53 protein-coding genes and 2 tRNA genes (1 of these 55 only partly in view) are annotated in these 56,967 nt (G+C 70.7%); 32 read left to right on the forward strand and 23 right to left on the reverse strand.

Going from position 1 to position 56,967, the window contains the following annotated elements:
- Window positions 1-206: 206 nt before the first annotated feature.
- Window positions 207-1,457: a glutamyl-tRNA reductase gene (locus B2K11_RS15615; RefSeq protein WP_163619540.1), complete on the reverse strand. Its 1,251-nt coding sequence runs from the start codon at window positions 1,455-1,457 to the stop codon at window positions 207-209.
- Between the two features lie 17 nt (window positions 1,458-1,474).
- On the opposite strand from B2K11_RS15615, the gene hemE reads away from it, so the two are divergent.
- The 8 genes from hemE (at window position 1,475) to B2K11_RS15655 (ending at window position 9,630) form a co-directional block, all read left to right on the forward strand.
- A complete protein-coding gene (gene hemE, locus B2K11_RS15620) occupies window positions 1,475-2,533 on the forward strand; it encodes a uroporphyrinogen decarboxylase (RefSeq protein WP_163619542.1) in 1,059 nt (352 codons plus the stop codon).
- Complete coding sequence (locus tag B2K11_RS15625) at window positions 2,526-3,746, forward strand: FAD-dependent oxidoreductase (RefSeq protein WP_163619544.1); 1,221 nt, start codon at window positions 2,526-2,528, stop codon at window positions 3,744-3,746. Before hemE ends, B2K11_RS15625 begins: the two co-directional genes overlap by 8 nt.
- A 363-nt stretch (window positions 3,747-4,109) precedes the next feature.
- The gene (hemQ, locus tag B2K11_RS15630) at window positions 4,110-4,793 is read left to right on the forward strand and encodes a hydrogen peroxide-dependent heme synthase (protein WP_163619546.1); all 684 of its coding nucleotides are present in this window, start codon (window positions 4,110-4,112) and stop codon (window positions 4,791-4,793) included.
- Window positions 4,790-5,722, forward strand: coding sequence for a hydroxymethylbilane synthase (hemC, locus tag B2K11_RS15635; RefSeq protein ID WP_163619548.1), 933 nt, complete (start codon window positions 4,790-4,792; stop codon window positions 5,720-5,722). The genes hemQ and hemC overlap by 4 nt, the downstream gene beginning before the upstream one ends.
- A gap of 5 nt (window positions 5,723-5,727) precedes the next feature.
- Complete coding sequence (gene hemB, locus B2K11_RS15640; RefSeq protein ID WP_204260158.1) at window positions 5,728-6,702, forward strand: porphobilinogen synthase; 975 nt, start codon at window positions 5,728-5,730, stop codon at window positions 6,700-6,702.
- Entirely contained in the window at window positions 6,699-8,012 is a 1,314-nt protein-coding gene (gene hemL / locus B2K11_RS15645; protein ID WP_163619552.1) for a glutamate-1-semialdehyde 2,1-aminomutase, read from the forward strand. Before hemB ends, hemL begins: the two co-directional genes overlap by 4 nt.
- Before the next feature lie 20 nt (window positions 8,013-8,032).
- Window positions 8,033-8,683: a DUF6624 domain-containing protein gene (locus B2K11_RS15650; RefSeq protein WP_163619554.1), complete on the forward strand. Its 651-nt coding sequence runs from the start codon at window positions 8,033-8,035 to the stop codon at window positions 8,681-8,683.
- A gap of 29 nt (window positions 8,684-8,712) precedes the next feature.
- Window positions 8,713-9,630, forward strand: coding sequence for a macro domain-containing protein (locus B2K11_RS15655; RefSeq protein ID WP_163619556.1), 918 nt, complete (start codon window positions 8,713-8,715; stop codon window positions 9,628-9,630).
- Window positions 9,631-9,714: 84 nt separating this feature from the next.
- Here B2K11_RS15655 and B2K11_RS15660 read toward each other — a convergent pair.
- The 4 genes from B2K11_RS15660 to galU all read right to left on the reverse strand — a co-directional run bounded on the left by B2K11_RS15660 (window position 9,715) and on the right by galU (window position 12,587).
- Window positions 9,715-9,790: transfer RNA gene (locus B2K11_RS15660), tRNA-Ala, on the reverse strand.
- A gap of 66 nt (window positions 9,791-9,856) precedes the next feature.
- Window positions 9,857-10,912 carry a large exoprotein gene (locus tag B2K11_RS15665; protein WP_163619557.1) on the reverse strand — a complete coding sequence of 352 codons (1,056 nt, stop codon included), beginning with the start codon at window positions 10,910-10,912 and terminating at the stop codon, window positions 9,857-9,859.
- 121 nt (window positions 10,913-11,033) lie between these two features.
- A complete protein-coding gene (locus B2K11_RS15670; protein ID WP_163619559.1) occupies window positions 11,034-11,663 on the reverse strand; it encodes a GNAT family protein in 630 nt (209 codons plus the stop codon).
- A gap of 36 nt (window positions 11,664-11,699) precedes the next feature.
- On the reverse strand, window positions 11,700-12,587 hold the full coding sequence (gene galU / locus B2K11_RS15675; RefSeq protein WP_163619561.1) for a UTP--glucose-1-phosphate uridylyltransferase GalU: 888 nt from the start codon (window positions 12,585-12,587) through the stop codon (window positions 11,700-11,702).
- An 82-nt stretch (window positions 12,588-12,669) separates the two neighbouring features.
- Here galU and B2K11_RS15680 point away from each other — a divergent pair, with 82 nt between their 5' ends.
- Genes B2K11_RS15680 through mscL form a run of 3 tightly spaced genes read left to right on the forward strand, consistent with a single transcriptional unit; the run spans window position 12,670 to window position 14,037 of the window.
- Entirely contained in the window at window positions 12,670-13,266 is a 597-nt protein-coding gene (locus B2K11_RS15680; RefSeq protein ID WP_163619563.1) for a 5-formyltetrahydrofolate cyclo-ligase, read from the forward strand.
- A gap of 17 nt (window positions 13,267-13,283) precedes the next feature.
- Window positions 13,284-13,583 carry an FmdB family zinc ribbon protein gene (locus B2K11_RS15685; protein ID WP_163619565.1) on the forward strand — a complete coding sequence of 100 codons (300 nt, stop codon included), beginning with the start codon at window positions 13,284-13,286 and terminating at the stop codon, window positions 13,581-13,583.
- 43 nt (window positions 13,584-13,626) lie between these two features.
- Window positions 13,627-14,037, forward strand: coding sequence for a large conductance mechanosensitive channel protein MscL (gene mscL / locus B2K11_RS15690; protein WP_163619567.1), 411 nt, complete (start codon window positions 13,627-13,629; stop codon window positions 14,035-14,037).
- 461 nt (window positions 14,038-14,498) lie between these two features.
- Here the strand turns inward: mscL and B2K11_RS15695 are convergent, their stop codons facing one another.
- Window positions 14,499-14,699 carry a hypothetical protein gene (locus B2K11_RS15695; protein WP_163619568.1) on the reverse strand — a complete coding sequence of 67 codons (201 nt, stop codon included), beginning with the start codon at window positions 14,697-14,699 and terminating at the stop codon, window positions 14,499-14,501.
- The gene (locus tag B2K11_RS15700) at window positions 14,686-18,468 is read right to left on the reverse strand and encodes an AAA family ATPase (RefSeq protein WP_163619681.1); all 3,783 of its coding nucleotides are present in this window, start codon (window positions 18,466-18,468) and stop codon (window positions 14,686-14,688) included. Before B2K11_RS15700 ends, B2K11_RS15695 begins: the two co-directional genes overlap by 14 nt.
- A gap of 210 nt (window positions 18,469-18,678) precedes the next feature.
- Here B2K11_RS15700 and B2K11_RS15705 point away from each other — a divergent pair, with 210 nt between their 5' ends.
- From B2K11_RS15705 to B2K11_RS15715, 3 genes are all read left to right on the forward strand, one after another.
- Window positions 18,679-19,278 carry a methylated-DNA--[protein]-cysteine S-methyltransferase gene (locus tag B2K11_RS15705; RefSeq protein ID WP_163619570.1) on the forward strand — a complete coding sequence of 200 codons (600 nt, stop codon included), beginning with the start codon at window positions 18,679-18,681 and terminating at the stop codon, window positions 19,276-19,278.
- A gap of 252 nt (window positions 19,279-19,530) precedes the next feature.
- The gene (locus B2K11_RS15710; RefSeq protein WP_239526118.1) at window positions 19,531-20,454 is read left to right on the forward strand and encodes a LuxR C-terminal-related transcriptional regulator; all 924 of its coding nucleotides are present in this window, start codon (window positions 19,531-19,533) and stop codon (window positions 20,452-20,454) included.
- Window positions 20,455-20,777: 323 nt separating this feature from the next.
- Window positions 20,778-21,131 (forward strand): Lsr2 family protein, encoded by a 354-nt coding sequence (locus B2K11_RS15715; RefSeq protein WP_163619682.1) that lies wholly within the window; start codon window positions 20,778-20,780, stop codon window positions 21,129-21,131.
- A gap of 27 nt (window positions 21,132-21,158) precedes the next feature.
- Here B2K11_RS15715 and pntB read toward each other — a convergent pair whose 3' ends face one another.
- Together pntB and B2K11_RS15725 are read right to left on the reverse strand one after the other, a co-directional pair.
- Window positions 21,159-22,586: a Re/Si-specific NAD(P)(+) transhydrogenase subunit beta gene (gene pntB, locus B2K11_RS15720; RefSeq protein WP_163619574.1), complete on the reverse strand. Its 1,428-nt coding sequence runs from the start codon at window positions 22,584-22,586 to the stop codon at window positions 21,159-21,161.
- Window positions 22,583-24,130, reverse strand: coding sequence for a Re/Si-specific NAD(P)(+) transhydrogenase subunit alpha (locus B2K11_RS15725; protein ID WP_163619576.1), 1,548 nt, complete (start codon window positions 24,128-24,130; stop codon window positions 22,583-22,585). Before B2K11_RS15725 ends, pntB begins: the two co-directional genes overlap by 4 nt.
- Before the next feature lie 391 nt (window positions 24,131-24,521).
- Between B2K11_RS15725 and B2K11_RS15730 the strand changes: the two genes are divergently transcribed.
- From B2K11_RS15730 to B2K11_RS15750, 5 genes are all read left to right on the forward strand, one after another.
- The gene (locus B2K11_RS15730; protein WP_163619578.1) at window positions 24,522-24,803 is read left to right on the forward strand and encodes a Fe-S cluster assembly protein HesB; all 282 of its coding nucleotides are present in this window, start codon (window positions 24,522-24,524) and stop codon (window positions 24,801-24,803) included.
- A 75-nt stretch (window positions 24,804-24,878) separates the two neighbouring features.
- A complete protein-coding gene (locus B2K11_RS15735) occupies window positions 24,879-25,505 on the forward strand; it encodes a hypothetical protein (RefSeq protein ID WP_163619580.1) in 627 nt (208 codons plus the stop codon).
- 38 nt (window positions 25,506-25,543) lie between these two features.
- Window positions 25,544-25,615 (forward strand) — tRNA-Arg (locus tag B2K11_RS15740).
- A 122-nt stretch (window positions 25,616-25,737) separates the two neighbouring features.
- The gene (locus B2K11_RS15745; protein WP_163619582.1) at window positions 25,738-25,938 is read left to right on the forward strand and encodes a hypothetical protein; all 201 of its coding nucleotides are present in this window, start codon (window positions 25,738-25,740) and stop codon (window positions 25,936-25,938) included.
- Entirely contained in the window at window positions 25,935-26,870 is a 936-nt protein-coding gene (locus B2K11_RS15750) for a GNAT family N-acetyltransferase (protein ID WP_163619583.1), read from the forward strand. Before B2K11_RS15745 ends, B2K11_RS15750 begins: the two co-directional genes overlap by 4 nt.
- Before the next feature lie 74 nt (window positions 26,871-26,944).
- Here the strand turns inward: B2K11_RS15750 and B2K11_RS15755 are convergent, their stop codons facing one another.
- Entirely contained in the window at window positions 26,945-27,280 is a 336-nt protein-coding gene (locus B2K11_RS15755) for a hypothetical protein (protein WP_163619586.1), read from the reverse strand.
- Between the two features lie 275 nt (window positions 27,281-27,555).
- The gene (locus tag B2K11_RS15760) at window positions 27,556-28,479 is read right to left on the reverse strand and encodes a LysR substrate-binding domain-containing protein (RefSeq protein WP_163619588.1); all 924 of its coding nucleotides are present in this window, start codon (window positions 28,477-28,479) and stop codon (window positions 27,556-27,558) included.
- Window positions 28,480-28,573: 94 nt separating this feature from the next.
- Here B2K11_RS15760 and B2K11_RS15765 point away from each other — a divergent pair, with 94 nt between their 5' ends.
- Both B2K11_RS15765 and B2K11_RS15770 read left to right on the forward strand, forming a co-directional pair.
- Window positions 28,574-30,307, forward strand: coding sequence for an FAD-dependent oxidoreductase (locus tag B2K11_RS15765; RefSeq protein ID WP_163619590.1), 1,734 nt, complete (start codon window positions 28,574-28,576; stop codon window positions 30,305-30,307).
- 140 nt (window positions 30,308-30,447) lie between these two features.
- Window positions 30,448-30,801 carry a hypothetical protein gene (locus B2K11_RS15770; RefSeq protein WP_163619592.1) on the forward strand — a complete coding sequence of 118 codons (354 nt, stop codon included), beginning with the start codon at window positions 30,448-30,450 and terminating at the stop codon, window positions 30,799-30,801.
- A 39-nt stretch (window positions 30,802-30,840) separates the two neighbouring features.
- Here the strand turns inward: B2K11_RS15770 and B2K11_RS15775 are convergent, their stop codons facing one another.
- From B2K11_RS15775 to B2K11_RS15790, 4 genes are all read right to left on the reverse strand, one after another.
- Window positions 30,841-31,269: a VOC family protein gene (locus B2K11_RS15775; RefSeq protein WP_163619594.1), complete on the reverse strand. Its 429-nt coding sequence runs from the start codon at window positions 31,267-31,269 to the stop codon at window positions 30,841-30,843.
- A gap of 67 nt (window positions 31,270-31,336) precedes the next feature.
- Window positions 31,337-34,741, reverse strand: coding sequence for an error-prone DNA polymerase (locus B2K11_RS15780; RefSeq protein ID WP_163619596.1), 3,405 nt, complete (start codon window positions 34,739-34,741; stop codon window positions 31,337-31,339).
- Between the two features lie 397 nt (window positions 34,742-35,138).
- Window positions 35,139-36,791 (reverse strand): DNA polymerase Y family protein, encoded by a 1,653-nt coding sequence (locus B2K11_RS15785; RefSeq protein WP_163619598.1) that lies wholly within the window; start codon window positions 36,789-36,791, stop codon window positions 35,139-35,141.
- A 1-nt stretch (window position 36,792) separates the two neighbouring features.
- The gene (locus tag B2K11_RS15790; protein WP_239526120.1) at window positions 36,793-37,659 is read right to left on the reverse strand and encodes a hypothetical protein; all 867 of its coding nucleotides are present in this window, start codon (window positions 37,657-37,659) and stop codon (window positions 36,793-36,795) included.
- 198 nt (window positions 37,660-37,857) lie between these two features.
- Here B2K11_RS15790 and B2K11_RS15795 point away from each other — a divergent pair, with 198 nt between their 5' ends.
- On the forward strand, window positions 37,858-38,259 hold the full coding sequence (locus tag B2K11_RS15795) for a hypothetical protein (protein ID WP_163619600.1): 402 nt from the start codon (window positions 37,858-37,860) through the stop codon (window positions 38,257-38,259).
- A 12-nt stretch (window positions 38,260-38,271) separates the two neighbouring features.
- On the opposite strand, the gene B2K11_RS15800 is transcribed toward B2K11_RS15795, so the two are convergent.
- From B2K11_RS15800 to B2K11_RS15815, 5 genes are all read right to left on the reverse strand, one after another.
- Complete coding sequence (locus B2K11_RS15800; protein ID WP_163619602.1) at window positions 38,272-38,769, reverse strand: HNH endonuclease; 498 nt, start codon at window positions 38,767-38,769, stop codon at window positions 38,272-38,274.
- 417 nt (window positions 38,770-39,186) lie between these two features.
- Window positions 39,187-40,086, reverse strand: a complete 900-nt coding sequence (locus tag B2K11_RS15805; RefSeq protein ID WP_345770788.1) for a M23 family metallopeptidase — start codon at window positions 40,084-40,086, stop codon at window positions 39,187-39,189.
- A gap of 367 nt (window positions 40,087-40,453) precedes the next feature.
- A complete protein-coding gene (locus B2K11_RS15810) occupies window positions 40,454-41,155 on the reverse strand; it encodes a metal-dependent transcriptional regulator (protein WP_163619613.1) in 702 nt (233 codons plus the stop codon).
- A 272-nt stretch (window positions 41,156-41,427) separates the two neighbouring features.
- Window positions 41,428-41,697 (reverse strand): DUF559 domain-containing protein, encoded by a 270-nt coding sequence (locus B2K11_RS20675; protein WP_345770789.1) that lies wholly within the window; start codon window positions 41,695-41,697, stop codon window positions 41,428-41,430.
- Window positions 41,698-42,330 (reverse strand): type IV toxin-antitoxin system AbiEi family antitoxin domain-containing protein, encoded by a 633-nt coding sequence (locus tag B2K11_RS15815; RefSeq protein WP_239526123.1) that lies wholly within the window; start codon window positions 42,328-42,330, stop codon window positions 41,698-41,700. It abuts the gene before it with no gap.
- Between the two features lie 356 nt (window positions 42,331-42,686).
- Here B2K11_RS15815 and serC point away from each other — a divergent pair, with 356 nt between their 5' ends.
- The gene (gene serC, locus B2K11_RS15820) at window positions 42,687-43,802 is read left to right on the forward strand and encodes a phosphoserine transaminase (protein WP_163619615.1); all 1,116 of its coding nucleotides are present in this window, start codon (window positions 42,687-42,689) and stop codon (window positions 43,800-43,802) included.
- On the opposite strand, the gene B2K11_RS15825 is transcribed toward serC, so the two are convergent.
- Window positions 43,778-44,455 (reverse strand): TetR/AcrR family transcriptional regulator, encoded by a 678-nt coding sequence (locus B2K11_RS15825; protein WP_163619617.1) that lies wholly within the window; start codon window positions 44,453-44,455, stop codon window positions 43,778-43,780. The two genes, serC and B2K11_RS15825, sit on opposite strands and share 25 nt — an antisense overlap.
- A gap of 204 nt (window positions 44,456-44,659) precedes the next feature.
- Between B2K11_RS15825 and B2K11_RS15830 the strand changes: the two genes are divergently transcribed.
- The 6 genes from B2K11_RS15830 (at window position 44,660) to B2K11_RS15855 (ending at window position 52,834) form a co-directional block, all read left to right on the forward strand.
- On the forward strand, window positions 44,660-46,321 hold the full coding sequence (locus tag B2K11_RS15830; RefSeq protein ID WP_163619618.1) for an ABC transporter substrate-binding protein: 1,662 nt from the start codon (window positions 44,660-44,662) through the stop codon (window positions 46,319-46,321).
- Between the two features lie 167 nt (window positions 46,322-46,488).
- Window positions 46,489-47,403 carry an ABC transporter ATP-binding protein gene (locus tag B2K11_RS15835; protein WP_163619620.1) on the forward strand — a complete coding sequence of 305 codons (915 nt, stop codon included), beginning with the start codon at window positions 46,489-46,491 and terminating at the stop codon, window positions 47,401-47,403.
- Window positions 47,400-48,224, forward strand: coding sequence for an ATP-binding cassette domain-containing protein (locus tag B2K11_RS15840; protein ID WP_163619623.1), 825 nt, complete (start codon window positions 47,400-47,402; stop codon window positions 48,222-48,224). The genes B2K11_RS15835 and B2K11_RS15840 overlap by 4 nt, the downstream gene beginning before the upstream one ends.
- Window positions 48,221-49,201 carry an ABC transporter permease gene (locus B2K11_RS15845; RefSeq protein ID WP_163619625.1) on the forward strand — a complete coding sequence of 327 codons (981 nt, stop codon included), beginning with the start codon at window positions 48,221-48,223 and terminating at the stop codon, window positions 49,199-49,201. The genes B2K11_RS15840 and B2K11_RS15845 overlap by 4 nt, the downstream gene beginning before the upstream one ends.
- A 121-nt stretch (window positions 49,202-49,322) precedes the next feature.
- Window positions 49,323-50,372, forward strand: coding sequence for an ABC transporter permease (locus tag B2K11_RS15850; RefSeq protein WP_239526135.1), 1,050 nt, complete (start codon window positions 49,323-49,325; stop codon window positions 50,370-50,372).
- Window positions 50,369-52,834: a glycoside hydrolase family 3 N-terminal domain-containing protein gene (locus B2K11_RS15855; protein WP_239526125.1), complete on the forward strand. Its 2,466-nt coding sequence runs from the start codon at window positions 50,369-50,371 to the stop codon at window positions 52,832-52,834. The genes B2K11_RS15850 and B2K11_RS15855 overlap by 4 nt, the downstream gene beginning before the upstream one ends.
- An 83-nt stretch (window positions 52,835-52,917) precedes the next feature.
- Here B2K11_RS15855 and B2K11_RS20835 read toward each other — a convergent pair whose 3' ends face one another.
- Window positions 52,918-53,886 carry a DUF3027 domain-containing protein gene (locus tag B2K11_RS20835; protein ID WP_163619628.1) on the reverse strand — a complete coding sequence of 323 codons (969 nt, stop codon included), beginning with the start codon at window positions 53,884-53,886 and terminating at the stop codon, window positions 52,918-52,920.
- Entirely contained in the window at window positions 53,870-54,253 is a 384-nt protein-coding gene (locus B2K11_RS15865; protein ID WP_163619629.1) for a cold shock domain-containing protein, read from the reverse strand. The genes B2K11_RS20835 and B2K11_RS15865 overlap by 17 nt, the downstream gene beginning before the upstream one ends.
- A gap of 147 nt (window positions 54,254-54,400) precedes the next feature.
- Here B2K11_RS15865 and B2K11_RS15870 point away from each other — a divergent pair, with 147 nt between their 5' ends.
- The 3 genes from B2K11_RS15870 to B2K11_RS15880 all read left to right on the forward strand — a co-directional run.
- Entirely contained in the window at window positions 54,401-54,664 is a 264-nt protein-coding gene (locus tag B2K11_RS15870; RefSeq protein ID WP_163619631.1) for a multidrug ABC transporter ATPase, read from the forward strand.
- Window positions 54,665-54,669: 5 nt separating this feature from the next.
- Window positions 54,670-56,415: a helicase-associated domain-containing protein gene (locus tag B2K11_RS15875; RefSeq protein ID WP_163619633.1), complete on the forward strand. Its 1,746-nt coding sequence runs from the start codon at window positions 54,670-54,672 to the stop codon at window positions 56,413-56,415.
- Between the two features lie 215 nt (window positions 56,416-56,630).
- Window positions 56,631-56,967, forward strand: partial view of a DNA repair helicase XPB gene (locus B2K11_RS15880; protein ID WP_163619635.1) — the beginning only. It continues 1,304 nt past the right edge of the window; the window shows 337 of its 1,641 coding nt (coding positions 1-337); the start codon lies at window positions 56,631-56,633; the stop codon falls past the right edge of the window.

A 56,967-nucleotide genomic window follows, 5' to 3' on the forward strand; every position in this document is an offset into this window, starting at 1 on the left:
GAGCGAGACGCACCCCCACCCAGCCCGAGCGACAACACCCCCACCCCAGCCCCGTCGTCGACCGAGCGAGACGCACCACGACCCAGCCCCGTCTTCGCCCGAGCGAGACGACGCCGACCGTCCCGCGCTCGTTCAGCGAGCAAGGAACGAGCGAGACGAAACGCCCGAGCGCATGCCCAACCGCAGCTGGCGGCGCCAGGTCTCCGCTACGCCGTTTCCCACAAGTCGTCGTCGGCGTCGACCGCGCCGGGTGCGTCGATCGACAGCCCGTGGAGCAACTCCAGCGCCGCGCGCGCCTCGTCGATCCGGCCCTCGACCGCCAGTTCGCGGATCCGTACCGACGGCTGGTGCAGCAGCACCCCGGCGAGGTGCCGCAGCGCGGCCTCGACCTCGTCGCCCGCGCCGCGTGAGCGGGCGCGCGCGATTTCGTCGTCGAGCGTCTTCAGCACGTCGGTGCGCAGCGCCGTGATCGCCGGACCTGCGAGGCGGTCGGCGTGGAACTCGGTCGCCGCGTCCCCCACGATGGCGCGTGCGTCGGCGTGCGCGTTGAACTCCTGGAGCGGAGCATGCAGCCGGATCGTCTCGAGGTCGAGCAGCTCCACACCGGCCACGGCGCCGACGGCCGGGTCGACGTTGCGGGGCAGTCCGAGGTCGATGACGAGCACGCGGCGCCCGGGAACGAAGGCGTCGGCGTGCACGACGGCGTCGGCGGTGCAGGTGATGACGACATCCGCCTCGGCCGCTGCCGCCGCGAAGTCCGACACCGGGATGAGTCCGTGCTGGGCGGCGAATCCCTCGGCCCGCCCCGACGGCGAGAACACGTGCACGTCGCCGGCGCCGCGAGCGCGCAGGGCGTCGACGGTGCGCGCGGCGTAGCGCCCGGTGCCCACGAGCACGACGCGGGCGGCCGCCCAGTCGGCGACACGGCTCGAGGCGAGCTCGAGCGCGAGCCGCACGAGTGAGCGGTGGGCGCCGCGCAGTTGGGTGCGGTTGCGCACGCCACGACTGGTGTGCGTCGCCTTCTGGAACAGGCGTTCCAGCTCGCTGCTGGTCATGCCGTCGGCACGTGCGGCGTCGAGGGCGCGACGCACCTGACCGGAGATCTCGTCTTCGCCGACGACCATCGACTCGAGGCCGCTGGTGACCGCGAACAGGTGGGCTGCGGCATCCGCCCCCTGGTGCACCGCGACGGACGCACGCAGCAGGTCGACGGAAACATCGGATGCCGCGGCCATCGCCTCGACGACCGACTCCACCGCGACGGCCTCGCCGCCGGTGAGCGGCTCGTCGATGTCGAGATACGCCTCGAACCGGTTGCACGTCGCGAGCACGACGGCGCCGGACACGAACAGCTCGTCATCCACGAGGGCGCGCGTCGCCGTGGGCGCTCCCACAGAGAGACGCTCCAGGACGTCGAGGCTCGCGTTCCGATGGTTCGCGGTCAGACAGAGGAGCACGACTCTAATCTTAACGTGTGTCTTTGCATGTCTCTCACCCTTCCGTTCTTCAGAGAAACGATCCGCCCGCGCTGATACGCGCGTACCGCGGCGATCGGCCGAGCCGCACCCCGGTGTGGTTCATGCGCCAGGCGGGACGATCTCTGCCCGAGTACCGAGAGCTGCGCGTGGGCACCGACATGCTCGACGCCTGCCTGAATCCCGAGCTCGCCAGCGAGATCACGCTGCAGCCGGTGCGCCGCCACGGCGTCGACGCGGGCATCTTCTTCAGCGACATCGTGATCCCAGTGCGTCTGTCGGGCGTCGACGTGCGCATCGTCGCGGGCCGTGGGCCGGTTCTCGAGAACCCGGTGAGGACGGCGGCGGATGTCGCGGCCTTGCCGCCGCTCGACCCCGAAGCGCTCGCACCCATCCGCGAAGCCGTCGCGCTCACCGTCGCCGAGCTCGGCACCACGCCGCTCATCGGCTTCGCCGGCGCGCCGTACACCCTCGCGTCGTATCTGGTGGAGGGCGGCCCGTCGAAGGAGCAGCTGCGGACCCGGGCCCTCATGCATTCCGACCCCGAGACGTGGTCGGCGCTGCTGACGTGGTGCGCCGAGATCACCGGCGCATTCCTCGCCGCCCAGATCGAGGCTGGAGCGTCCGCCGGGCAGCTCTTCGACTCGTGGGCGGGTTCGCTGAGCCTCGCCGACTACACCCGACACGTCGCGCCGTTCTCGGCGCGGGCGCTCGAGCCGGTGCGTGAGCTCGGCGTGCCGCTCGTGCACTTCGGCGTCGGCACCGGCGAGCTTCTCGCCGCGATGCGCGACGTCGGCGTCGACACGGTCGGCGTCGACTGGCGCCTGCCCCTTGATGAAGCCGTGCGTCGCCTCGGTCCCGACGTCTCGGTGCAGGGCAACATCGATCCCGCGCTGCTCCGCGCCCCGTGGCCGGTGCTCGAAGCCCACATCGTCGACGTGCTCGAACGCGGCCGCGCCGCCCGCGCGCACGTGCTGAACCTCGGCCACGGCGTTCCGCCCGACACCGACCCGACCGTGCTCACGCGCATCGTGGAGTTCGTCCACGCGCATGGCTGAGTCCCGCACGAGCAGTCGCTTCGCCGTCGTCGGAGGCGGCGTCGCGGGGCTCGTGGTCGCGCGCCGGCTCGTGGCGTCGGGCGCGGCTGTGACGCTGTTCGAGGCATCCGATCGCCTCGGCGGAACCGTCGCGCGGCACGAGGTGGGCGGGCTCGCCCTGGATGCCGGCGCCGAGAGCTTCGCCGTCCGCGGCGGGGTCGTCGCGGCGCTGCTCGCCGAACTCGGGCTCGCCGATGACATCGTCGCCCCCACTCCCGGGCCGGCGTGGCTCCAGCCCGTGACCGGCGAAGCAGTGCCGCTGCCGGCGACGGCGCTCCTCGGCATCCCGTCCGATCCGCTCGCTGCGGACGTCGTGCGGGTCGTCGGTCGCGCCGCCGCTGAGCGTGCGGTCGAGCTCGACGCCCGCCCTGTGGAAGCAGTGCCGCCGACACTCGGCGCCCTCGTCCGCGACCGCTTCGGCGACGAGGTTCTCGACCGCCTGGTCGCACCGGTGGTGCACGGCGTGCACTCGCAGCATCCCGACGACGTGCCCGTCGCCCGGGCACATCCGGGACTCGCCGATGCCGTTGCGAGCGCCGGCTCGCTCGGAGCAGCCGTCGCGCAGCTGCGCGCCGCCGCTCCACCGGGATCGGCGGTCGCCGGCCTTCGCGGCGGCGTCAACCGCATCGTGCCCGCACTCGCGGAGGATCTCACGCGCCGCGGCGGCGACATCCGTCTGAGTACGCCCGTCGACGACATCGCGACCCTCGACGGCATCGTCGTCGTCGCCGCGCCGAGCCTCGCGGCGCCGGGCGCACCCGGCCGTCGCATCGACCTCGTCACCCTCGTGGTGGAGCAGGACGAATTGGATGCCGCACCCCGCGGCACCGGACTGCTCGTCGCCGCCGGTGCACCGGTCGGCGCCCGCGCGCTCACCCACGCGACCGCGAAGTGGGCGTGGCTGCGCGACGCCGCCGCAGGCCGCCACGTGCTGCGCCTCTCGTACGACGCGACGCCGGCCGACCCCGTCGCCGCGGCACTCGCCGACGCCGAGACCCTCCTCGGCGTGCCGCTGCCGGTGGTGGTCGACGCCGCACACGTCTCGTGGGTGCGGCCGGCCGCCGCCGTCCCGCCGGGCGGAGTCACGGTCGTCGGCGAGACGGTCGCGGGTTCGGGCCTCGCCGGCCTGATCGCCCACGCCGAGCGCACGGCGTCCGAGCTCCTCACCCGCTGAGCGCCCCGCAGACGAGGCACTCCACGTCCGCGACGACGCCCCAAGCGTTTCGTCTCGCTCGTTCCTCGCTCGCTCAACGACCGCGGACGGGTCGGCCGGACAACCGGTCGTTGAGCGGAGGGCGCTCTGGCGCCCGCAGACGAAACGCGCTGAGGTTCCAGGCGTTTCGTCTCGCTCCTTCCTCGCTCGCTCAACGACCGATCGCCGGCCGGCCGGACAACCGGTCGTTGAGCGGAGGGCGCTCTGGCGCCCGCAGACGAAACGCGCTGAGGTTCCAGGCGTTTCGTCTCGCTCATTCCGCGCTCGCTCAACGACCGATCGCCGGCCGGGAATGCGACCGGCAAGGGATGAAATGATGGAGGCATGACCGACGTCGCGGCGAACCCCCTTGAAACCCTCGGCTACACCTTGTGGGCGGTCTTCCGGCGCAACTCCACCGCCGGCCCCTCGCCCGTCACCGACCTGGCGGCGGCAGTCGCCGAGGTCGAGGCATCCGGAGTCACCGTCCGCGGCTTCTACGACGTGTCGGGTCTGCGCGCCGACGCCGATCTGATGATCTGGCTCACCGGCACCGGCGTCGCCCCCGAGGTGCTGCAGTCCGCCCTGCGGACGCTGCGCCGCGCCGAGCCGCTCACGTCGCTCGTGCCGGTGTGGAACGCGATGGGCGTGCACCGCGACGCGGAGTTCACCGCCAGCCATCTCCCGGCGTTCATGCGCGATAAGGACCCCGAGGCCTGGCTCACCGTGTACCCGTTCGTGCGGTCATACGACTGGTACATCCTGCCCGACGAGGAGCGGCGGCAGATGCTCGCCGATCACGGGCGAAAGGGTGCCGCGCACCGCAGCGTCCTGAGCAACACCGTGGCGTCCTTCGCGCTCGGCGACTACGAGTGGATCCTCGCGCTCGAGGCACCCGAGCTCGTGGAGCTGGTCGACCTCATGCGCGACCTCCGCCAGACCGAGGCGCGCCGCCACGTGCGCGAAGAGGTGCCGTTCTACACCGGCCGCCGCATCGCCGTCGACGAGATCGCCGAGGTGCTCGCGTGAGCGCGTCATCCAGAAGCGCGCTGCGGATCGGCACGCGCGGCAGCACCCTGGCCCTCGCCCAGACCGGCATGGTGGCCGACGACCTCGCCGACGCGACCGGCGTCACCACCGAGCTCGTCACGATCACCACCGAAGGCGACCGCTCGAAGGAGCCGCTGTCCCGCGCCGGCGGCACGGGCCTCTTCACGGGTGCGCTGCGCGACGCGCTGCTCGCGGGCCAGTGCGACGTGATCGTCCACTCGCTCAAAGACCTCCCGACGGCGCCGCACGACCAGCTCGTCGTCGCCGCGATCCCGGCACGCGAAGACCCCCGCGACGCCCTGTGCGCGCGCGACGGGCTCACGCTCGCCAGCCTCCCCGCCGGCGCGCGGGTGGGCACCGGCTCGCCGCGGCGCATGGCGCAGCTGCGCGCCCGCCGCCCCGACCTCGAGGTCGTCGACATCCGCGGCAACGTCGACACGCGCCTGGGCAAGGTCACGAGCGGCGAGTTGGATGCCGTCATCCTCGCCGCCGCCGGACTCCGCCGCATCGGCCGCACCGAGGTCGTCACCGACTACCTCGACGCCGACTCCTGGCCGACGGCCCCGGGGCAAGGAGCTCTCGCGATCGAGGTGCGCCGCGGCGAGGAGGACCTCGTCCGCGCCCTCGACCATGCCGAGACCCGCGCCGCCGTGGAGGCCGAACGCGAGGTGCTCGCCCTTCTCGAGGCCGGCTGCTCCGCCCCCGTCGGCGCACGCGCCGTCGTGGACGCAGGACTCCTCCTGCTGTCGGCGCGCGTCTACAGCCTCGACGGCGCGACGGCTCTCACCTCCTCCCACGCCACCACGTGGCCTGAAGACGAGGGCGACCCGCCGCGAGAGGTCGCGGCATCCGTCGCCCGTGAACTGCTCGACGCCGGCGCCGCCGGCCTGACGGGAGAACGCCCGTGACCCCCATCGTCGGCCCCACGACCCGCCCCCGCCGTCTGCGCGCGACGCCTGCGATGCGCCGCCTCGTCGCCGAGACCCGCCTGCACCCGGCCGAGCTCATCCTCCCGATGTTCGTGCGCGAGGGCGCCACCGAGCCCGTGCCGATCTCGTCCATGCCGGGTGTCGTGCAGCACACCACCGAGAGCCTGAAGAAGGCGGTGACGGATGCCGCGGCCGCCGGCATCGGCGGCATCATGCTGTTCGGCGTGCCCGAGCACAAGGACGCCACGGGTTCCGGTGCGACCGACCCCGACGGCATTCTGAACGTGGCGACCCGCATCGCAGCCGCCGAGGCGGGCGACGCACTCGTCGTGCAGACGGACCTCTGCCTCGACGAGTTCACCGACCACGGTCACTGCGGCGTGCTGGATGCGAGCGGCTACGTCGACAACGACGCCACGCTCGAGCGCTATCGCGACATGGGCGTCGCCCAGGCCGAGGCCGGCTCGCAGCTGCTGGGCCTGTCGGGCATGATGGACGGCCAGGTCGCCGCCGTGCGCGACGCGCTCGACGGCGCCGGCTTCGCGAACACCCCGATCCTCGGCTACGCCGCCAAGTACGCGTCGGCGTTCTACGGCCCGTTCCGCGAGGCGGTGCAGTCCTCGCTCGAGGGCGACCGCCGCACCTACCAGCAAGATCCGGCGAATCGCCGCGAAGGCGCGCTCGAGGTCGACCTCGACATCGCCGAGGGCGCCGACATCGTCATGGTGAAGCCCGCGATGAGCTACCTCGACGTGCTCGCCGACACGGCGGCCGCGAGCCCCGTGCCGGTGTGGGCCTACCAGGTGTCCGGCGAGTACGCGATGATCGAGGCCGCCGCCGCGAACGGCTGGATCGACCGCCGCCGCGCGATCGAGGAGTCGGTGATCGGCATCCGTCGCGCCGGCGCCGATGCCGTGCTGACCTACTGGGCGCTGGAGCTTGCGGAGTGGATCCGATGACGACGAACGAGCAGGAGTTCGCCCGTGCCCGCGGCGCGATGCCGGGCGGCGTGAACTCGCCGGTGCGAGCCTTCGGCTCGGTGCACGAGACGCCGCGCTTCTTCGTGGCGGCCTCGGGACCGTACGTCACCGACGTCGAGGGCCGCGAGTACGTCGACCTCGTCGGCTCGTGGGGTCCCGCGATCCTCGGGCACGCGCATCCCGCCGTCGTGAAGGCGGTTCAGGATGCCGCGGCCCACGGTCTCAGCTTCGGCGCGAGCACGCCCGGCGAGACGGAGCTGGCCGAGCTGATCGCCGCCCGCGTGACGCGGGCGGACCATTCCCCGGTCGAGCGCGTGCGCCTCGTCTCGACCGGCACCGAGGCCACGATGACGGCGATCCGCCTCGCGCGCGGCGCGACGGGGCGAGACCTCGTCGTGAAGTTCGCAGGCCACTACCACGGGCACTCCGACGGACTCTTGGCCGAAGCGGGCTCGGGCGTCGCGACCCTCGCGCTGCCGGGCTCGGCGGGTGTTCCCGCACCGATCGCCGCGCAGACCCTGGTGATCCCCTACAACGACCTCGACGCCGTGCGCGAGGTCTTCGCCGCCCGCGGCGAAGACATCGCGGCGATCATCGTCGAGGCGGCGCCCGCGAACATGGGCATCGTGCCTCCTGCACACGGCTTCAACGCCGCGATCGCCGACATCGCCCACGCGCACGGCGCGCTCCTGATCCTCGACGAGGTGCTGACGGGGTTCCGCGTCGGCCCCGCCGGCTGGTACGGCATCGACCCGGTGCCGTTCGCGCCCGACCTCATCACGTTCGGCAAGGTCGTCGGCGGCGGGCTGCCGCTCGCTGCACTCGGCGGCTCGGCGGCGCTCATGGAGCTGCTCGCGCCGCTCGGACCGGTGTACCAGGCCGGCACGCTGAGCGGCAACCCGCTCGCCGTCGCGGCCGGGCGCACCACGCTCGACCACCTCGACGCCGACGCCTACGCCCGCATCGACGCCGCCGCGACGACGATCGCGGACGCCGCGGCATCCGCTCTCACCGAAGCCGGTGTGACGCACGTCGTGCAGCGCTCGGGCAACCTGTTCTCGATCCAGTTCGCCGCCGAGCCGCCCGTCGACTACGACACGGTCAAGGCGCAGGAGGCGTACCGCTACCCGCCGTTCTTCCGCGCCATGCTCGCTCAGGGCGTCTCGCTGCCGCCGTCGGTGTTCGAGGCGTGGTTCGTCTCGGCCGCGCACGACGACGCCGCCGTGTCGCGCATCGTCGACGCGCTTCCCGCAGCCGCACGAGCCGCCGCCGAGGCACGGCCCGGCTGACACCCGACGAGAGGACGACGATGTCCCGACGCACCCTCGCCGCGACCGGCCTCCTGCTGGCCGGTCTCGCGCTCGTGGCGTGCGCTCCTTCGGCGGTTCCCCCGGGCACAACACCGTCTGGCACCGCAACACGGGCGGCGACGGATGCTGCGGACCGCGCGCCGAGCCCGACATGGACGCCGTCCGGATTCGACGCCGCGCTGTCGGCCGAGCTCATCGAGATGCTCGCGCAGGACCAGGCCGATCGGCTCGCCGGCGACGGGGACGGCACCGACGAGGAGCGCACGGAGCGCCTGCGCGAGATCATCGTCGCGCACGGCTGGCCGACGTACTCGCTGGTGGGTGAGGAGGCGGAAGACGCGGCGTGGGCGATCGCCCAGCACTCGGACCATGACCCCGACTTCCAGCGCGAGGCGCGGGAGTGGCTGCGCATCGCCGTCGAGAACGACGACGCCTCACCCGGCAACCTCGCCTACCTGACCGACCGCATCGCCGTGGGAGCCGGCGAGCCGCAGACGTACGGCACGCAGATCGGTTGCGGCGAAGACGGCCCCACGCCCTCGACGCCCATCGCCGACGAGGCAGCGGTCGACGAGCGACGCGCCGAGGCCGGCCTGGCGCCCCTTGCGGACTACTACGCCGAACTCGAAGCCGTCTGCGCCGCGGAATAGCGCTGGCACGCGCACAGGGAGAGGAATCGATGACACGCCTCCTCGCCGTCCACGGCGACATCACCGCTCAGACCACCGACGCGATCGTCAACGCCGCCAACAACGCCATGCGCGGCGGAGGCGGCGTCGACGGTGCGATCCACCGCGCGGGCGGCCCCGACATCCTTCGGGACTGCATCGCGCGCTTCCCGCACGGGCTTGCGACGGGCGATGCCGGCTGGACGACCGGCGGCCGACTCGCCGCCCGGTGGGTCGTGCACACGGTGGGACCGGACTACGGCGCCGGCCAACGTGATCGCGGGCTGCTCGAATCCTGCTACCGGCGGTCGCTCGAGGTGGCCGGCCAGCTGGGCGCCCGCAGTATCGCCTTCCCGCTGATCAGCGCCGGAGTGTACGCCTGGCCGCGGCGCGAGGCCATCACCGCCGCGATCGACACGATCGCCGCCGCGGGGACCTCGCTCGACAGCGTGTCGCTCGTCGCACACGACAAGCGTGTGCACGGCGAGATCGCCTCGGCACTCGTGATGACGACATCCGTCCGCATCCTGCAGGGCGTGCGCGAGCTGCACCGGCGGGGGTTCCATGGCCTGCGGGTGCAGCCCGGGATGGCACCTTCGGGCATGTACTGGAGGATCGTGCTGTCGGATGCCGCCGACCCCGACGCCACGATCCACTACACCTCGGGCGCCGAGACGGAGTTCGCGGGCGGCGGCACCGTCGACGCGATGTCGACGCCGACCGCCGTCGCCGAGCTGATCCTGCGGGCTCTCCCCCGCCTCGCAGCCTCCCACGACGCTCCCGAGTATACGGCGTGGTTCGCCGGGCTTCTCGCGGCGGTCGAACCGCAGCACGCGCTGCCCGTCTCATTCGCCGACTACTTCGACGCCGGCGCCGGCTGGGAGATCGGCTGGGGCAGCGGGTTCCGCTATCCCCCACCGCCGGAATGACCGGGGCGCATCCGTACCCGGCCGTCTGAAAGTCCGTCGGACCGGGCAAAAGCAGAAGGCCCCCGCGCTGCGGGAGCCTTCTTGTGGTGGACCTGAGGGGAATCGAACCCCTGACCTCCTCGATGCGAACGAGGCGCGCTACCAACTGCGCTACAGGCCCGTGAACCTCAGAAACACTATCACGGTTCGAGGTCCGTCCCGAATCGGCGGGACCCCTCGGAAGGCCCTATTCGCCCGCGGCGCGACGTGTCAGAAGCTGGCGAACGTGGGCCTCGATCTCGGCGTCGTCGACGTACCCCATGCGGGTGTAGTCCGACTCCGCAGACGCTGCGCGGGCGGTCCGCGCGGTGTCGATCGACGTCGGCTGCTGGGCCTCGGCGCGGGCCAGCATGGCCTGCTCGAGGGCGGCTTGCCGGAGCGCCGCACGCGCGGCCTCGGCATCCAGCACGGCGGCGGCACGGGACCCGGCCGACGCGGTGAGCGGTCGCGGCAGGTCGCGCGGAGCCCATTCCCGCTGCTCGCGCTCGAGCGCGACGTCCTGCAGCTCCGCGGCCCGCTGCTCGGCGGCCCGCCGCTCGGAGGCACGGCGGGGTACGGCATCCGTCTGTCGCACGACGGCACGCGCCGCCACGCGGGACAGGCGATGAAGGGTCGTGCCCGACACCAGCACGAGACCGACGCCCACCCACAGCAGCGTCTGGACACCCGCGGTGAGCGTCTCGAACACTCCCCACGCGGCGAGCCCGAGACCGCCGAGGCCCACGAGCGTCGCGACCAAGCGGAAGACGCGGCGCACGCGCGCGCGGCGCGCCGCAGGGATCGCCCGCGCGGCGGCGAGCTCGGCACGCGCAGCCTCCTCGGCCGATGCGCGCGCGGCGCGCGCCCGCTCGAGGTCCACTCGGGCGGCCGCCTCAGCGGCGACGCGCTCGGTGCGGGCGCGCTCGCGCTCGAGCCGCGCCGTGGCTTCGGCCACCTCACGCTCGGTGCGGGCGCGCTCCAGGTCGACGCGCGCTTCTTCGAGTGCCGCATGTTCGCGCTCGGCAAGTGCGCGCTTGGCGAGCCGCTGCTGCGCGGCGGCGGTGCGGGCGTTGAGCTCGAGCCGCACCTCTTCCGGCGTCTCGCTCGTCTCGGCGAGCACGCGCAGCGCCTGGTTGAGGCGAACGGCGTTGCGCTCGGCGGCGTCGAACTGGCGGCGGCTGTGCCACGACGGGAGCAGGTAGACGAGCCACAAGCCCACGGCGACGAGAACGATCACTCCCCCGCCCCACACCTGCCCGCCCATGCAGACCACGGTATGCGACGGATGCCTGAGGCCTCGGCACCCGCTGGCGTGTCCCTCAACCCCGCCCGGTGTGCGACCTTGACGCGCTCACGTGCAAATGCACGCCCCGGGACCTGTATCGCTACGCGTGCAGGCGGTCGCTGGGCGGCACCGTGGCCGCATCCTGGGGAGCCCGGCCCGACACCCAGCGCTGCAGCACGCCGTCGGGCACGTCCTCGCGTACCAGGGCGAACGCGTAGTGGTCGCGCCAGTCGCCGTCGATGTGGATGAACCGCCGCCGCAGCCCCTCGTAGCGGAAGCCGAGCTTCTCGACCACGCGCAGGCTGGCGCGGTTCTCGGGGCGGATGCAGATCTCCATGCGGTGCAGCCGCAGCTCCGAGAAGCAGATGTCGGTGGCGAGCGCCACGGCGGTCGGCGTGATGCCCCGGCCCGCGAACCGCTCGCTCACCCAGTACCCGATCGTGGCGGAGGCCAGTGAGCCGCGCGCGATCCCCCACACGTTCAGCTGGCCCGCGATCTCACCGTCGTACTCCATGACGAAGGGTACGCCGGCGCCGTCGCGGTACTGCTGCAGCAGCCGGCGCACGCCCATCCGCATGTCGAACGACACCGGCCCGTCGGGGCTGGTCGCCTCCCACGGGCGCAGCCAGCCGCGATTGGACAGCAGCTCGTTCTGCAACACGCGCGCGTCGCGCTGGCGCACGAGGCGGATGGCCACCGAGCCATGCCTGCGGGGAGCCGACAGATCCACGAGACTCCCTCGAACGGGCGGCGCCGGATCCGAAGATCAGAGGTTCGCCGCGAACTCCTTGAACCAGGGACGCAGTGCGGGGCCGAGATCGTCGCGATCCGCCGCGAGCTGCACGATGGCCTTGATGTAATCCACCCTATCGCCGGTGTCGTAGCGACGGCCACGGAAAACCACGCCGTACACACCCGGACCGTCGGGGTCGGCAGCGAGCTCCTGCAGCGCGTCGGTGAGCTGGATCTCGCCACCCTTGCCCGGCTGGGTGCGCTCCAGGATCTCGAACACGCTCGGCGACAGCACGTAGCGGCCGATCACCGCGAGGTTCGACGGTGCATCCTCAGCACTGGGCTTCTCGACGAGCCCGTTGACCTTGACGACGCCGTTGCCGTCGGTCGACTCGACCGAGGCCACACCGTACAGGTTGATGTGCTCGGGGTCGACCTCCATGAGGGCGACGATCGCCGCGCCGGTGCGCTCGTGCTCCGCGATCATGGTGGTGAGCAGCTCGTCCCGCTCGTCGATCAGGTCGTCGCCCAGCAGGACGGCGAAAGACGCGTCGCCGACGTGCGCCTTTGCGCGCAGCACCGCGTGGCCGAGGCCCTTCGGCTCACCCTGACGCACGAAGTGGATGTCGGCGAGATCGCTCGACTCCAGCACACGGCGCAGGCGATCGGTGTCGCCTTTGTCCTTCAGCTTCTCTTCGAGCTCGGGGACCGAGTCGAAGTGGTTCGAGATCGCGTTCTTGTTGCGGCCGATGATCACCAGGATGTCGTCGATGCCGGCCTTCGCCGCCTCTTCGACGACGTACTGGATCGCCGGCTTGTCGACGACAGGGAGCATCTCCTTGGGCATCGCCTTCGTTGCCGGGAGGAAGCGCGTGCCGAGGCCGGCGGCCGGAATGACGGCCTTGATCGGAGAATGAGGCATTCCCCGAGTCTAGAGGTGGCGCCGCCGATGTCCGATTTCGCGCGCGACCGGGAGCGGAGCCGCGCGCCGTAGAATCGACACCATGTCCGACGCCATCGCCGATGCGAAGCGCGCCCTGCGCGCAGAGCTTCGCGAGCGCCGCCAGCTGATCACCCCGCAGGCCCGCGAACTCGCCGAGGCCGGCATCCGCGCTCAGTTGGACGCCCTCGTCGCCGAGCACGGTGCGGAGGCGATCTCCTGCTTCCTGTCGATCACCACCGAGCCCGGCACACGTTCCTTCGTGACGGATGCCGTGGCCCGCGGCATCCGTGTCCTGCTTCCGGTGACGCGCACCGACGGCCTGCTGGACTGGGCGGTCGCCACCCGCGAGGGCGACATCGCCGAGGGGATGTTCGGACTCCCCGAGCCCGTCGGAGAGCTGCTCGGACCGATCGCCGTCAACGACGTGGACCTGCTGATCATCCCCGCCGCCGCGGTCGATCGCACCGGGATGCGGCTCGGCTGGGGCCGCGGCTTCTACGACAAGACCATCGGGTCGATGGAGCGCTGCCCTCCCGTGTACGCGGTCGTCTTCGACTCCGAGTTCGTCGACGAGCTTCCGAGCGACGAACTCGATCAGCGCGTCACCGGCGTCGTCACGCCCACGCGCACCATCACCCTCGCGTCCACCCGGCGCTGATACCCACCGAGAGAGCCATGCCCACCTACGCCTACGCCTGCAAGCAGTGCGGTCACCGCTTCGACGCGGTGCAGTCCTTCGCCGACCCCACCCTCACCGAATGCCCCGAGTGCGGCGGCGTGCTGCGCAAGGAGTACGGCTCGATCGGCGTGACCTTCAACGGCTCCGGCTTCTACCGCACCGACTCGCGCGCGGGCGCCAAGAGCGGCGGCGCCGCTTCGAGCGGGGGGACGGATGCCTCGAGTGGCGCCTCCTCGTCGACTTCGACATCATCGAAGACCGAGGCGAAGGCCTCACCCGCGTCGTCCGGATCCTGACCGTCCGGAGCCCCCGGCGCGGTCGACACCCAGGGGGGTATCCGTGATCAAGGGCTTCAAAGAGTTCATCCTGCGCGGCAACGTCATCGACCTGGCGGTCGCTGTCGTCATCGGCGCCGCGTTCACCGCGGTGGTGAACGCGATCGTGTCGAGCATCATCAATCCGATCATCGCCCTCTTCTGGAAGCCGGACGAGAACGGCACCATCGGCATCACCGTGAACGGCCTGTGGGGTCCCGTGACCTTCCCGATCAGCGAGCTGATCAACGCGATCATCGCCTTCCTCGCGGTCGCGATCGTGGTCTACTTCGTGTTCGTGCACCCGATGAATGTGCTCAAGGAGCGAGCAGCCGCCAAGGCGGGGATCACGCCCGCCGACGAGGAGCCCAAGCTTCCCACTGAGCAGGAGATCCTGGTCCAGATCCGCGATCTCCTGGAGAAGCAGAAGGCCTGACCCCCGCCCTGCACGTCGCTCGCGCTCCCTTCGCGGGCCGACGAGGCCCGTCTCCTCGCCCCCGGTCGTTGAGCGAGCGAGGAACGAGCGAGACGAAACGCCCGCACCCGGCGCATCGGATCAGCCCGACACGTTTCGTCTCGGTCGCTGGCGCTCCCGCGCTCAACGACCGGAATTCGAGCACACCCTGCCCCCGGTCGTTGAGCGAGCGAGGAACGAGCGAGACGAAACGCCCGTACCCGGCGCATCGGATCAGCCCGACGCGTTTCGTCTCGGTCGCTGGCGCTCCCGCGCTCAACGACCGGGACTTTACTCGCGGTCGTTGAGGGAGCGAGGAACGAGCGAGACGAAACGCCCGCACCCGGCGCCGCAGGTCGGCCCGACGCGTTTCGTCTCGGTCGCTGGCGCTCCCTCGCTCAACGACCGGAACACCGACCCCGCAGGCGGCGCACAGCCCCGGGTCAGTAGTGCGGGGGGACGTCGCGCCGCAGGCGCTCGTCGTTCGGCCCGGAGGACCCGGGAGCCGCGTCGGGCGCCGCGGCCGCGGCATCCGTCGTCTCGTCGCCGGGTACGGGCTCGGCACTCGTGCCGGGCGCGGGGGTCAGCTTCGCGCGGCGTGAGCCCTTGACCCGCTCGATGCGCTGACGGTCACTCGACGACATCGATGGGCTGGGTCTCGTTGTCGACCCGGGGGGCGTCGGGCGGCACGCCCAGCATCGTGGCGATGCGCTGGGCGACATCCGCGGGGTCGCGGTACAGGTCGAACGAGTGCACGCGCACGTAGTGCCAGCCGAGGCGTCGCAGGATCTGCGGGCGCAGGCGGAGCGACTCGCGCAGTGATTCGCCGATGGTCTCGGGATCGCTCTCGACCACGACGGCCTTGCCGTCGTACTGCGCGACGAGCGGCAGCAGTCCGCGATAGTGCACGTCGACCGAGAGCCCCGCGCGGCGCAGCTCACGGGCGAGCGCCCTGGTCAGTGGATCCGCGAGGTCTTCGAGCCGCGCCTCGCGCGAGCGCGCGGCGATGCCGCCGAGGATCGCCATGAGCGTCGCGGCGCCGTACTCGAGGCGCCCCTCGTCGAAGGCGGAGGGACGGATCGACGACACGATCACCATCGAACGGCGGGCGCGGGTCATGCCCACCGTGAGCAGCCGCTCGCCATCCGGCGACGAGAGGTCGCCGAAGTCGCTCAGCACGCGGCCATGCTTGGTGAGACCGAAGCCGAGCGAGAAGACCACGCGGTCGCGGCTCTCGGCGACCGACTCCTCGAGGGTCAGCACGGCGAAGGGCTCCGCCGTGTCGCGTGAGACGAAGTCGGCCACGTCGGAGCGCCCGGCGAAGGCGGCCTCGACGGCGCCGCGGATGCGCTCGGCGTGCCGCGCGCTCGCGGTGACGACCATGAGCGACTCGTTCCCCCGGTTGACCGCGTGCTCCACCACGAGCGTCACGACGCGCGCCACCTCGGAGTCGGGACTCTCGACGGCGCCGGTGATGGGGTCGGGTGCGCCGTGGCCGCCCTCGACGTAGTCGACGGCGAGGCTGCCTCGACCGAGGTACGAGCCTGCCCACGGCAGCGACACGAGCTCGCCGCCGTAGAACGCGTCGTTGACGAGCGCGGCCAGGTCCTCGCCACCCGCGCGGTAGCTGCGGGTGAGTGTCTCGACCGGCAGCAGCTCGGCGAGGCGCTCGAACACGCTCGTCCCATCGAACGGCACCTCGTCGTCCGCACCCTCGGCAGGTGCGCCGTTCCCGTTGCTCGTCCCGTTGCTCGACCCGTTGCTCGTCGCGTTGCTCGGAGGCGGCGTGGCGGCGTCCGCCACCGCGGAGCCGGCGGCGACGCGGAACGGCGTCGGCTTCTGCGTGACCGGGTCGCCGAACGCCACGACCTGGCCGCCTCGACGGAGCGCGGGTGCGGCCTCGGCGAGGCAGAGGGCTCCGGCATCCGCCAGAATCACGACGTCGAACGCGACAGCGTCGGGGATGCGCGGCACCTCGTACGGCGACGCCAGCCACACCGGCGCCAGCGTGCGCGAGAGCGTCGGCGCGACGCTCGCGAGCTCGGCGGCGGTGATCGCCCCGCGCTTGAGCGCCTGCTTGAGCCCGGCGGCCTCGTCCGCGTGGTCGACGATCCCGATGCGCCACTGGGTGGCGAGATGGGCGGCGAGAAGGGGACCGGATGCCGCGGCATGGGCTTCGTCGACGAGCCGGAAGTCCCGCTCCAGCCGGTCGACGACGGCGGTGTTGGCACCGAGCACCGCGCGGTCGGTGCGCAGCAGCAGCTCGAGCGCGGACTGCCACCACGCGTACTCGAGCTCGCCCGCCACCTCGTCCTCGGGCACGTGACGCACCGACAGCTCGAGCAGCAGGGGCTCGAGCCCCATTGCAGCGAGCTCGCTGCGCAGCGTCGCGCGCTCCTTGAGGTTGTCGAACACGTCGGAGTCGGCGGCGAGGCCGGCGAGCGTGCGCACCAGGTGCTTCACGGGCAGCGTCGCGAGCCGGTCGGGGTCGGTGCGGCCGAGGGCCGCGTCGAGCTCGCCGAGCTCGGCATCCACCCGCTGCCACGCCACCTGCACATCGGCGAGGCCCAGCGGCACCTCGGGGGTGACGCCGGTCTCGACGTACCGCTGCCACTCGGTGCGCTGCTGCTGGATGCGGACGAGTGCCTCGTACATGTCCGGCACGTGCACGCCGGGGCGCAGGTATTCGCGCGAGAGCCGCCGCAGGCGACGGCGGTTGGCGCCGGTCATGTCCGGCGCCTCGCGCCGCGGCGCGTGCGCCTGGATCAGCTCGCCGAGCGGGCGCTCGAAGACGGTGAGGCTGAACCGGTCGAGCGAGTCACGGATGCCGCGCAGCAGGCGCAGGTACACCCCGAGTTCTGCGATGGTCTGGAAGGGACGCATGCGCGTCTGCGCGATCAGCTCGTAGCCGCGCTCCAGCAGCGTGGGCACGTCGCTGCGGTGCAGCTTGCCGGCGAGCGCATGGGCGCCGCGGGCTTCTTCCACCGTCGTGAACGTGACGCCGTACCAGGGCGAGTCGTCGGGGCCGAACCGGAACTCGCCCAGCCGGGCCGCCGCGGCGAGCTTGGCCGCGGCATCCTGTCGCGTCGTCGCCAGACGCTCGAGCGCCTTCTCGTCGAAGCGGGCCTCGGTCACCGGCGCGCCGCCTCGCTCGGCGAGGAGCGACAGCTCGCGCAGGATGTGGAGGACGGACACCCCGAACGACGGATGCCGCGCCGTCACGGCGGCGCGGTAGTCGCGGAGCACGCCGCGAAGGCGTACCAGCGCATCGTCGATGTCGGAGACCTTAGGCGCCTGGGCCTTCTCGTTGCGGCCGATCGCACGGATGAGGTCGCGCTGCAGTCGGTCGGGCGAGACAGCGAGGCCTGGAAGCCCGATGCCGGCGAGCCGGTGTCGCACGCCGTCGAGGGTCGAGCGCCGTGCGCTCACCACGAGGACCCGCTTGCCGTCGCGCACCAGCGCGCCCACGGCGTTGATGACGGTCTGCGTACCCCCGGTGCCGGGCAGTGTGTGGACGACGAGGGACTGACCGTCGGACACGCGCGCGAGAACGCGCTCCTGCTCGGAGTCCGCGTCGAGCAGCAGCATGTCGGCTGCGGGAGGGCGCTCGTCCGGGCTGGTCGGCACGGGTCCACGGCGATGGAGCGTGAGCGACTCGCGGTCGGCGACGTGACCCGCCAGGGCGTTCAGCACGCGATGGTCGAGATCGGTCGCGTCGAGCGCCATGTCGCCGCCCACGTCGGCGAAGCTCGACACCAGCAGGCGGGGCTTCACGACGAAGCTCTCGCTGGATGCCGTCAGCGCACGGATGTGGTCGATCACCGGCTGCGGCTTGAAGACGCCGTTGTCGTAGGCGAGGGCGGCGAGGCCGCCGGCGTCGATCATGATCCCGAAGTGGGTGTGCATCGCGCGGATGAGCTCGGGATTGACCGAGAACGTCCCGTGCAGCTTGAGCTCGAAGTCGCCGTGGTGGCGGCGGATCGCGAGCGGCCGCAGCAGCACCGGCGCACTCCAGCCGATTCCGCCGACACGCCAGTTCGCGAGGCCGACGGCGAGGCGCACGGCATCGAGGCCGCGCGTGGTGCGCAGTTCCTGATCCTTCGCGGTGATGCGCTCGGCGGCCAGCCGCGCGTTGCGGAGCGCGACCTCGTCGCGGAAGAGGTTGGAGAGCAGCGTCGAGCGGCCGGTGATGAACTGCGGGAGGCTGCCGGGATGCGCCTTCGTGATCTCGATGGAGGCGTCCTGGCCGTCCGAGAAGTGCAGCAGCGTCGAGCGGCCGCCCAGCGCGGCCGACTGCTGGCGGAGCCGGTCGCGCTCGGACTCGGCGACGTGCACCACGGTGACGTCGGGATCGGCGAGACCCAGATCACCCGGGGTCACGTCGTACCCGCGCTCGGCATCTTCTGAGCCCAGCACGGCGCTCCGTTCTGCTCGCCACACACGTGCCACCCTAAAGGCGGGGACTGCCGGGTACTTGCAATGGACCTGAGTTTCGCGGTATTGGACGCGGTCGCGACCTGCCCTCCCGCGCCGGTTCCTCCCCAACGCATGACCTTGCGCGGCTTCCCACAGAACGTCACGTGCACCCGCCGCAGGGTCGGCGCTGCGGGCCAGGATGGTCGCATGACACCCGAGGACTCCCCCCGTTATCGCGTCCACCCGTCGCCGATCGGCGACGTCCTCATCGTCACGACCGCCGACGGCATCGTGACCCTCCATCCCTTCGACGGCCCCCTGCACGCCGAGATCGAACGGGTCGCGCTGCGGCTGCGCGCGCTGCCGATTAGGGACGAGACAGCGGATGCCGTGGCCCCGGGTTCTGCTCCCGACGCCGGCGCCGATGCCGGTGGCCTGTTCGACGTCGCGATCGCCCAGCTCGATGAGTACTTCGACGGCGATCGCCACGAGTTCGACCTTCCGCTGGACTGGCGGCTCGTCCGCGGCTTCACGCGGGCGGCGCTCGAGGCCGTGTGCGACATCCCGTACGGCGAGACGGCGAGCTACGGCGAGGTGGCGATCTCTGCGGGCATCCCGCGTGCCGCCCGCGCGGTCGGCACCGCGTGCGCGACCACACCGTTCTCGGTGGTGGTCCCGGTGCACCGCGTCGTGCGAGCGGACGGCTCTCTCGGTGAGTACGGCGGGCAGCCGGAGATGAAGCGGTTCCTCATCGACCTCGAGCAGGGGCCGATAGTTCCGACGGCGCCGAGTCTGGCGGGTCGTTGAGCGAGCGAGGAACGCGGTCGTTGAGCGAGCTTGCGAGTCGAAACGCAGAGACGAAACGCCTCGGAGGCTCGGGCGCAACCCGGACACGGCCGTGCCCACCCCGCCCGTCCGGCACAAAGCTGGCGGCGGGCGTGTAGGCCGCCCGCACGCCGCGGGGCCCGGGGAATGCACACCCGGGCCTCGCACTCCCCAGTGGTAAAGTCGGGCCTACGAATGGCGGCGAGGACGCCGTCACCCCGGAAGCAGGTACTCGTGGGCGCGTCCCTCCCACATCGTTCGCCGAACCCCGATCGCAATCGCGCGGGCGCCGGCGCGGCCGTCGATGCCTTCGGCAGTGACGCGGGCGACATTAGGGCGCTCGACCACGCGGTCGCCGAGCTCGTGCGCCGGACGCGATTCCCTGTCGGGTTCGGCGGACTCGCGCAGGGCGACGCGATCCACGTCACCTCGATCCACGGCGCCCACACCCGCGCACTGGAAGGTCTCGTGGTCGAGGCCTCGCGCGGACTCGGCGGGCGCGCGTTCGTCGAGAAGCGCCCGCGCCTCGCCGTGGACTACGGATCGTCGCGCAGCATCACGCACGACTACGACCGCGCCGTGCTCGGAGAGGGCATCTCCACCCTGTTCGCGGTTCCCGTCATGGTGGGCAATCGTGCCCGGGGCATCATCTATTGCGGGTCGTGGGCCGAGTCGCCGGTGGGCGATGTCGTCGCCCGGCCCGCGTTCGCCGTCGCCGAAGAGCTCTCGAGCGAGCTGCGCATCCGCGAGGAGGTGCAGCGCCGGCTCACCCTCGCCCCCTCGCCTGCGGGACCTGCCGCGATGCCCGCCACCACCCGCGAAGAGCTGCGCGAGACGTACGCCGAGCTGCGCAGCATCGCCGCCGTCGTCGACGATCCGGCGCTGCGCGCACGGCTCGCGCGCCTTGAGCAGCGCCTGGCCGCCCTCTCGCACGACGCGTCCGAGCCGTCCCTCGAGCTCGACGTGCGCCTCTCGCCGCGTGAGGTCGACGTGCTCGCGTGCGCGGCGCTCGGCGCCACCAACGCCGAGATCGCGACGACCCTCGACCTGAAAGAGGGCACGGTCAAGTCGTACCTGCAGTCCGCCATGGCGAAGCTGGATGCCTCGACCCGCCACGCCGCCGTCGTCACGGCGCGTCGCGCCGGCCTCCTCCCCTGACCCACGTCGCCCTTCCGGTCGTTGAGCGAAGGGCGCTCTGGCGCCCGAGACGAAACGCCCCGAGTGTCCGAAAAGGCTCGAGGCGTTTCGTCTCGCTCGTTCCTCGCTCGCTCAACGACCGGCACCGGGCCCCGCAACCTCAACCCGCGGAACTTCAACGCACGGTCGTTGAGCGAAGGGCGCTCTGGCGCCCGAGACGAAACGCCCCGGACCATCGCGAATCGTCGGAATTCGGCATCCATTCGAATTGCTCGAGCGACCAATTCTCCACATCGCCGAATTCTCGAATGGTCGACGGCGACAATTGGGGCTATTCTTCCAGCATGGCCCGAAGAATCGTTCACCAGCTCGTCGACGACATCGACGGCACCCTTTTGGAAGTCGGCGAAGGCGAGACAGTTCTGTTCTCCCTCGACGGCGTCGCATATGAGATCGACCTCACCGACGAGAATGCCGCCGCATTGCGCACCAGCCTCGAGCGGTACACCAAGGCGGCGCGCACCGTGTCCTCCGCTCGCGCGACCTCCAGCGCCGCGTCGGCCGGGCGAAAGCGCCGCCGCAGCGGCCAGCAGGATTTCAGCGCCGTCCGGGAGTGGGCCAAGCAGAACGGCTATCAGGTCTCCGAGCGGGGCCGGGTTCCGGCATCCGTTCTCGAAGCCTATGAGGCGGCGCACTGACGCACGCCGCCTCGCGGCTTTTACGGTTCAGCGCACGTCTGAAGTGCGCGAGAGCTGGAAGAGAATCTCGTCGACTTTCTCTTTCGCGTCGCCGAACAGCATCTGGGTGTTCTCGCGATAGAAGAGCGGATTCTGCACGCCCGCATATCCGGATGCCATCGACCTCTTGAAGACGATGACATTCTGGGCCTCCCAGACCCGCAGCACCGGCATTCCGGCGATCGGGCTGCTCGGATCCTCGGCGGCGGCCGGGTTGACCGTGTCATTGGCGCCGATGACGAGCACGACGTCGGCGGCTGAGAGGTCATCGTTGATCTCATCCATCTCGAGGACGATGTCGTACGGCACCTTGGCCTCCGCGAGGAGCACATTCATGTGCCCGGGCAGGCGGCCGGCGACCGGATGGATGCCGAACCGCACCTCGACGCCGCGCTCTCGGAGCTTCTGCACCAGGTCGGCGACACCGTGCTGCGCCTGGGCGACGGCCATGCCGTAGCCCGGCGTGATGACGACGGTCGAGGCGCCGGCGAGCATGTCGGCCGCGCTCTCGGCGTCGGTCTCGCGGTGCTCGCCGTAGTCTTCGTCGCTCGAGCGCGGCGCCTCGATGCCGAAGCCACCGGCGATCACCGACAGGAAGGAGCGGTTCATCGCCTTGCACATGATGTAGCTCAGGTAGGCACCGGACGAGCCGACCAGCGCACCCGTGACGATGAGCAGGTCGTTGTTCAGCAGGAAGCCCGCCGCCGCGGCGGCCCAGCCGGAGTAGCTGTTGAGCATCGAGACGACGACCGGCATGTCGCCGCCGCCGATCGACGCGACCAGGTGCCAGCCCAGCGCCAGCGCCAGCAGCGTCACCGCGATGAGGAGCCACAGCTCGGGCGTGATGACGTACCAGACGGTCAGGACGAGGAACGCGACGAGCGCACCGATGTTGAGCGCGTTCTTGCCGGGCAGCATGAGCGGCTTCGACGAGATCCGCGCCGACAGCTTCAGGAACGCGACGATCGATCCCGTGAAGGTCACGCCACCGATGAACACGCCGATGAACACCTCGGCGTGGTGGATGTCGGCGAGCGCGCCCTCCAGGCCCGTGTCGTACAGCGCCCCGTTCCAGCCGACGAGCACCGCCGCGAGACCAACGAAGGAGTGCAGCAGGGCGATGAGCTCCGGCATCCCGGTCATCTCCACCACCCGCGCGCGCCAGAGCCCGATCGCGGCGCCGACGACCACGGCGACGACGAGCAGCACGAGCCCGGTCGTCGCCTGCGCGTCGCCCCATGCACCCGCGGCAGTCACCCACACGGTGGCGACCAGCGCGATGGCCATGCCGAGGATGCCGAACGTGACGCCTCGGCGGCTGGTCTCGTGCTTGCTGAGTCCCGCGAGGCTGAGGATGAACAGCAGCGCGGCGACGATGTAGGCGGCGCCCGCCACCTGGCCGGCGACGGCGGTCATCGGGTCTCCCCCTTCTGGAACATCGCGAGCATGCGCCGCGTGACGGCGAAGCCGCCGAAGATGTTGATGCTCGCGAGCAGCACGGCGATCGCAGCGAGGATCTGCACGGTGAGATCGGGCAGCGTGATCTGCACCATCGCACCGACGACGATGATGCCCGAGATCGCGTTGGTGACGCTCATGAGCGGCGTGTGCAGCGCGTGGGCGACGTGGCCGATGACGTAGAAGCCGACGACGATCGCGAGCGTCAGCACGAGGAAGTGCTGCGGCAGCGGGGGCGGCGCGAACGCGCAGATCGCGAACAGCGCCGCGATGCCGGCGACGATCAGTCCGGTGCGGGCGCCCGCCGACATCGGCTTCTTCGCCGCGGCCACCGGCGCGGTGGTCGCCCTCGCGGATGCCGGTGCCGCCGACACCTGAACCGGGGGCGGCGGCCACGTCACCGCACCGTCCTGCACGACGGTCACGGTGCGCTGCACGACATCGTCGAAGTCCAGCGTCAGCTCGCCATCCTTGCCCGGGGTGAGCAGCTTCAGCAGGTTGACGAGGTTCGTCGCGAACAACTGGGACGCCTGCTGCGGCAGGCGGCCGGGCAGATCCGTATAGCCGAGGATCACGACGCCGTTCTCGGTGACGACCTTCTCCCCCGCGACGGATCCTTCGACGTTGCCGCCCTGCCCGGCCGCCATGTCGACGATCACGCTGCCGGGCCGCATCGAGGCGACGTCGGCGGCGGTGATGAGCCGCGGCGCCGGACGGCCGGGAATCAGCGCCGTCGTGATGATGATGTCGACGTCGGCGGCCTGCTCCGAGTAGATCTCCGCCGCCCGACGGTCGTACGCCTCGCTCGTGGCCTTGGCGTAGCCGTCTGCCGAGACCTGCTTCGCCTCGTCGGGCACCACCACCTCGACGAACTGGCCGCCGATCGACGCGACCTGGTCGGCCACCTCCGGCCGCGGATCCGTCGCACGCACGATCGCACCGAGGCTCGAGGCTGCGCCGATCGCAGCGAGTCCCGCCACACCGGCACCCGCGACGAGCACCTTCGCCGGGGGCACCTTGCCCGCCGCGGTCACCTGCCCGGTGAAGAACCGGCCGAACTCGTGCGCGGCCTCGACGACGGCGCGATAGCCGGCGATGTTGGCCATCGAACTCAGCACGTCCATCGACTGCGCCCGTGAGATCCGCGGCACCGCATCGAGCGCGATCGCGGTGATCCCCCGGGTTGCCAGCGCCTCGACGAGGTCAGGACGCAGCGCCGGGCTCAGTGTCGCGATGATCGTCGCGCCGTCTGCGAGCCGGTCGATCTCGGCCGGCGTCGGCGCGACGACCTTGAGCACGATCGGCGACGCCCAGGCGGTGGCGCCGTCGACAACGGTCGCTCCGGCCTGCGCGAACGCGGCGTCCGGGAACGACGAGGCGGCTCCGGCGCCGGACTCGACGACGACGTCGTAGCCGAGGGCGATGAGTTTGGGGACGGTGTTCGGGGTCGCCGACACCCGGTTCTCTCCGGGCGCTTCGGCCACGATGCCAATGCGGGTCATGCGTTCCTCTGGGTCTGATGAGCAAGTCTCTTGTGCAGCGCGCTGCTGCCCGGGCAAGGAGTCCGCGAGCAACCTCGTTGGGCACTCGCGACGACGCCTCCACCATGTCAGACCGCGGCGTGGATCGACCCCGCGTTGTCCCCGACACGATGACAAGAATCACAGATCTTGCTCGCTGCGCACCACATCTGTCCTTCTTGGCAGGCAGTCGGACCGTCGGCTTCGCACCGCGTCTCACCAGAGCCGGGCACGAAGTTCGGCTTCGCATCCATGGACGACCGAAAACGTGGGAACTCCCTCCGAATGCGAGCTCCGCGGCGCGTAGGGGTTGCATCTGCCGTGGGATCTCGGAATCGTGGCCGACTCGGAACCGCACGAGGAAAGGAAAAGCATGCTCACGCTGACCCAGACCGCCGCTGAGGCCGTCGAAGAACTCATCGCCCGCGTCCCGCTCGCCGAAGACGGAGGTGTGCGTATCCGCGACACGGGAAGCTCCGAAGGATTCGAACTGAGCGTCGTGCCGGTCCCCGAGGCGACCGACACCGTCGTGGTCGAGGGCGGCGCCCGCGTCTTCCTCGACGAGACCGCTGCTTCGGTTCTCGAGAACCGCGTCCTCGACGCAGAACTGTCGAACGACGGCGCCGTGCGCTTCGCCCTCGGCGACCAGGGCTGACGAGCTCACGAAGGGCCCCGGCATCCGTTCAAGGATGCCGGGGCCCTTCGCCTGCCGCTGGGTACGCTCGGAGCCATGCGAGGCGAGACCGTCGACGAGCGCGACACCACCTGGGAGACCAGCGATGCTCGCTACCGACTGTTCGTCTACTCGGGCGCCGACGCGGCGGTGAAGGCGATCGACATCGTGGATGCCTCGCTCGACGACGTGATGGATTCCACGCGCGCGCTCGCCGAGAACGACCGGAACCTGTGGTCGCTCGCCCTGGTGGTGGACGAGGCTGGGCCGCGCGGCCGCGGGCTCGTGTGGCTGTCGGGGATGGACTATCACCGGGCTCCGGCATCCGCTCTCGAATGGCGCAGGCGTGCTGAGATGCAGAACCGCTGCCTGTCGGCCCGCAGCCGCCGCGGGGAGCCCGTCGTGCTGCCGAACGGTCTGCGTGTGGTCCGGATGTTCCCCGAGTGGGGTGTGACCTGGCCGCTGTGGGAGTCGTTCACCGACAACTACCCGATGGATGCCGGGGAGCTCGGCCTGTCGGAAGCACTGGTCGCCGAGCTCGCGGCGTGGAACAGCAGGTGGCGGGACCGCGACCTTGACGACCCGCTCCCCGCCGACTGGCACGAGGAAGGGTGGTCGCTGTACCGGCGCCTGCAGGCAGAGTTGGACGGTGTGGCCGAGGTGCGGCCGGACTTCGACCGCTGACGGGCGGTCCGGGCGCACCACGTAGACTGTGAGGGCCAGCCTCTGTAGCTCAATGGAAGAGCAGTTCCGTCCTAAGGAAACGGTTGGGGGTTCGAGTCCCTCCAGGGGCACCGTTTCTGTCTCACCCGATCTGGGTCAGCGAGCCCGCGAGTTTGCGAGTCGCCTTGAACGTGCCGCGTACCATTCCCCTGCACGTGCGGCCGCAGTGGGGCGACCAGGAAACGACCGACAGATGGCACTCGACCTGTTCGATGCCGGGCATCCGACGTCCTTCAGTAGAGTGAGTCAGCTCTCTCCCCCAGCCGAAGGAATCATGCGAGAACTCGCCGACGACCTCTCCCCCGCAATCGATGGTTCCCGCGCCGAAAACGTCGTCCCGCACCACCGATGCACCGATGCGCTGAACACCGACCAGGGAGGGAGAACACGTTGACCCTCGACATCCGTCGATATCGCGACTCCGGCGACCTCGAACTGTTCCTCACGCTGCCCTACGCGCTGAATCACGAGGTCGCCGACGACCTCGAGCAGGGTCGGCGTCGCCCGGAGTGGACCTGGCTGGCGATCCGTGACCATCGACTTGTCGGTCGCCTGGCTCTGTGGGCTCCAGTCGGTGCGAATGAGCCCACGCAGCTCGACATCTTCGACACCGACGCCTCGCTGCCTGAAGACATGCAGCGCGAGATCGGCGCGTCGCTGCTCGACGCCGCGCACACCGAACTGCTCTCCGGATTGAGCACTCCCCCCGAATACGCTCGCTACCTCGCCGCGGACTGGCGGGACGATCCGCGGTCCCGCCGCGCGACAGAAGTGCTGCTCGAACTGATGGAGAGCGCCGGCGCCCGATTCGTCGTGGAACGGCTGCGCCTGGAGTGGCGAGAAGGTACACCGATCGCGGCACCCGACGCGCGGCTGACGTTCCGTCCGTTCCACTCCGACGACGAGCTCATCGATCTCACCACCCGAGCGCTTGCCGGCACTCTCGACGCCCACAGCGTCGAGGAGCTCGCGACCGCCGAAGCGAGAGCCGTCGCTTTGGCTCAGTACACGGATGAGTTCTCGAGCTACTCGAGCCCTCGCGAGTGGTGGCAGGTCGCCACGCTTCCGTCGGGAGAGGCCGTCGGCTTCGTCTTCCCCGCCCGCAACTCCTACCGCCACATCATCGCTTACGTCGGCGTCCTCCCCGAGCACCGCGGCAACGGCTACATCGACGGCATCCTCAACGAAGGCACCCGCGTGCTGGTCGCCGCCGGCGCCGACGACATCCGTGCCTCCACCGACCTGGGGAACGTGCCGATGGCGAAGTCATTCTCACGCAACGGGTACGTCACGTTCGAACGGCTCATCAACACGGCGTGGGACTGAGGCCCGACCGCGGCAGCCCCGACGAGGCGGAGCGCCCGAGGTCGCCAGCCGCGCGGCGCCCGACGCCCGCGCCGTCAGAAGGAATCGGGAAGGTCGTAGTCGACGTGCGGCGGCTCCTGTGAGTCCACGCTGACCGGCCGCGTGATGGCGTCGATCCGCTCCTTCATGTCTTGCACGGCCTCGCTGTTGTCGGGCGCATCCATCTCGGAGTTGGTGGTCTCGACCATCAGAATCGTGCTGGCATCCAACAGGAACGAAGCTTCCACGGTGTTGCCGTCAGTGCTGATCGACCTCAGCGTCACCGTGTCGGCGCGCTCATTGTCGGCGACCAGGCGGGCGTACTCCAGCAGGGTGTCGGCGGCATCGTCGCCCATGAAGAGCGACTTGTCGGCGAAGCTCACGTGCTTCATGCGTGCACAGTAAGCAGCCTCCGTTGGCCTTGTCTCGGGCGTTGACAACTCCCCGAGAAGGTGCCGTCTGCCGCCGGTGCACCGGTTCCGGGAGATCGCCGGCCCCTGCGGATCGCGCTCGTCAACCCCTCTGCCGGAGCGCGGGAGCTCGCGCACTTCGCCGCTCGAACGCCTCGCGGCGAATCTGTCGGTGGAGGCGGCATCCACCGGTCGACACGCGGAACCAGTGCCTACGCACGAATGCCGAGCGTGCACCGCTGACAGCCGTTCCGCCGTCAGGCGAGCCGCATGGTGGCCTCCGGTCGCTCGGCCATGATCGCGGCGGTGCGGGCGATCGTCTGCTGCATGACCTCGGCCGCCGGGGTTGGCGCGATGTCAGTGACACGGGCGAGGCTGATTGTGCGGGTGAGCGTGGGCTCCGCGAGCCGCACCTCACGCAGCCCCTGGCGTTCGATCATGACCATCGCGGGGACGATGGCGACGCCGATCCCGCGCTCCACGAACCGGAGCACGGCATCCATCTCCGCACCTTCGATCACCGCGCGCGGCGACAGTCCGGCCTCTTCGAAAGCGGCATCGGTGGCGCCGCGGAGGTCGTACGTCGAACTGAAGACGATCTGCGGCAGCTCGGCCACCTCGGCGAGCCGGATGCTCTCGCGGGAGGTGAGCGGCGGGGCGTCACTGGACGAGACGACGACCAGCTCCTCGACGAGGAGCGGAGTCACGGTGAACTTCTCGGCGGATGCCGCACCCGACGTCGTGATGAGCGCGAGATCCAGTTCGCCACCGCCGAGTGCGTCGAGCAGGCCGCGGGATCCCCGTTCGGTGATGTGCAGCTCGATGGCAGGATGTGCGGCGTGGAAGGCGTTCAGCACCTCCGCGACGATACTGACGCAGAGAGTGGGCGTGGCGCCGAGGCGCACGCGTCCCCGACGGAGGCCCGCCAGGGCATCGAGCTCACGCCGAACGGATGCCGCGTCCGCCAGCATGCGCCGAGCCAGCGGCAGCAGCGACTCACCGGCGGCCGTGAGCACGCTGCCCGCGCGTGCCCTGGTGAACAGCGCCCCACCGAGATCCTGCTCGAGCGCCGCGATCTGGCGACTCAACGACGGCTGCGCCAGGTGCAGCTGCTCGGCTGCGCGCGTGAAGTTGCCCACCTGGGCGACGGTCACGAAGGCACGCAGCTGTTCGAGGTTCACCGCCGATCCCGTTTCACATCAATAGCGTACCGCTATCGTTTGCAATAGAAAGATGCATTGGAGTTATGTGACCGTTCTGCCTACCGTGGACGGCGTGAGCAATTCAGAGCGCCAGCTTTCCACCACCGTCCTCGTGATCGGCACCGGAGGATCCGGACTTCGCGCAGCCATCGAACTCGCCGAAGCCGGGGTCGACGTCATCGCCCTCGGCAAGCGGCCGAAGTCGGACGCACACACCTCCCTGGCTGCCGGCGGCATCAACGCCGCCCTCTCCACGATGGATGCCGAAGACAGCTGGCAGCAGCACGCGGCGGACACTCTCAAAGAGAGCTACCTGCTCGCCAACCCGCACACGGTCGAGATCGTCACCTCGGGGGCCGCCCGCGGCATCGAAGACCTGGAGCGGTACGGCATGCCGTTCGCCCGGGAGGAAGACGGGCGCATCTCGCAGCGGTTCTTCGGCGCACACACCTATCGCCGCACCGCCTTCGCGGGCGACTACACCGGACTCGAGATCCAGCGCACCCTGATCAACCGCGCGGCGCAGCTGGAGGTGCCCATCCTCGACACGGTGTACGTCACGCGCATCCTCGTCAACGACGACGGCGCGGTCTTCGGCGCCTACGGCTTCGATCTCGAGGACGGCACCCGCTACCTGATCCACGCGGATGCCGTGATCCTCGCCGCCGGCGGGCACAACCGCATCTGGCGCCGCACCTCGTCGCGGCGCGACGAGAACACCGGCGACTCTTTCCGCCTCGCCATCGAGGCCGGCGGCCGCCTGCGAGACCCTGAGCTGGTCCAGTTCCACCCGAGCGGCATCATCGAACCCGAGAACGCCGCCGGCACCCTCATCTCGGAGGCCGCACGCGGCGAGGGCGGCATCCTGCGCAACGGCCTCGGCGAGCGCTTCATGCACAAGTACGACCCGGAGCGGCTGGAGCTGTCCACCCGCGACCGCGTCGCGCTGGCCTGCTACACCGAGATCAAAGAGGGCCGCGGCACCCCGAACGGCGGCGTCTGGCTGGATGTCTCGCACCTGCCGCGGGAGACGATCATGACGCGCCTCCCCCGCGTGTACCAGACGATGCTCGAGCTGCAGATGCTCGACATCACGAGGGAGCCCATCGAGATCGCGCCGACCGCGCATTACTCGATGGGTGGCGTCTGGGTGCGCTCGTCGGACCACGCGACCGACGTGCCCGGTCTCTATGCCATCGGCGAGGCGTCGTCCGGCCTGCACGGCGCCAACCGGCTCGGCGGCAACTCGCTGATCGAGCTGCTGGTGTTCGGGCGCATCGTCGGCCAGGCGGCCGCCGAGTATTCGGCCTTGCTGCCCGCGCAGAAGCGATCGGCCTCGGCCGTCGCCACTGCTCGAGCCGAGATCGACGGCCTCCTGGCGGCATCCGGAACCGAGAACGTGCGGGCGCTGCAGCGCGCCATCCGCGACACGATGACCGAGCATGCCGGGGTCGTGCGCGACGAAGAGGGCCTTCTCACCGGGCTCGCCGAGCTTGACACCATCGAGGCGCGGATGGCCGACATCGGCGTGCACCCCGACATCGCCGGCTATCACGACCTCGCGCACGCGTTCGACCTGAAGTCGGCGGCCCTCGCCGCCCGCGCGACCCTCGAAGCGGCGCTCGAGCGCCGCGAGACCCGCGGTTGCCACAACCGCAGCGACTACCCCGAGCTCGACCCGGAGCTGCAGGTGAACCTCGTCTGGTCGCCGACGACCGGCGTCGTGCGCGAGGCGATTCCGCCGATTCCCGCCGAGATCGCCGCCCTGATGCGCGAGGTGTCGGTCGCCGGAAAGCTCGTCGAATAGGGCGGTCTCGCGACCGCCGCGGCAGACCCCCGCCCGTCACACGCGTAGCCTCAAGCGGCGCTTTCGGTCATCTGTAGCCCGTTCGCCGACATGCTGCAACCCCCAGAGGTGTCTGGGGGCCAAGCGGGTAGAAAGGCAGAGTGAAGAGAGTGACGTACGCGGGAAGCGAGTTTGTGACCGGGGATGACATCGCGTCGGCACTGCTCAGCTGCGGTCGGGCGCTGGCGGAGGCCGGCGAAGCCGAGGCAGTGACAGTTCCGTCATGGGAGCAGGGCGCTATCACCGGGGTGATGATACTCATCGGCCCGGCGAGCCAGATCGTCGTCCAAGACGCCCATATCGACGTCGAGGAACTCATCGACGTCACCGCCATCGCCCGGCTGCAGGCGATCGAGCGGCGCCTCAGACCGGTGGCCGCCGTCGACGTCGACAGCAAGGACCGGGAACGGTGGGACGCCGACAGTCGGAATCAGGCGTGGGACGGCGAGATGTGACGAACGGGCGGGTGACGAACGGGCAGGTGTGACGACCGGCTATTGCAGGCAGAACTCGTTGCCCTCGGGGTCCCTCATCTGGAAGTAGGTCTCCGGCCACGGACCCCACGACTGGTCGACCATGCGCACGACCTCCGCTCCCAGTGCGACGAGACGATCCTTCTCGGCTTCGAGCTCTTCGCGTGTCGGCGGCCGGCCGGGGGTGGCGCTGATGTCGAGATGCAGGCGGTTGCGCCCGTCCTTCTTCTCGGAGGCGTGGTGGAAGAACAGCCTCGGCCCCACCCCCTCGGGATCCTCGGCCAGTCCGCGGTGGGCAAGATCGGCCTCGCTCAGTCCGGAAGCGAGCAGCTCTCTCTTCAGCGGCCCGTCCCACGTGGCCTCCGGATAGTCGAACACCCCGGCCCAGAAGCGGGCGAGCGCCGGAGGATCGTCGGCGTAGAACGTGATGTTGCCGAGCTTGCCGGTCATGACCACCTTCTCTCCCACGGCGTCGGCGCCGCGACATCCGCCACCCTAGACCCTTCTCCCCCGCGTCTCAGCGGAAGTCCCTCGCGCGGTGCTGCACGCCCACCCGGAGGTCTTCGAACCGGTCGGCGATGAGGTTCGTCACCCCCTCGGCCGAACGCTCCAGGATGCCGCGGGCGATGAGGGCCGGCGAGTCGCGCACGACCCGGCGGTACCTGTTCCAGACGCCGAGCGAGCACACGACGTTCACGAGGCCATGCTCGTCTTCGAGATTGAGGAAGGTGATTCCGGATGCCGTGGCCGGCCGCTGCCGGTGGGTCACGAGGCCGCCGACCTCGACGCGGCGCCCCACCTCGTGGCTGCGCAGTTCGCGAGACGTCAGTACCCCGCGGGCATCGAGCCCGGAGCGATAGTGGCTCAGCGGATGGTCGTCGGTCGAGATGCCGGTGGCCCAGAGATCGGCGGCGAGGCGCTCGTAGCTGGTGGGATCGGTGAACAGCGGGGGCTGCACCGCGATGAGGGAGTCCGGCAGGAACTCGGGGCGATCCTGCGCTGCGGATCCGGCCAGCCAGATCGCCTCCCGCCGGCTGAGACCGAGGCACTCGAACGCCCCGGCGGTGGCGAGCGCCTCGACCTGTGTCGCCGTGATGCTGGTGCGCCGCACCAGGTCGCGCTGGTCGCGGAACTGGCCGCCAGCCTCGCGTGCGGCGACGATGCGCTGCGCCACCGCCGCGCCGATCCCCTTGACCCCGGCGAGGCCCAGGCGCACCGCGTGCCCGCCGTCTCGCCGGTGCGCGGCGGACTCGTCGGGGGCATCGAGGTCGAAGAGCCCGACCGGCGGCTGGTCGCGCTCGAGGCAGGAGTCCAGGCCGGTGGCAGGTTCCCCGTCCACCCGCTCGAGCACGGCCTCGACGCCGGAGAGGTGCAGGTCGGGGCGACGCACCTCGACGCCGTGGTGGCGCGCGTCGCTCACGAGAGTCGCGGGCGAGTAGAAGCCCATCGGCTGCGCCCGCAGCAGCCCCGCGAGGAACGCCGCCGGATAGTGCAGCTTGATCCACGAGCTCGCATAGACCAGCAGCGCGAACGACAGCGAGTGCGACTCGGCGAACCCGAAGTTCGCGAACGCCTGGATCTTGGCGTAGATCGCGTCGGCATCCTCCCCCACGAGCCCGTTCTCGGCCATGCCCGCGTACAGCTTCTCTTTCAGCGAGTCGATGCGCTCCACTCCGCGCTTGGACCCCATCGCCCGTCGCAGCAGGTCGGCGTCCTCGCCGGTGAGCCCGCCGACGGCCATGCCCATCTGCATGAGCTGCTCCTGGAACACCGGGATGCCGAGCGTGCGCTCGAGCACCGGCACGAGCTTGGGGTGGGCGTAGGTCACCTTCTCCTGACCGAGCTTGCGCTTGACGAACGGGTGCACGGCGCCGCCCTGGATGGGTCCGGGCCGGATGAGCGCGATCTCGATCACGAGGTCGTAGAACCGCCGGGGCTGCAGGCGCGGCAGCAGGCCCATCTGCGCCCGCGACTCGACCTGGAACACCCCGATCGAATCCGCCCGGCACAGCATGTCGTAGACCGCTTTCTCCTCCTTCGGGATCGTCGACAGCTCCCAGTCGTCCCCCGTCGAGGCGCGGATCATGTCGAAGCAGTACTGCAGGGCCGCCAGCATCCCGAGTCCCAGCAGGTCGAACTTGACCAGCCCCATCCAGGCGGCGTCGTCCTTGTCCCACTGGATCACCGTGCGGTTCTCCATGCGGGCGTGCTCGATCGGCACGACCTCGCCCACCGGCCGGTCGGTGAGCACCATGCCGCCGGAGTGGATGCCGAGGTGCCGCGGCGCCTTGAGCAGCTCGGATGCGAACTCGAGCACCTGATCGGGGATGTCGTGGCCGGCGCCCGTCTCGAGCAGAGCCCCCCACCCCTCGATCTGCTTGGACCAGGCATCCTGCTGCCCCGGCGAATGCCCCAGCGCCTTGGCCATGTCGCGCACGGCATTCTTGGGCCGGTACTGGATGACGTTCGCGACCTGCGCCGCGCGATCGCGCCCGTACTCCTGATAGACCCACTGGATGATCTCTTCCCGACGATCGGAGTCGAAGTCGACGTCGATGTCGGGCTCCTCTTCCCGCAGGCTCGACAGGAACCGCTCGAAGGGCAGGTCGTAGCCGATCGCATCGACCGCCGTGATGTCGAGCAGATAGCAGATGGCACTGTTGGCCGCCGACCCGCGACCTTGACACAGGATGCCGCGGCGCCGCGCCTCTTGCACGATGCCGTGGACGATCAGGAAGTAGCCCGGAAAGTCCTTCAGCTCGATGACGCCGAGCTCCTTCTCTATGCGCGCCCGGTTCTCTTCGGTCAGGTGCGGGTACTTGCGCGGCACCGCCTCCCACACGAGCTTGCGCAGCCACGACATCGGCGTGTGCCCCTCGGGCACCTTCTGCTTCGGCAGCGCGGGCTTGGCCTTGCGCAGCGGAAAGGCGAGCTCGTCGGCGAGGGTCACGGTGCGAGCCACGGCATCCGGGAACCTCACGAACCGCTCCGCCATCTCGGCGCCCGACCGCAGGTGCGCCCCGGCGTGCGCGGGCAGCCAGCCATCGAGCTCGTCGAGCCCGCGGTTGGCCCGCACCGCTGCGACCGCCGCGGCGAGCAGCTGCCGCTGCGGCACCGCGTAGTGGACGTTGTTCGTCGCGAGGAGGGGCAGACCCCGCTCGCGCGCGAGCCCGGCGAGCACGTCGTTCTCACGCGTGTCGAGCGGATTGCCGTGGTCGATGAGCTCGACGTGGACGGCATCGCGCCCGAACAGCGTCACGAGGCGGTCGAGCTCGTGGGCCGCGGCATCCGCCCCCGCCGTCCCCGGTGCCGAGGCGAGCGCCCGGCGCACGGCGCCTTTGCGGCACCCGGTGAGCACCGTCCACTCCCCTGCCGCCTGCGCGGCGAGCTCTTCGAGGTCGTAGACCGGGCGCCCCTTCTCGGCCCCCTGCAGCTGGGCGTGGGTGATCGCGCCGGCCAGCCGGTGGTAGCCCTCCTCGCCGCGGGCGAGCACGAGCAGATGCGCGCCGACCGGGTCGGCCTCGCCGTTCTGCGGCTTCGGCAGCTCGAGCGACAGCTCGGCGCCGAAGACGGTCTTCAGCTGCAGCGCCTCGGCCGCCTCGGCGAAGCGGACGATGCCGTAGAAGCCGTCGTGGTCGGTGACCGCGAGGGCGTGCAGTCCCAGGCGCTCGGCCTCTTCGGCGAGCTCCTCCGGAGAGGAGGCGCCGTCGAGGAACGAGTACGACGAGTGCGCGTGCAGCTCGGCATACGGGATGGCATCCGCCGGACGCTCGATCTCTGGCGCGACATACGGCCCGCGCTTGCGCGACCACGCCGGGCTGTCGCCGCCGTCCGCGCCGACCGGCGGCGCCTCGGGCCTGCGGCGACCGCTCAGCACGCGCTCCATCTCGGACCACGGAACGCCCGGGTTGTTGAAGCCCATCAGCCCTCACCCCGATCCCGGTCGTTGAGCGGGCGCAGCGAGACGAAAAGCGCCGCACCGACGCCGATCGTCGGCCCGGGGCGTTTCGTCTCGCTCGTTCCTCGCTCGCTCAACGACCGGGAGAACGATCTCGGTCGTTGAGCGAGGGAGCGCCAGCGACCGAGAGAACGATCCCCGTCGTTGAGCGAGGGAGCGCCAGCGACCGAGACGAAACGCCTCGAGCCGCACAGTCACGCCGGTTCCTCGCTCGCTCAACGACCGGGAGAACGATCCCGGTCGTTGAGCGAGGGAGCGCCAGCGACCGAGACGAAACGCCTCGAGCCGCACAGTCACGCCGGTTCCGGGGCGTTTCGTCTCGCTCGTTCCTCGCTCGCTCAACGACCGGGAGCCAAGCTCCCTAGTCATAGGTGGCCTCCGCGGTCCAGGCGTCGCCGTCGCACACCAGCAGCCACGCCGACCCGTCGGCGTCGACGACCTGGAACCGGTACGCACGCCGCGAGCGCGCGGCATCCCATCCCCGCTCGATCACCGGCCACGGGCCCGCCCACGCCTCGATCGCCCGCCGGCGCCCGCTCTCGATGAAGAACGCGGGCACGGCCGCGACATTGCCCCGCTCGTCGACATCGACGAGCTCGCCCCCGAGCGCACGCACGTCGACCGGCACCGGATCGGCGAACACCGTCGTCGGCAGCGGCTCGGGCAGACTCCCCGGCCACGGTCGCGCCCGCTGCGCTGCGAGACCGCCGGCGCCCGTCGCCTGCCGGTCGCGCTCGTCCCGGTCCCCCCACGGCACGAGCACCTGCCGCTCGGCCAGCCACCGCCCGCCGCCGATCGCGGGCGTCAGCACACCGCGATGACCCAGCATGGCCTGCACCCGCGACAGTGCGTGGTGCACCCGCTCCTCGGGTCCGCCCCCGAACAGCGCCGGAGCGTGATGGGATGCCGCATCCACCGCCTCGGGCGAGATCCGCACCAGGGTGACTCCGCTGCGCAAGCCGCGCCGCCCTGCCGCGTCGCCGCCAGAGGGATCGGCGCCGACGTCTTCGGCGAGCTGCCACCGCACACGGTCGACGACCGCCGCCGCATCGAACGAGCCGGGGTGCAGCCACACCCGCTCGCTGCGCTCCCCGCGATCGCCGACGAGCTCGACCCGCAGCTCGGTGCAGACGAGATCCATCGCACCCAGCCCGCCGATGAAGTCGTCCGCGGTGACGCGCATCGCGAACGCCACCTGGTCGGCGATCTCGAGCGGCGGCTCGAACGCGACCTCGCGCTCGAGCTCGGGCGGCGGGGTGCGCGGCTGCACCGGCCGCGAGTCGTGCCCCGCGGCGAGGGAGTGCAGCCGGACGCCCCGCTCGCCGAACCGCTCGCGCACGCGATCGGGCTCCATCGCGGCGAACCCGCCGAGCGTCTGCACGCCCAGCCGCGCGAGGAGTCCCACGAGGTCCGCCGCATCCTTCGTCCCGGCCGCGCCCGCGCCGATCATCGCCGACGCGTCGAGCACGGCGACCGACAGTGGCGCGAGGAACCCCGCCGCCCCGCCGGCGGGCACGACGAAGACCGGATCCTCGGCGCTCGTGCCCCCGCGCGCCGCCTGCTCGGCCGTGAACGGCCCGTCGGCGATGCCCGCCCTGACCCCGTCGAGACGGGCCTCGCGCAGCGCGCCGATCAGCATGCGGGCGGCCTCGGTCTCGCCGCCGTAGTACCGCGCCGGGCCACGGGCGCGCAGCGCGCACAGCCCCGGCCGCACCAGCTGCACCCCGGGCGCCCGCTCTTCGATCAGCGACACGATCGGCGCGAACGCGCGGTGATCGCGCGCGGCATCCGCATTCACCAGCGTCAGCCCCGGACACCGCGCCTGCGCGTCGCGCCGGCGCTGCCCGCGACGCACCCCTTCGGCGCGCGCGGACGCCGAGCACGCGACCACCAGGTTGCGCTCGACGACGGCGATCGGATCTGCCGCAGCCGCAGCCGCCTCCCGCTCGAGAGCCGTGACCGGCCAGTCGGGAAACCACAGCACGAGGCTCCGAACGGGCGTTCCCGGCGTCATGTCACCCCACCGCCCTGATCCGATGACCGAGCGAGACATCGAGCGGAGAGGAGGCCGATGCGGCGGCGGGATGCAGCGACTCGACGGGGCGCATCCGCTCCGGCACGGCGGAGACATGGCCCGCGGCATCCGGAAGCATCACGCGAGCGCGCCGTGATCGCGGCCAGCGGCGGCTCGACGAGGTGAGCGTCACCTCGCGGCCGGAGAGATAGCCGTGCCCGCGCCCGACGCCCTCCCATGCCGGCTCACCTACCTCGATCACGGCCTCGGCCTGCGGCCACGGTCCCTGCACGAGCAGCACCGCGCCGCGATCGCGCAGCCGCGCCGCCAGACGCGCGATCTCGCCGTCGGCGGCTCGTCCGGACGGACGCACCGCGACCACCGGCAGCACCTCGGCGACCGTCGAGGTCACCGCGAGCCAGCGGGCACCGGGATCAGGGATGAGCACGAGGCGCGACAGATCGACCCCCAGCCCCTCTGCCGCCTCGGCGCCGAGCCGCGGCATCCCGATCACTCCGCACCACGACCCGGACTGCGACGGCTGGGCGAGCATCGCCAGCAGCACCGACGTCGACCGCGGGAGGGAATAGGCCGCCCCGGGACGCAGGCCGCCCCCGGGAAGCAGCGAGGCGAGGGCGGGATGCACCGGCAGCACCGGCGCGTCGAGCCGTCGCCCCTGCACCCGCTCGAGCTGCGCCCGCAGTTGGGCGACGGTGCTGGTGGATGCGGTGCTGGTAGACCCGGTGCCCCTACCTGCACCGGCCGACCCCGCTCCTCCCGCGCGGATGGCGGCAGGCCGGGCGGCCGTCGGCTCCTGTCCGACGGCTTCGTGCACGTGCTGTGCCGTGAGCTGCACGATCGCCCCCATTCGCCTATCCTAGAACAGATGTTCTAGTCATTCAACCGCTGCGAACGAGCGTACCCCCAGCTTCCGACAGTTATGTTCGAGAAATTTGGGCTTCCCGCGCCGAACGCGATCCCGCCCCAAGCCTTCCCAGGCTGTCGCGCAATCGCTACCGTATGGACCACCGTGGGCTCGCTCCACGCATTCCGTGAGGAGCCTGCCGTGGACGGTGCCATTCACCCGAGCCTGCTCGAATCGATCTCAGCGTGGGTGCTGATCGTCTCGTTCACCCTGTCGCTGCTCTACGAACTCTGGAGAGCGACCGCGAAGGCGGGCGTGTCGCGCCACGACTCGATGCGGGCCTTCGTTCGGGAGCTGTGGCTGTACGTGCTGGCCACCATCGTGATCGCCCTGCTGTTCGCGGGCGTGCCGTTCGCCGCGTGGATCGGACTCGCCTTCTCGGCGCTCGTCATCCTCGCGTCGATCTTCTATTACAACCCCAAGATGATGATCGAGCGCCGACCGGGACTGTTCGACTGGTTCGAAGACCTGGTGTACACCGGGCTGGCGTTCGTCGTCGCGGCTCTGCTCACCCTCGAGGTCTCGGGCCTCGAGCTCTCCTGACTCGGCGAGATGTCAGGCCGCGAGGGCGAGATACGGCTCCCACCGCGGATCGGTGCGCTCGGTGCCCCGGACGGTCCACTGTCCGCCGCGCGGCGGGCGCGGCAGGAAGCGCAGCTCCCAGTTCATCTCCTGCGGCGTGCGGTCACTCTTCACGTTGTTGCAGCGCAGGCAGCAGGCCACGAGGTTCTCCCAGGAGTCCGCACCGCCGCGCGAGCGTGGCAGCACGTGATCGATCGTCGACGCCGCCTTGCCGCAGTACCCGCAGCGGTGGTTGTCGCGCCGCAGCACACCCCGCCGCGTCACCGGCACATGGCGACCGCCCGGCACCCGCACGTAGCGGGTCAGGATGATCACGGCCGGACGCTCGTACGCGCGTCTGGTGCCCCACACCGGATCGGTCTCGGTGTGTTCCACGACGGTGGCCTTCTCGTTCATCACGAGCACGAGCGCCCGTTTGAACGACACGACCGCGAGCGGTTCGTAGCCCGCATTCAGCACCAGAGTGCGCATTGATCATCCTCTCGAATGGCCGGGACGGCTTCTCGGTTATTCGACTTGCGCGACGATCAAGGGCGCAGGGGCATGAAAAAAGGCGCTGTCTTATAGACAGCGCCTTGGCGCCACGGCAATGCCGCGGCATCCACTCGTGCAATGCCGAAGGACGAGGCGTCCAAGCGCATCCATGGTTCGGATGCGTGGTGTGCAGCCCATCGGCTCCCTCCGCTCTCTCAGCGTCGGGATTCAGGCTAACGCACCCAGCCGACACCGGGGCGGTGAACTCGGTGAACGCACGGGGGCGTGTCGAACAACGGATGCTCCCCACGCCTCTCCACGCATCGCTTCGCGCTGCGTGGAGCCTCGGGCGCGTGGGCCCAGCCGCCCGGCCGGGCAACGGGCATCCGTCGTGATGCGATGGGGTCGATCCGGCTACCCGGCGTTGGCCTGCAGCCACGCCCACGGGTCGACGACGGAGCCGTTGATGTGGACCTCGAAGTGCAAATGGCACGCGGTGGAGCTTCCGGTGCTGCCGACGAGCCCGATGAGCTGGCCCGCCGCGACCGACTGGCCGACCGAGACCTGACGGCTGCCGTACGTCATGTGCCCGTAGAGCGTGTTGACCTGCTGGCCGCCGATGACGTGGTCGATCGAGACACCGACGCCGTAGCCGCCGTAGCTCTCCTGCGAGACCTTGACCACGCCGGCCGCAGCCGCGTAGAGCGGTGTCCCACACGACGACAGCAGATCGACACCCTGGTGGTAGCCCGAGTCCCAGAGGCCGCGGCCCTTGGTGAAGTTGAGGATCGGCCAGCGCACCTCGCCGGTTCCGGGCGAGGTGAGGGCGATGTTGACCGGGACGGACGACGACGACCGCGTCGCCGCCGCCGCCGCCGCCTTGGCGACCTGGCGGGCGCGTTCGGCAGCCGCCTCTTCGGCCTTCCGCTTCTCGATCTCTTCGGCCGTGGTGGCCGCGTAGCTTCCGCGCGAGAGCTCCGTGGCATTGGCATCGGATGCCGCGACGAACGACTGCGCGTCGTCGACGGCCATCTGCTGGATGGTGCGGGCCTCTTCGGTGCCGACGCCGGCGGTCGCGGCGAACGCCGGGATCGCGACGGTGGCGACGAGTCCGCCCACCATGGCCAGCACGGCCAGGCTGCGCAGCGGCTTGAGCACGCGCCCCTTGGTCGAGGAAGCTGAAGACGAGGACGGGGCGCTCGAGCGCACGGTCGTCGGCTTCGACTTGGCGGGCGGCACGGCTCGGGCCTGTCGCACGGGGGTCTGCCGTTTGCGCGCTCGACGGGTCGGGTCGGTCGCCGCGTGCTCGGGCACGATCGCGTGCGAATCTATCTCTTCAGCCAAACTTTTCCTCCGGCGCCTCTGCGCCTGGGCGCTGGCTCGTCAGCATTCGATGTCGGGGCACGATATGCGGGCTACACCACATGTGGACGACGAGCCGGTGAGGCAATCCACGTGGGGTCCGGTCGGCGGGCTTCTCGCCTGGTGGACTTCTCGAGGCTACCCGAAGGTCACGTTTATGTCACGCTCCACGCCTGGCAATCTCCGCACAGTGCGTCGACGGATGCCGCGGCCGCGGTCTGCGGGGCTTCCAGAGGCGCACGGAGCGGGCGCCGTCCCGGGAGACTCGGGGCGTGCCGGAGGGCGCCGCGATGCGGCATCCGTCCCCCGCCTCAGGCCGTCAGCGGGTCTCGTCGACCAGGAAGATGTGAGACGCGATCTCGACCGGAAGCTCGAGGCCCTCGTCGCTGCCCTGCATCTGCACGAGCACGTAGCCCTCGTTGTAGCGGTAGTCGCCGAAGGCGCCCGGCACGACGCCAGCGCCCTTCAGCTGCTGCAGCAGCTCGGGGTCGACCTGCGCGGGCTCGGCGAGCCGGCGCACCGTGCCGGTGATGGGCTCGCCGGCGTCGTTGAGACGGCGCACCAGGCCAACGACGCCCTGCTCGAAGCCGTTCGTCGGCACGTCGCCCAGCTGGTCGAGCCCGGGGATGGGGTTGCCGTAGGGCGACTCGGTGGGGTGGCCGAGCAGCTCGACCAGGCGGCGCTCGACCTGCTCGCTCATCACGTGCTCCCAGCGGCAGGCCTCTTCGTGGACGTAGGCCCAGTCCAGGCCGATGACATCCGAGAGCAGGCGCTCGGCCAGACGGTGCTTGCGCATGACGTCGACGGCCTTCTGACGGCCGGCGGCGGTGAGTTCGAGCGAGCGGTCTTCGGACACGACGACCAGCCCGTCGCGCTCCATGCGGCCGATGGTCTGCGACACCGTGGGACCCGAGTGCCCGAGGCGCTCCGAGATGCGCGCCCGCAGCGGCACGATGTTCTCCTCCTCGAGTTCGAGGATCGTGCGCAGGTACATCTCAGTGGTGTCGATCAGGTCTGTCATGTCGCGGCGTCCTCGATGTCTGGAGTGTAAGGACAGCCTATCTTCTGGCGCAGACGCCGAGGCGGGCGGGCGGGCGGGCTCGGGGCGCCGCCTGGGCTCCAACAGGTCAACCGCACCTCCACAGGAGGTTGGAAGGATTCAACCTCCTGTCGAAGGCCGGTTGACCTGTCGAGCAGGCCTCGCAGCGCGACGGCAGCGGATGGACCGATCACCGGCGACCACCGGCGACCGGCGACCGGCGACGCGCGACCGGCGACCGGCGACGCAGAGAATCACCGTGGGCGGTGGAGGCCCTGTGCAATCGCTCGCATGATGAGCTCCTGCACCTCGTGCCAGCGGTCGATGACCTGCGCATACGTCACGCGGATCACGTGGTAGCCGAGCAGCGTCAGCGCCGCATCATGCGCGACATCCGCGGCGCGCTGGAGTCCGACGTGGTGGCCGCCGTCGACCTGGACCACGAGCCGCTCGCCGATCAGGAAGTCGACACGATGCTCGAGTATACAGATCTGCGCCCGGATCGGAAGCCGCAGCCACTTCAGTCAGATCGCGAAGATCGTCTCAAGTCCAGAATCCGAAAAGGGGGTCGCGGCGTCGAGCACCCGCCGGGCGGCCGGTCGCAGCGGCAGGCGAGCCAGTTCCATCTTCGTCACCAGTCCGCCATTGAGCGCGGAATCCCATACCGCCAACGCCGCTTCGAAGGGTTGGCAGCGGGCGACGATCACCAGCGTGTTCAGGATGCCGTCTTCCAGGGCTCCGACCTCCCGCGGCTGGACGGGAGCTGCCCAGTGCACGGTCGTCTTCGGATTCTGCAAACTCAGCCGCGAGGCGGATGACGGCGCTCCGACGTGCGGTGCCTCTTCCGCGAGCACCCAGAGCCCCAGCCGTTTCGCCCTGGTGACGCAGGTGAGCACGACGCCGGCACTGGCCGCGGCGAGGAGATAGGGATCTGCATCGGCCAGCGCGATCCAGCCACGTCGAGGAACAGTGAGGATGCCGTCCGCGACTGCTCTGGCAACCGTCAGGCGGCTGAATCCTGCGTCGAGAAGCGCCCGGAGGCGCGCAACGCCACCCCGACGGGTCAGCGCATCGATGAGCCCGATCATCTTCGAACGATGGCGGAGCGCCCGACCAGTGGGTCGCGTCTGCGGCAGCACGGTGAAGAAGTCATGCACTCGGCATCCGTTCGCCCTCCTGTGGAGGAGGCACCCAACAGGTCAACCGGCCCTCCACAGGACGTTGGAAGGTTTCATCCTCCTGTGGAAGCCCGGTTGACCTGTCGGCAACGGGTGCCGTGCCGCGACCCGCAGTCGAAGCCCCGGTTGACCTGTTGCGACGGATGCCGCGACCCGCAGTCGAAAGCCCCGGTTGACCTGTCGGCGACGGATGCCGCGACCCGCAGTCGAAGCCCCGGTTGACCTGTCGATGACGGATGCCGCGACTCCCGGTCGAACGCCCCCCGCGAAAGCCCGGCGCGTCACAGGCTGTCACGGGGGCGAGGCGGCGGGGCGGGCCTCTCTAGAATCGACGCATGGCCCACGTCCTTCTGCCCCGTGAGATCCTTCCCGCCGATGGACGCTTCGGGTGCGGCCCGTCGAAGATCGCGCCCGCCCACATCGAGGCGCTCGCAGGACCCGGTTCCGCACTGCTGGGCACGTCGCACCGACAGGCGCCCGTCAAGAGCCTGGTGGGCCAGGTGCGCGCCGAGCTGAACCAGCTGTTCCGCCTGCCGAACGGCTACGAGGTCATCCTCGGCAACGGCGGCTCGACCGCGTTCTGGGATGCCGCGGCCTTCGGCCTCATTGAGAAGCGCAGCCAGAACCTCGTGTTCGGCGAGTTCGGCGGGAAGTTCGCCGCCGCGGCGAAGACCCCCTGGCTCGAGGCTCCCGACGTCCGCAAGGCCGAGCCCGGCACCAGCACGGTCGCCGAAGCGGTCGAGGGCATCGACGTCTACGCCTGGCCGCACAACGAGACCTCCACCGGCGTCTCGACCGCCGTCACGCGCGTGCACGGCGACGAGGGCGCCCTCACCGTCATCGATGCGACGAGTGCGGCGGGCGGCATCGACTTCTCGGTGCACGAGGCCGACGTCTACTACTTCGCACCGCAGAAGAACCTCGGCTCCGACGGCGGCCTCTGGTTCGCGCTCGTCTCGCCGGCGGCGATCGAGCGCATCGAGCGCATCGCGGCGTCGGGACGCTACATCCCCGAGTTCCTGAGCCTCAAGAACGCCCTCGACAACTCACGCCTCAACCAGACCCTCAACACCCCCGCGCTCGCGACGCTGTTCCTCCTCGACAAGCAGCTCGACTGGATCCTCGCCTCGGGCGGTCTGCAGTGGGCCGACGCCCGCACGCGCGAGTCGTCGCAGGCGCTGTACGACTGGGCCGAGGCATCCGCCTTCGCGACGCCGTTCGTCGCCGACGCGGCCGACCGCTCCCCCGTCGTCGTGACCATCGACTTCGACGAGACGGTGGATGCCGCAGCCGTCGCCAAGAGCCTCCGCGACAACGGCATCGTCGACACCGAGCCCTACCGCAAGCTCGGTCGCAACCAGCTGCGCGTCGCGACGTTCGTGTCGATCGAGCCCGACGACGTGCGTCAGCTCATCCGCTGCATCGACTACACGGTCGAGCGACTGGGCTGATCGGCGTGCTTGTCGGCGTCGTCGGCGAGCGGTGACGGGGACGGCGACAGCACCGCCGAGACGATCGCCTCGATGGCGAACTCCGACGCGTGCGCCAGGTCGACGGCGTCGGGGTCGAGCAGCCACTGCACCTGCAGGCCGTCCATGACGGCCAGGATGCTCGTCGACGCGAACCCGACGGTCTCGGGCGCCGTGATGCCGCGCTCGGCGCACACCACGGCGAACGCGTGGGCGACCTCTGCGCGGAGGGTCTGGTAGCGCTTCTCGAAGAAGTCGCGCCCGGGGTGGTCGTCGGTCACCGACTCGGCCGACAGCACGACGTACGCCTGCACGATGCCGGCCCGGTGGGCGTTCACGAACGCGGTGCGCACCAGGTGGCGGAAGAGCGCCAGCCCGTCGGGGATGTGCTGCTCGGCGAGGTCGGCGACGTCCGTCTCGTCGCGATGCTGCAGCACTTCGAGGAGCAGCTCGTGCTTCGATCCGAAGTGGTGGAGGATGCCCGCGTGGGTCATGCCGACCTGGTCGGCGATGTCCTGCAGGGTGCCGCCGGTGAAGCCCTTGCTGCCGAAGATCTCGACGGCGGCGTCGAGGATCTCCCGGCGGCGGGCGAGTGTCTCGGGCCGCGAGCGCGGCTGCCGACGCTGTGTTGCCATCGGTCGGCACCCCCTTCTTCGGCGGACTCGGAGCGGCTTCTCCGCTGGCGCCTGTGAGTCTACGCACGGTGTGTCCGTGCACACCGGAACACCCTACTTGCAAAAGTTACTTACTTGATTGTAAGTTGATCCGGCAATCACCTCCACGACGCCGACGTCACATTGCTGTACACGGCGCCGTGCACACATCACGAAGGAGAAGCAATGAGGCTCAGGACCCCCCTCCTCGCCATCGGCCTCGCCGCAGCGATCGCGCTGACTGGCTGTGCCGGCGGCGGCGGAGACGACACGGCCGACCCCGAAGGCGGGGCATCCCTCACCATCGCCAAGCCTGACGGCCCGATCACCACCGAGGGCAACAACCCCTGGGTGGGCGACTCGTCGGCGCTGAAGCTCGGCTACGCGAACGCCATCTTCGAGCCCCTCGGCATCGTCAACCTCGTCGACCCCACGGCCGACGTGGTGCCGTGGCTCGCCTCGGAGATCAGCTGGTCGGAGGACTACAAGTCCGTGCAGCTGACCGCCCGCGAAGGCGTGAAGTGGAACGACGGCGAGGACTTCACGGCTGACGACATCGCCTACACGTTCCAGCTGATCATGGACAACCCGGCGCTCGACATCACGGCGCTGGGGCTCACCGACGTCGCCGTCGACGGCGACACCGTCACCCTGTCGTTCGAGAACCCGATGTTCATCAAGCAGGACAAGGTGCTGCACATCCGCATCGTCCCGCAGCACGTCTGGGAGGAGGTCGACGACCCGACCACCTTCACGAACGAGGAGCCCGTCGGCACGGGTCCGTACACCCTCAGCAGCTTCAGCACCCAGGCCGTCGAGCTCACCGCACGCGAGGACTACTGGGGCGGCGAACTGGCCGTGCCGACGCTCTACTACGTGTCGTACGCCGACAACACCGCGCTGACGACAGCCCTCGCCAGCGGCGACGCCGACTGGGCGCAGGCGTTCATCCCGAACGTGCAGTCCGCCTACCTCGACAAGGACCCCGACCACAACGTCTACTGGGCAGCGGCGGGCCTGGGCATCGACACGATGTTCGTCAACACCACGACCAAGCCGTTCGACGACGTGGCCTTCCGCAAGGCCGTCAACATGGTCCTCGACCGCGCGAAGCACCAGGAGATCGCCCGCGAGGGCGGCGTACCCGAACTCACATCGGTCACGGGGCTCCCGACCCCGGCCGGCGACGCCTACATCGCCGACGAGTTCGCGGGCCAGGAGTACGCGGTCGACGTCGAGGGCGCCAAGGCGGTGCTCGAGGAGGCCGGCTACACCTGGGACGGCGACGCGCTCGTCGACCCCGACGGCGAAGCGGTGACGTTCACGCTGTCGGTGCCGCAGGGCTGGAACGACTACGTCACCGGCATCAGCCTCATCTCGGACTCCGTCAAGGAGCTCGGCGTCGAAGCCGCGGTGGACACGCCCGACTCCGACTCGTGGTGGGAGGCCAAGGGCACCGGCGACTTCCAGGCGATCCTGCACTGGACCGACTCGGGCGCGACGCCCTACGACCTGTACAGCGACCAGATGGACGGCCGGTTCCTGAAGCCCCTCGGCGAGACGGCCGACTTCAACTTCGGCCGCTTCGACAGCCCGGAAGCGACGGCCGCGCTCGCGGAGTACGCGAGCACGACCGACGACGCGTCGCGCCAAGCCGCGCTCGAGGAAGTGCAGCAGATCTTCGTCGATCAGGTGCCGGCGATGCCGATCGGCACGCGTCCGTTCCTCAGCCAGTACAACACCCGCAGCTTCGTCGGCTGGCCCGGAGAGGACGACCCATACGTCCCCGCCGACCCGACGCAGCCCACCGCGGTGTACATCCTCACCAAGCTCCAGCCCGCGGACTGAGAGCGACGGCGGCAGGGGCTGGGCCCGACCGGCCCAGCCCCTGCACGCGTCTCCTCCACCCATCCGCGTCGTCACGCGGCAGCGCCCCACGGCGCCGCCTCACACCCGCACCGCCGCCTGACGCGCCACTCCCCCGAAACCACACGAACCGCGAGCACGATCGAGATATGACCGAAGACGTTCTGCTGACGATCTCCGACTTCAGCGTCACCTACGACGTCGACCCGCCTGTCGAGGCGGTGCGCGACGTGTCGCTGGAACTGAAGCGCGGCGAGATCCTGGGCCTGGCCGGCGAATCCGGCTCGGGCAAGACCACCCTGGCCTACGGCATCCAGCGCCTCCTGAAGCCCCCGGCCGTCATCACCGGCGGCAGCGCGGTGTTCCACGATGCCACCGGGGAGGTGATCGACATCGGCGCGCTGAGCGACGACGAGATGCGCCGGTTCCGCTGGGACAAGGCCTCGATGGTGTTCCAGGGCGCGATGAACGCCCTGAACCCCGTCATCAACATCGGCCGCCAGCTCGGCGACGTGTTCACGACGCACCGCCCCGAGTTGTCACGCAGCGAGCGCACCCGCGCGTGCGGCGACCTGCTCGACCTCGTCGGCGTCGGCCGCGACCGTCTCAGGTCGTTCCCGCACGAGCTGTCGGGCGGCATGCGCCAGCGCGTCATGATCGCGATGGCGCTCGCCCTCCACCCCCAGCTGATGATCATGGACGAGCCGACGACCGCGCTCGACGTGCTGGTGCAGCGCGAGATCCTCGCCCAGATCTCGGAGCTGCGCCGCGAGTTCGGCTTCTCGGTCGTCTTCATCACCCACGACCTCCCGCTGCTCCTGGAGATCTCCGACCGCATCGCCGTGATGCGCGAGGGCCGCATCGTCGAGCTGGACACCGCCGAGAACATCTACCGGAACCCGCAGCACGAGTACACGCGGCGGCTGCTGTCGTCGTTCCCGAGCCTCACCGGCGACCGCGGGGACTTCGTGCGCGGCACCGACGCGGGGCGCAGCGAGCGGGAGGCCGCGACCTCGGCCGCAGGGACCGCAGGAGCCGACACCGCCATGGAGGTGACCGCATGACGACCCTCGAATTCCGCCACGTGACCAAGCGCTACCGCGTGCGCGGCGCGGGCAAGATGCTGGCGCTCGACGACGTGAGCTTCACGCTCACGAGCGGACGCACGATCGCCCTCGTCGGCCAGTCGGGCAGCGGCAAGTCGACGATCGCGAAGATCATCACGCAGCTCGAGCGCCAGACCTCGGGCGACGTGCTCCTCGACGACTCCCCCATCCCCCGCAGCGGCCGCGGCCTGCGCCGCTACCGGCAGCAGGTGCGTATGGTGTTCCAGGACCCGTTCGCCTCGCTGAACCCGTACCACACCATCCGGCACCACATCGAGCGCCCGCTGCGCCTCGACAGGGTCGTCCCACCCGACGAGGTCGAGCACGAGGTGCGCCGGCTTCTCGAACGCGTGCGACTGGATGCCGACAGCACCATCGACCGGCGGCCGCACGAGCTGTCGGGCGGCCAGCGTCAGCGGGTCGCCATCGCGCGCGCCCTCGCGTCGCGGCCGAGCCTGCTCATCGCCGACGAGCCGGTCTCGATGCTCGACGTCTCGATCCGCCTGGGCGTGCTGAACCTGCTCGCCGACCTGCAGCGCGAGTCGAACCTCGGCGTGCTCTACATCACGCACGACCTGGCGACCGCCCGCCACTTCAGCGACGAGATCATGGTGCTCAACCGCGGCAAGGTCGTCGAGCGCGGCCCCGCCGACGAGGTCATCCTCAACCCGCAGGACGACTACACCCGCGCACTGCGCAACGCCTCACCCGACCCCGACCGCCACTTCGCGCGCCCCGCCACCCCCGACACCCCCGACACCGAAGGAGTCCCCGCATGAGGTTCGCGCTGCGGAAGACCCTCTTCTACCTGTTCACGGCATGGGCCGCAATCACGATCAACTTCCTCATCCCGCGCATGATGAAGGGCGATCCGGTCTCGGCCTATCTGGCGAAGAACCAGGGCAAGATCAGCCCCGAGGCGGCCTCCGCCCTGCGCACCCTCTTCGGCCTCGACACCGAGAAGAGCCTCTGGGAGCAGTACATCGACTACTGGCAGCTGCTGTTCTCCGGTGACCTCGGCCGCTCGTTCTCGCACGGCCTCGCCCCCGTGACCGACGTGATCGGCACGGCGCTGCCGTGGACCGTCGGGCTCGTCGGCATCGCCACGATCGTGTCGTTCATCCTGGGCACGGCCGTCGGTGCGGTGATCGGCTGGCGACGCGGACGGGGATCGGATGCCGTCATCCCGGTCGCCACGTTCTTCTCCACGGTTCCCTACTTCTGGATGGGCCTGATCGCGATCGCGGTGTTCTCGTCGGCACTCGGCTGGTTCCCGGCATCCCACGCGTACGGGAAGGGAACGCGGCCCGGCTTGAATCCCGAGTTCATGGGAGAGGTGCTGTATCACGGCGCGCTCCCCGCGATCACGATCGTCATCGCGTCGCTGGGCGGCTGGATCCTCGGCATGCGCAACATGATGGTCACCGTCCTCGACGAGGACTACATCACCGTCGCCCAGGCGAAGGGCCTCTCGGACCGCCGCGTCGTCACGACCTACGCCGCCCGCAATGCGATGCTGCCGCAGCTGTCGAGCTTCGCACTCGCGCTCGGCTTCATCGTCGGCGGCACGCTCGTCATGGAGCTGGTGTTCTCATACCCCGGCATCGGCAAGCTGCTGCTCGATGCGACCAATGCCAAGGACTACCCGCTCATGCAGGGGGTCTTCCTCGTGATCACGCTCGCCGTGCTCGTGACCAACATCCTCGCCGACATCGCGTACGTCATCCTCGACCCGCGCGCCCGCCAGGAGGCCTGACATGACCGTTCCCACCACGACGGCACTGGATGCCGAGACCCCCGGCACGGCCGTCGCACCGGCGCCCCCGCAGACCCCTGCCACTCCGTCGACGCTCGCGCGCATCGGCTCGTCGTTCGCGATGTTCCGCAACCGCAAGTCGCTGACCGGGCTGGCGATCCTCGGGTTCTTCGTGCTGATCGCCGTGTTCGGCGACCTCATCGCGCCCTACGGTCCGCTCGACAAGGACTACACGGCGCTCAAGCAGCCGCCGTCGTGGCAGCACCTCCTCGGCACCAGCCACATGGGCGAGGACATCTTCAGCCAGATCATCTACGGCACGCGCGGTGTGCTCGTCGTCGGTCTGCTGTCGGGCGTGCTCGCCACGGCGATCGCGGTGGCGATCGGCGTGACAGCGGGCATCGTCACGGGCTGGAAGAGCGAGTCGCTGTCGGCGCTCACGAACGTCTTCCTGGTGCTGCCGGGCCTGCCGCTGATGATCATCATCGCGTCGCAGTTCGAAGACCCCAGCCTGCTGCTCATCGCCGCGGTGCTGGCGCTGACCGGATGGGCATGGGGTGCGCGCGTGCTGCGCGCGCAGACGATGTCGCTGCGCAACCGCGACTTCGTCCAGGCCGCGCGCGCCAACGGCGAGCCGCTCGGGCGCATCATCACGGTCGAGATGCTGCCGAACCTCATGGCGATCATCGCGTCGAGCTTCGTCGGCACGGTGACCGCGGCGGTGCTCGGGCTCACGACGCTCGCCTTCATCGGCGTCATCCCGATCACCAACCTCAACTGGGGCACGATCCTGTTCTGGGCGCAGCAGAACGGCGCGTTCCCGGACTACTGGTGGTGGTACGTCCCGGCCGGACTCTGCATCGCCCTGCTCGGCATGGCGCTGTCGCTCGTCAACTTCGGCATCGACGAGTACGTCAACCCGCGCCTGCGCTCGGCCGGCGAGCGCTCGAGGGCGCTGCGCAAGAAGGGGATGAAGGCGACCGCCGCCGTCACCGCGGTCCGGACGGGCCCGGAGACACCCGCACCGGGATCGGCGGCAGCATCCGTCGCAGCGACATCCCCGGCAGCGTCCGCGGCACCCGCAGAGACATCACCCGCGGCGCCTGCCCCCGCACCTCGCGAGGCGCTCGACGACGCGTCCTCCGCACCGGCTCGACAGGAGACCCCGTGACCGACGCCCCCCGCCCCCCGGAACGGCGCGACTCCCACGACGGGCACCGCCCGGCCTACCGCGACGCCGCGCTGCCGGTCGCCGACCGCATCGCCGACCTCCTCGGCCGCATGACGGTCGAGGAGAAGATCGGCCAGATGCTGCAGCTCGACGCGCGCGAGGATCTCGAAGACCAGGTGGTGCGCATGCACGCCGGCTCGATCCTGCATGCCTCGCCCGAGAAGGTGCTGCGCGCCCGTGAGCTGACGCTCGGGACCCGGCTGCAGATCCCGCTCCTCGTCGCCGAGGACTGCATCCACGGCCACTCCTTCTGGGACGGGGCGACGATCTACCCGACCCAACTGGGCCTGGCGGCATCGTGGGACGCCGGTCTCGCCGAGCGGGTCGCACGCGCCACCGCCGTCGAGGTCTCGGCCACCGGCATCCACTGGACGTTCTCGCCCGTGCTGTGCATCGCGCGGGACCTGCGCTGGGGCCGTGTCGACGAGACGTTCGGCGAGGACCCGTTCCTCATCGGAGAGCTCGCGTCGGCGATGGTGCGCGGCTACCAGGGCGGCGGGCTCGACGACCCCACCGCGATCCTCGCGACGGCGAAGCACTTCGCCGGCTACTCCGAGACGCAGGGCGGCCGCGACGCGAGCGAGGCCGACATCTCGCAGCGCAAGCTGCGCTCCTGGTTCCTGCCGCCGTTCGAGAGGGTGGCGAAAGAAGGATGCCGCACCTTCATGCTCGGCTACCAGAGCATCGACGGCGTGCCGATCACGGTCAATGACTGGCTGCTGAACGACGTGCTGCGTGGCGAGTGGGGTTACACCGGCACCCTCATCACCGACTGGGACAACGTCGGCCGCATGGTGTGGGAGCAGAAGGTGCAGCCCGACTACGCCCACGCCGCCGCTGCGGCGATGCTCGCCGGCAACGACATGATCATGACGACGCCCGGGTTCTTCCAGGGCGCGCTCGACGCGCTCGCGCGGGGGCTCGTGACCGAGGAGGCCCTCGACCGGGCGGTGACGCGCATCCTGCTGCTCAAGTTCGAGTTCGGCCTCTTCGAAGACCCGCGACTCCCCGATCGCGAGCGCATCGCCGCGGTCGTCGGCTCACCCGAGCACACGGCGCTCAACCTTGAAGCCGCACGTCGGTCCCTCGTGCTGCTGCGCAACGACGGCACGCTGCCCCTCGGCGGCGGTCTCACCGCCGATGCGGCAGGACGGACGGATGCCGCAGCTGGGCCCACGCGCCCGGAGGCAGCCGCGGACGCGCCGGCGTTGACGGGAGGGGGCGCGGGGACCGGATCCCGCCGCATCGCCGTCGTCGGGCCCCTCGCCGACGACGCGCAGACGCAGCTCGGCGACTGGGCCGGATCGTCGGGCCAGGTGGACTGGATCCCCGACGGGCACCCGCGCGAGATGATCACAACAGTGCTCGACGGGCTGCGCGCGCACGTCCCGGCGGACTGGGAGATCACCCACGCCCGGGGCGCAGACATCCTCGCCCTCGAGGAGGACCCCGCGGGCGCGTTCTTCCCGGACGGACAGCCGCGGCCGCAGGTCGTCGTTCCGAGCAGCGCCGACGCGGCGCTCATCGCGGAGGCGGTGGCGGCGGCCGAGGCCGCCGACTACGTGGTCGCCGTGGTCGGCGATCGCATCGAGCTGGTCGGCGAGGGACGTTCGACGGCGACACTCGAGCTCATCGGCGGGCAGGTCGCGCTGCTCGAGGCGCTGGCGGCGACCGGCACACCGCTGGTGGTGGTGCTGCTCGCCTCGAAGCCGCATGTGCTGCCGCAGGCGGTCACGGATGCCGCAGCACTGGTGTGGACCGCCAACCCCGGCATGCGCGGCGGCCAGGCCGTCGCCGAACTGCTGCTCGGACTCATCGAGCCGAGCGGCCGCCTGCCGATCTCGTTCGCGCGCCACGCCGGACAGCTGCCGATCTACTACAACCAGATCCGCGGCCAGCACGGCGACCGCTACGCCGACCTCACGCAGAGCCCGGCGTTCGCGTTCGGCGAGGGCCTGTCGTACACGACCGTCGAGTACGCCGACCTCCGGGTGATCGATCCGGAACCGAGCCGCGACGGCACCGTGCGTGCGCTCGTCGAGCTTCGCAACACCGGTGACCGCCCTGCGCACGAGGTCGTGCAGGTGTACGTGCGCGACAGCGTGGCCACGGTCAGCTGGGCCGACAAGGAGCTCAAGGCGTACCGCCATGTCGATCTGCAGCCCGGCGAGACCGCAACGGTCGAGCTGTCGCTGCCGGTCGCCGATTGCACGATCGTGGATGCCGCGGGCCGGCGCATCGTCGAGGCCGGCGAGTTCGAGCTGCTGGTCGGCCCGTCATCCCGCGACGATGTGCTCCTCAGCGCGCGCTTCCGAGTGGCGGACGCGGCCGCGAGCTCGACGTCTCCGGGCGACGGGAGCGCCGCGGCCGCCTCGGACCATCAGGCCGTCGAGCGCCGCTGACGGAATCGCGAAAGGGTAGATCTCCGCCGTCGTGCGTGCGGCGGAGATCTACCCTTTCGCGGGTCCTGCGGTGAGGCCTGGGCTCAGTCGCGATCGTCCTTGGGGTCGTCGTCCTCGTCGGAGTCGTCGTCGTACTCGTCCGAGTCGTCCTCGTCTTCGTCGAAGTTCTCGTCGAAGTCGTCCTCGTCGTCGTCAGCGCCGGCCTCGGCCAGCTCGTCGATGTCGACACCGTCGACGTCGCCGGCGTGGAGGATGGGCGACCCGTCGTCGTCGAAGTCCGACGCATCGAGGTCTTCGACGTCGTCGAGGTCCTCGTCGTCATCCGCGTCCTCGTCGAGGTCCTCGTCATCCTCGTCGTGGGCCGCCTCGGCCAGCGCCGCCTGCGCCGCGTGGTAGTCGGCGAGCCGTACGGCCCACGGCACCCAGTCCGGTGCGAGCAGCGCGCCGTCGCCGGGGAGCAGCTCGACCTCCAGCACTGTCGGCTCGGCATCCTCGACGCGCGCGATGCTCACCGTCCAGAACCATCCGGGGTAGCCCGGGAGGCGGTTGGCGAACCGCAGCGAGACCACACCGCCGGCTTCCACGCGGTAGTCCGCGGGCGCGCCGACCGTCGCCTCCGGCGTGATCTCGCGCAGCGCCGATAGGGCGAGGTCGTGAGCGGCCAGCAGCTGCGGGTCGGGGTCAGGGGCGGGCTCGGGCTCCGGCTCCGGGTCGGCTGCGAGGTCCTCGGCCGTGAGCTCGGGCGCCAGCTCGGGCTCGGGATCGGGCTCCGGCTCCGGGTCGGCTGCGAGGTCCTCGGCCGTGAGCTCGGGCGCCAGCTCGGGCTCGGGATCGGGCGCCACCTCGTCGACCGCGGGCTCGGGCGTGACCTCCTCCACCGCGGGCTCGGGCGTGACCTCCTCGACCGCGGGCTCGGGCTCTGCGACCGAGGCCTCGTCGGTGATGGCGGCCGCGGCATCCTTCACCGTCGACTCCTCCGAAAGCGCGCCGGAGTCGCCGTCCACCTCGGTGACGACGTCGGCAGGATCGGCGGGATCAGGCGTCGAGCTCATCAGCCACCTTGCGCAGCACGGCGGCGACCTTCTTGCCGTGCGCGCCGCTCGGGTACCGGCCGTGGCGCAGATCGCCGCCGATGCCGTCGAGCAGCTTCACGAGGTCCTCGATGATGATCGCCATGTCGTCGGCGGGCTTGCGGGAGCGCTTCGCGAGACTCACCGGCGCGTCGAGCACACGCACCGACAGTGCCTGCGGGCCGCGCTTGCCGTCGGCGATGCCGTACTCGAGCCGCGTGCCCGCCTTGGGCGCGGGCGTGCCGGGGGGCAGGGCCGTGGCGTGCAGGAAGACGTCCTGGCCGTCTTCGGAGGTGATGAAGCCGAACCCCTTCTCCTCGTCGTAGAACCTGACCTTGCCGGTGGGCATCGAAACCTCGCTGGATCGGTCGCCGCGCGAACATCGCGGCGAAACAGAGCATGACAAAAGCGGGGTCTTCCAACCCCGCCACCCAGCCTAACGGACCGGTGCACGATCGGCCCCGGCGCGCCGACGCCAGCGAGTAGGCTGGAACGGATGAGCACCAACCCCGCCGGCGACGTCCCCGTACGCCGCATCGACCGCATCCTGGCCTTCATGTCGCTGGGCCTTCTTGTGCTCTCGATCCTGAGCTTCTTCGCGATCATGATCGCGTCCGCCTCCGGCGCCGACATGCGCACGGGCGTCTGGCCGCTCGTGGGCGTGCTGGTGTACATCGCACCGCTCGTGGCGTTCGCACTGCTGCTGGCGGTCCTGATCATGAGCTTCGTGCGAAGGGCTCGCGCCAACCGAGGGGGCTGACGCGCGTGGTCTCCGACGCGCGCGCACTCGCGACGCGGCTCGCCGATCTCGGTGACGCTGCGCTCGCCCGAACGCTCGCGGCCCGGGGCGTCTCGCCTCAGAGCGGCTGGCACGACTTCTTCGACGCCGCCGAGGGACTGCTCGACCCGGCATCGATCGACCGTGCGCTGACGCACCTCGACCGGAGCGACCTCACTGCTCTCCACAGCACCACACCCGCCGACAGTGATCCCGGGAGGCGCGACGGCAGACCCACGCTGCTCGCGCTCGTCGACGAAGACGGCAACGCCTACACCCAGGTGGCTGAGCGTGTGGCGGCTGCCGCCACGGCAGCGCCGGACGCCTTCCGGCCCACCGGACCGCCCCCGGCTCCGCTTCCCGCCGAGGCGAAGGCCGCCGCGGCGGCCGCGGAACGCGCGTTCACGACGGCCGGCTCACTCGCCGACATCCTGCTGGCGTGTCTGCACACCCCCCTCGCCCGGACGGGCGCGGGTCCGGTCAGCGCGGTGGATCGGCGACGGCTGACGGATGCCGGGGCGCTCGAGTTCGCCGACGAGCTCGAGGATCTGCTCGGCTCCGCCGCCGACGCGGGGCTCGCGGTCGCGCACGAGCGGGAGTGGACGGTGACCGAGGCGGGTGAGCGATGGCTCGAGGCCCCGACGCCGCTGCGCTGGGAGACGATCGCGGAGGGCTTCCGCGCGGAGCTTCCCGACGGCCTGCGGACCCCGGCGAACGGATTCCTCGTCCCGGCCGCCTGGGCCGATGTCTACCCGCTCGACCCGGAGTGGCCCGCCCGCGCCGACCAGCTGCGCCGCATGGGCGTGCGCTGGGGACTGTTCGGGGCCGACGACTCCGCCGCCGAGTTCCCGTGGACCGCCGCGCTGCGCGCCGGCGAGCCCGCGGATGCCGCCACGATGGCCGCCTACCTCCCCGCCGAGATCGACCGCGTCTACCTGCAGGCCGATCTGACGGCGATCGCGCCCGGTCCGCTCGCACCCGCCCTCGACCTGCGTCTGCGCTCCATCGCTGTGCGCGAGTCCCGCGCCCAGGCCTCGACGTACCGGTTCACCGCGGCGTCGGTCGGCGCCGGAATGACCGAGGGCGAGACGGCGGCGTCGATGCGCGCCTTCCTCGCAGAACTATCGCTCACCGGCATCCCCCAGCCCCTGGACTATCTCATCGAGAGCACCGCCGCGCGGCATGGCCTGGTGCGCGTGAGCTCCGACGACGCCACCGGACGCACGCGGGTGGACAGCACGGATGCCGGCCTGCTCGAGGCGATCGCGATCGACCAGGCACTGCGCCCGCTGGGTCTGCTGGTGCTCGAAGGCGACCACGCGCTCTCGTCGCGGGTCGCCCGCGACGCGGTGTACTGGAGCCTCGCCGACGCGCGGTACCCGGTCGTCGCGCTCGACGCGACGGGCGCCCCCGAGTCGATCCACCGGCGCACCGCGGCCACGCCGTCGGTGCCCGCCGCCGCCCCGGAGGCCACTTACGCCCGCCTGATCCGCACGCTGCGCGGCGGCCACGGCACCCAGGGCGAGGCCGGCTGGCTCGAGCGCGAACTCGAGCAGGCGGTGCGCGCCCGCGCTGAGATCGTGGTGGTCGTGCGCATGCCCGACGGCGCGGAGCGCTCGTTCACGCTCGAGGCGGCAGGCCTCGGCGGCGGCCGCCTGCGCGGCCGCGACCGCGCGGCCGACATCGAGCGGACCCTGCCGGTGTCGAGCATCGTGAGCGTCGGCGCGGTCTGAAGCCGCGGCATCCACTACCCGCCGGCGCCCGACAGGCCGCCCGTCTTGGCTCGCGCCGCAGCCGCGAGACCGGGGAATCCTGCCGACACCGAGGACATGACACCGCGTCTCGACGCAGATCCCCTGTCTCGGTGAACCGTGGCTCGTCACGCGGGCTGCCGCAGGGTGCGTCAGGGGAACCCGGGACCGGGAAAGCGCCGGTAGACTGGCACGTTATGGCTGACGGCCCCCTCATCGTGCAGAGCGACCGCACGGTTCTTCTTGAAGTTGCACACCCCGATGCCGAGAGCGCGCGGCACGAACTCGCGATCTTCGCCGAGCTCGAGCGCGCTCCCGAGCACATCCACACCTACCGCATCACGCGGCTGGGTCTGTGGAACGCGCGCGCCGCCGGCCACGGCGCCGAGGACATGCTGGCGACGCTCGACCGGTGGTCGCGCTTCCCGGTGCCCCCGTCGGTGTCGATCGACATCTCCGAGACGGTGGGGCGCTACGGCCGCCTCGTCATCGAGCGCAACGACGACAGCGAGCTGGTGCTGCGATCGACGGATG

The organism is Microbacterium sp. B35-30 (assembly GCF_010634855.1).
Lineage (GTDB): Bacteria > Actinomycetota > Actinomycetes > Actinomycetales > Microbacteriaceae > Microbacterium.

Bases quoted from the DNA above. Each gene is read 5' to 3' on its own strand.
- B2K11_RS15625 (WP_163619544.1), top strand. From the start codon at position 2,526: ATGGCTGAGTCCCGCACGAGCAGTCGCTTCGCCGTCGTCGGAGGCGGC.
- hemQ (WP_163619546.1), top strand. From the start codon at position 4,110: ATGACCGACGTCGCGGCGAACCCCCTTGAAACCCTCGGCTACACCTTG.
- hemL (WP_163619552.1), top strand. From the start codon at position 6,699: ATGACGACGAACGAGCAGGAGTTCGCCCGTGCCCGCGGCGCGATGCCG.
- B2K11_RS15650 (WP_163619554.1), top strand. From the start codon at position 8,033: ATGTCCCGACGCACCCTCGCCGCGACCGGCCTCCTGCTGGCCGGTCTC.
- B2K11_RS15655 (WP_163619556.1), top strand. From the start codon at position 8,713: ATGACACGCCTCCTCGCCGTCCACGGCGACATCACCGCTCAGACCACC.
- B2K11_RS15665 (WP_163619557.1), bottom strand. From the start codon at position 10,912: ATGGGCGGGCAGGTGTGGGGCGGGGGAGTGATCGTTCTCGTCGCCGTG.
- galU (WP_163619561.1), bottom strand. From the start codon at position 12,587: ATGCCTCATTCTCCGATCAAGGCCGTCATTCCGGCCGCCGGCCTCGGC.
- B2K11_RS15680 (WP_163619563.1), top strand. From the start codon at position 12,670: ATGTCCGACGCCATCGCCGATGCGAAGCGCGCCCTGCGCGCAGAGCTT.
- B2K11_RS15685 (WP_163619565.1), top strand. From the start codon at position 13,284: ATGCCCACCTACGCCTACGCCTGCAAGCAGTGCGGTCACCGCTTCGAC.
- B2K11_RS15695 (WP_163619568.1), bottom strand. From the start codon at position 14,699: ATGTCGTCGAGTGACCGTCAGCGCATCGAGCGGGTCAAGGGCTCACGC.
- B2K11_RS15705 (WP_163619570.1), top strand. From the start codon at position 18,679: ATGACACCCGAGGACTCCCCCCGTTATCGCGTCCACCCGTCGCCGATC.
- B2K11_RS15715 (WP_163619682.1), top strand. From the start codon at position 20,778: ATGGCCCGAAGAATCGTTCACCAGCTCGTCGACGACATCGACGGCACC.
- pntB (WP_163619574.1), bottom strand. From the start codon at position 22,586: ATGACCGCCGTCGCCGGCCAGGTGGCGGGCGCCGCCTACATCGTCGCC.
- B2K11_RS15725 (WP_163619576.1), bottom strand. From the start codon at position 24,130: ATGACCCGCATTGGCATCGTGGCCGAAGCGCCCGGAGAGAACCGGGTG.
- B2K11_RS15730 (WP_163619578.1), top strand. From the start codon at position 24,522: ATGCTCACGCTGACCCAGACCGCCGCTGAGGCCGTCGAAGAACTCATC.
- B2K11_RS15735 (WP_163619580.1), top strand. From the start codon at position 24,879: ATGCGAGGCGAGACCGTCGACGAGCGCGACACCACCTGGGAGACCAGC.
- B2K11_RS15745 (WP_163619582.1), top strand. From the start codon at position 25,738: ATGGCACTCGACCTGTTCGATGCCGGGCATCCGACGTCCTTCAGTAGA.
- B2K11_RS15755 (WP_163619586.1), bottom strand. From the start codon at position 27,280: ATGAAGCACGTGAGCTTCGCCGACAAGTCGCTCTTCATGGGCGACGAT.
- B2K11_RS15775 (WP_163619594.1), bottom strand. From the start codon at position 31,269: ATGACCGGCAAGCTCGGCAACATCACGTTCTACGCCGACGATCCTCCG.
- B2K11_RS15780 (WP_163619596.1), bottom strand. From the start codon at position 34,741: ATGGGCTTCAACAACCCGGGCGTTCCGTGGTCCGAGATGGAGCGCGTG.
- B2K11_RS15785 (WP_163619598.1), bottom strand. From the start codon at position 36,791: ATGACGCCGGGAACGCCCGTTCGGAGCCTCGTGCTGTGGTTTCCCGAC.
- B2K11_RS15790 (WP_239526120.1), bottom strand. From the start codon at position 37,659: ATGGGGGCGATCGTGCAGCTCACGGCACAGCACGTGCACGAAGCCGTC.
- B2K11_RS15800 (WP_163619602.1), bottom strand. From the start codon at position 38,769: ATGCGCACTCTGGTGCTGAATGCGGGCTACGAACCGCTCGCGGTCGTG.
- B2K11_RS15810 (WP_163619613.1), bottom strand. From the start codon at position 41,155: ATGACAGACCTGATCGACACCACTGAGATGTACCTGCGCACGATCCTC.
- serC (WP_163619615.1), top strand. From the start codon at position 42,687: ATGGCCCACGTCCTTCTGCCCCGTGAGATCCTTCCCGCCGATGGACGC.
- B2K11_RS15825 (WP_163619617.1), bottom strand. From the start codon at position 44,455: ATGGCAACACAGCGTCGGCAGCCGCGCTCGCGGCCCGAGACACTCGCC.
- B2K11_RS15830 (WP_163619618.1), top strand. From the start codon at position 44,660: ATGAGGCTCAGGACCCCCCTCCTCGCCATCGGCCTCGCCGCAGCGATC.
- B2K11_RS15835 (WP_163619620.1), top strand. From the start codon at position 46,489: ATGACCGAAGACGTTCTGCTGACGATCTCCGACTTCAGCGTCACCTAC.
- B2K11_RS15840 (WP_163619623.1), top strand. From the start codon at position 47,400: ATGACGACCCTCGAATTCCGCCACGTGACCAAGCGCTACCGCGTGCGC.
- B2K11_RS15845 (WP_163619625.1), top strand. From the start codon at position 48,221: ATGAGGTTCGCGCTGCGGAAGACCCTCTTCTACCTGTTCACGGCATGG.
- B2K11_RS15850 (WP_239526135.1), top strand. From the start codon at position 49,323: ATGTTCCGCAACCGCAAGTCGCTGACCGGGCTGGCGATCCTCGGGTTC.
- B2K11_RS20835 (WP_163619628.1), bottom strand. From the start codon at position 53,886: ATGAGCTCGACGCCTGATCCCGCCGATCCTGCCGACGTCGTCACCGAG.
- B2K11_RS15865 (WP_163619629.1), bottom strand. From the start codon at position 54,253: ATGCCCACCGGCAAGGTCAGGTTCTACGACGAGGAGAAGGGGTTCGGC.
- B2K11_RS15870 (WP_163619631.1), top strand. From the start codon at position 54,401: ATGAGCACCAACCCCGCCGGCGACGTCCCCGTACGCCGCATCGACCGC.